Genomic DNA, 57,671 nt, shown 5'->3' on the forward strand with positions numbered 1-57,671 from the left:
ATAACAGCGGTGCCAAAGAAGTATTGGTAATTCGTGTGTTAGGCGGTACCGCGAAGCGTTATGCTTCGGTAGGCGATAAGATTGTAGTTACTGTAAAAAGCGCTATCCCATCAGGTAACGTTAAAAAAGGTACTGTATCTAAAGCCGTAGTAGTAAGAACTAAAAAAGAAGTGCGCAGAAAAGACGGATCATACATCCGTTTTGATGACAATGCAGCAGTTTTATTAAACAACCAGGATGAGCCGAGAGGCACCCGTATTTTCGGCCCTGTTGCAAGAGAGCTGCGTGAAAAGCAATTTATGAAAATTGTATCATTAGCACCGGAGGTATTGTAACAATGGAAAAGAAAGTAAAATTCAAAATCAAAGCTGGTGATCAGGTAAAAGTTATTGCTGGTGACGCCAAAGGCCAAACCGGTAAAGTAACTACCGTTATCACTGATAAAAGCCGCGCTATAGTTGAAGGTGTGAACATGGTATCAAAACATACCAAGCCTAACGCTGCTAACCCTAACGGTGGTATTGTAAAAAAAGAAGCCGCTATTCATATCTCAAACCTGGCACTTGTTGGTGCTGACGGTAACACTACCCGTGTAGGCCGTAAAAAGAATGATGCCGGTAAATTAGTTAGAGTATCAAAAAAATCAGGGGAGGAAATTAAGTAATGGCTTACGTACCAAGATTAAAATCAAAATATAAGGATGACATCCGCACCGCACTGAAAGATAAATTTCAGTACAAAAGCGTAATGCAAGTTCCTAAACTGCAAAAAATTGCGATTAACCAGGGTGTAGGCGCTGCCACTACTGACAAGAAACTGATTGATACTACCATCAACGAGTTATCAACCATTACCGGTCAGAAAGCAGTAGCATCACGCTCTAAAAAGGATATCTCAAACTTTAAGTTACGTAAAGGTATGCCGGTAGGCGTACGTGTTACTTTACGCGACAATAACATGTATGAGTTCCTGGATCGTTTGATCTCAGTAGCGCTGCCACGTATCCGCGATTTCAAAGGTATTAATGATAAAGGCTTTGATGGCAAAGGTAATTATACCTTGGGTATCACTGAGCAAATCATTTTCCCTGAGATTAATATCGACAAAATCAGCAAAATACAAGGTATGGATATTACCTTTGTAACTTCAGCAACCAACGATGTGGAAGCATTAGAGTTACTGAAACAATTTGGTTTACCATTTAAAAATCAAAATCCACAACAAAATGGCTAAAGAAGGTATCAAAGCACGTGAGCGCAAACGCGCTGCATTAGTAGCTAAATATGCTGAGAAACGTGCGGCTTTAAAAGCAGCCGGCGATTACGAAGCCTTAGATAAATTGCCTAAAGCTGCATCTCCGGTAAAACTGCACAACCGTTGCAAATTAACCGGCCGCCCTCGTGGTTACATGCGCCAGTTCGGTATTTCACGTGTTACATTCCGTGAGATGGCACTGGCCGGTAAAATCCCGGGAGTAAAGAAAGCAAGCTGGTAATCAGCAAGCTAAAAATCAGCAAAAAGACATAATAAGAATTCGAAAGTCAAAAAAATGACCGGCTCATAGCAGGTTTTGACTTTTGAATTCTTATTTTTGCATTCCATTTTTTCGAATTAACCGATGGAAGGTCGCCCGGATGGACCGGGAAGGAAACCACCGTCATATTTTATATAATGAATACAGATCCAATCGCAGATTATCTTACCAGAGTAAGGAATGCTATTAAAGCCAACCACCGGGTTGTTGAAATTCCTGCATCCAATCTGAAAAAGGAAATCACTAAAGTGCTTTTCGACAAAGGTTACATTGCAAATTACAAATTCGAGGATAACGGTCCTCAAGGCTCAATCAAAGTAGCTTTGAAGTACCATCCGGTAACCAAAATCCCGGCCATCCGCACCATCGAACGCATCAGCAAACCAGGTTTACGTAAATACGCAGGTACAGACACTATGCCGCGTGTATTAAACGGTTTAGGTATCGCTATCCTTTCAACTTCTAAAGGCGTTATGACTGACAAAGAAGCACGTCAGCAAAATGTAGGTGGCGAAGTGTTGTGCTACGTTTATTAATCGAATTTAAAGAATTTAAGCAATGTCAAGAGTAGGAAAAGCACCTATAGCTATACCTCAGGGCGTTACCATCAGCGTATCAGACGCTAACGTAGTAACTGTTAAAGGCCCTAAAGGTGAGCTGCATCAAGAAGTGGATGGTGATATCACCATCGCACAAGAAGACGGCAACGTAGTGGTAACACGCCCAACCGACCAAAAGCGTCATAAAGCTTTACATGGTTTGTACCGTGCCTTAATCAACAACATGGTTGTTGGTGTAACCACCGGTTACAAGTTAGAGCAGGAACTGGTAGGTGTAGGTTACCGTGCCACAAACACAGGTAACACCTTAGATTTAGTGCTGGGTTATTCTCACCACTACGTGTTCCAATTGCCACAAGAAATTAAAGTTACCACAACTGCTGAAAAGGGTAAAAACCCAACTATCATTCTCGAGTCTATCGACAAACAATTAATCGGTCAGGTAGCGGCTAAAATCCGTTCACTGCGTGCACCGGAGCCTTATAAAGGTAAGGGTGTTAAATTTGTTGGCGAAGTGTTAAGAAGAAAAGCAGGTAAATCAGCATCTAAAAAATAATCGTCATGACAGGTAAATTAACAAGAAGAGACAGAATTAAAAAAGGAATCAGAAAACGTATTTCAGGTTCTGCAGAACGTCCGCGCTTGTCAGTGTACAGAAGCAATAAAGCAATTTATGCTCAGATCATTGACGATGTAACTGGTCGTACCCTGGTATCGGCTTCATCAATGTCAAAAGACTTTGAAGCTAATGGCACCAAAGGTGAGCAGTCAGTAGCTGTAGGTAAGTTAGTAGCTGAAAAAGCTATTGCTGCCGGTATTACTACTGTAGTATTTGATAGAAATGGTTACCTGTACCACGGCCGTGTTAAACAACTGGCTGAAGGTGCTCGTGAAGCTGGTTTAAATTTTTAAGCTTAACAGAGAATGTCAACATTAAACGTAAAAAAAGTTAAAACAAGCGAGATCGAGTTAAAAGACCGCTTGGTAAGCATACAACGCGTTGCCAAAGTAACCAAAGGCGGCCGTACTTTCAGCTTCTCTGCCATTGTGGTAGTAGGTGATGAAAACGGTGTGGTTGGTTTCGGCTTAGGCAAAGCAAAGGAAGTAACCGAGGCAATTGCCAAAGGTGTAGATGATGCTAAAAAGAATCTGGTAAAAGTGCCTATCATCAATGGTACTGTGCCTCATGAGCAATATGGTAAGTTTTCAGGTGGTTTTGTATTCATTAAACCAGCTGCTAACGGTACCGGTGTAATTGCTGGTGGTGCGATGCGTGCTGTATTAGAGTCAGCAGGCGTACACAACGTATTGGCAAAATCAAAAGGTTCATCAAATCCGCACAACGTGGTTAAAGCTACTGTAGCAGCGCTTGCACAATTGCGCGATGCCAACACTGTAGCTCAGCAACGTGGTGTAAGTTTAGGTAAAGTATTTAACGGATAATCAGTCATGGCGAAAATCAAAATAACCCAGATTAAAAGCGTGATCGATAGAAACGAGCGCCAGAAAAGAACCGTAGCTGCTTTAGGTTTAAAAAAGATAAACCACAGCGTAGAGGTAGAAGCTAATCCTGCCATTATCGGCATGATTCGTAAAGTAAATCATTTGGTAGCAATAGAAAACATTTAATACCATGAACTTAAACAATTTGAAACCTGCAGAAGGTTCAACTAAAAATAGAAAAAGAATCGGTCGTGGTACCGGTTCAGGCCGTGGTGGTACATCAACCCGTGGTCATAAAGGTGCCGGCTCACGTTCAGGTACGTCTACCAAGGTAGGCTTTGAAGGTGGCCAGATGCCATTACAGCGTCGCTTGCCTAAAGTGGGCTTTAAAAACCCTAACCGTGTTGAGTATGTAGGTTTAAACCTGGATGCGCTGCAGCAGTTAGCCGACAATTACTCACTGTCAACTGTTGATTTCGATACCCTGCGCGAGCATGGTTTGGCATCAAAGAACGATAAAGTGAAAATTTTAGGTCGTGGCGAGTTGAATGCCAAGTTAGACGTTAAAGCTCATGCATTTTCAGCCACTGCTCAAAAAGCAATTGAAGCTGCAGGCGGTACTATTGTAAAGCTGTAATTTTCAATGAAAAATTTCTTCACCACATTATCCAATATTTGGAAAATTGAAGACTTAAGAGTGCGTATTACTAACACACTCTTATTTCTTTTAATCTACCGTGTAGGTTCATACATTGTACTGCCCGGTGTTGTAAGCTCAGCGCTTGATAACCAAAAAGCTAAAGAAGGCTTACTGGGATTGTTAAATATGTTTGCAGGTGGTTCATTCTCACGTGCATCTATTTTTGCGTTAGGTGTAATGCCTTACATCTCTGCTTCCATTGTGGTGCAGTTACTGGGTATCGCGGTTCCTTATTTTGCCAAGCTGCAAAAAGAGGGCGAAAGCGGCCGTAACAAAATCAACAACTGGACGCGTGGCTTAACTGTAATTATTACAGCGGTACAAGCCTTAGCTTACGGAAAATCACAAATTCCGGCCAATGCCATCAACCCGAACATGAGTATGTTCACGTTCAACCTGATGTCGGTTTTTGTATTAACTGCAGGTACATTATTTGTAATGTGGCTGGGTGAAAAAATTACAGACAAAGGTATCGGTAACGGTATTTCATTAATCATCATGGTGGGCATCATCGCGCAATTGCCAGGTGCAATTGTAGGTGAGTTCAGCACCCGCGTATCACAAAATGGTGGCGGCCCATTAGTGTTCATCGTTGAGATATTGGCTTTAATAGGGGTGGTAATGTTTACCATATTGGTAGTACAAGGTACTCGAAAGATAGCTGTGCAATATGCCAAACGTATTATTGGAAATAAACAATACGGTGGTGTACGCCAGTATATCCCTTTAAAGGTAAATGCAGCAGGTGTTATGCCCATCATTTTCGCTCAGGCGTTGATGTTCATTCCGGCTACCATCTCTTCATTTTTCCCGAGCATTGCCTCAAACGGTGTATTGATTGCATTATCTAACTACACTTCATTTGCACATAACCTGGTATTTGCTATCCTGATCATTCTGTTTACTTACTTTTATACAGCCATTACCGTGAACCCACGCCAGATGTCTGATGATATGAAGAAGAACAACGGTTTTATCCCGGGGGTTAAACCAGGTGATGCTACTACCTCTTACATTGATGATGTAATTTCAAAAATTACGTTGCCTGGTTCAATCTTCCTGGCTATTATCGCGATCTTCCCGGCTATTGCTAACCTGGCACATGTGAACAGCGTGTTTGCCCGTTTCTTTGGCGGTACTTCGCTGATCATCCTGGTAGGTGTGGTGTTAGATACCTTGCAACAAATTGAAAGCCATTTACTGATGCGCCATTACGATGGTTTAATGAAGACTGGTAGGGTAAAAGGCCGCACTGCAATTCCAACTGCAGCCGGTACTGTGCCACCAACTTTGTAATCAGTACAACAGATTAAATGGCCAAAATAATTTATAAATCTGCCGAAGAGATAGAGTTGATCCGCGAGAGCGCTCAGCTGGTATCAAGAACTTTGGCAGAAGTAGCAAAAGTGATTAAGCCCGGTGTGAAAACCATCGAGCTTAATCAACTTGCTGAAACCTTCATCCGTGATCATAAAGGCGTTCCAGCCTTTTTGAATTATAACGGGTTTCCTTACTCGCTCTGCATCTCTCCTAACGAACAAGTAGTACATGGCTTCCCGGGTACCAAAGAACTACAAGAAGGCGACATCTTGTCCGTTGATTGTGGCGTTATTCTGAACAAATATGTAGGCGACTCTGCTTACACCTTTGCCATTGGAGAAGTCAACCCAGAAACACAACGATTGCTTGACGTAACGCAAGAGTGCTTGCGCCGCGGTATAGCGAAAGCAGTTGTAGGGATGCGTATAGGCGACATTGGCTTTGCTGTACAAGATCATGCCGAGCGTAATGGTTTTGGTGTGGTTAAAGAGCTTGTAGGGCATGGTGTAGGTACTAAATTGCACGAGAAGCCTGAAGTACCTAACTACGGTAAACGCGGTTCTGGCCCCAAACTGGAAGAAGGTATGGTGATTGCCATTGAGCCCATGATTAACGCCGGTAAGGCCGGTGTGAAGTTTTGGAGCGACGGCTGGACAGTGTCTACAGTAGATAAAAAGCCTTCTGCGCATTTCGAACATACGGTAGCAGTAAAGAAAGGGCAGGCAGACGTGCTCTCTACTTTTTCATACATTGAAGAAGTTTTAAAAGAAAAAAAATAATAAAATCAAAACTTTTGTTTACTTTTGCATCCCGAAATACACCGGGACAATTAAGTAATAATCAGTAAAATATGGCTAAACAATCTTCGATCGAGCAAGACGGTACAATCAGGGAGGCATTGTCAAACGCAATGTTTCGTGTTGAACTTGAAAACGGTCATGAGATTATTGCGCATATATCTGGTAAGATGCGTATGCACTATATCAAAATTTTACCTGGCGACAGAGTGAAATTAGAGATGAGCCCCTACGACCTTACCAAAGGCAGAATAACCTACAGATATAAATAAAAAAGAGATGAAAGTTAGAGCATCCATTAAAAAGCGCAGCGCTGATTGCAAAATCATCCGCCGCAAGGGCAAACTTTACGTAATTAACAAGAAAAACCCTAAGTACAAACAACGTCAGGGTTAATTAAAAATAAGGTGATTGATTGTACAACGGTGGCCCAGCCGTTCGGTCTCACATAACAACACATTACAAATATGGCACGTATTTCAGGTATTGATTTACCAAGAAACAAAAGAGGTGAAATTGGTTTGACCTACATCTATGGTATCGGCCGCTCAACTGCTAAAGAAATTTTAGCGCAGGCTGGTATTGATGTAAACATCAAAGTACAAGATTGGACTGATGATCAGTTAGCGGCCATCCGTGGTATTATCAACGATCAAATTAAAGTAGAAGGCGCCCTGCGTTCAGAAGTTCAATTGAACATCAAACGCTTAATGGATATTGGCTCTTATCGTGGTACCCGTCACCGTAAAGGTTTACCGTTACGCGGTCAGCGCACCAAAAACAACTCACGTACCCGTAAAGGTAAACGTAAGACTGTTGCTAACAAGAAAAAAGCTACTAAATAATAAATAGACTTTAGATGTTAGATGTGAGACATGAGTTTTTCTCACTCGGCTTGCATCTGATGGAATGACAAAATAGGATAGGGTGTATTTGAAATGAGGTTAAAGCCTCACATCTCAAATCCCCTTATCTCAAACCTTAAAAAAATGGCAAAAGCTAAAAAAGTAACCAAAAAACGTATCGTTATTGTTGAGCCGGTAGGTCAGGCACATATTAACGCTACTTTTAACAACATTATTATTACGTTAACCAACACCAGCGGTCAGGCTATTTCTTGGTCTTCAGCCGGTAAAATGGGTTTCAAAGGTTCTAAAAAGAACACTCCATATGCTGCTGGTCAGGCCGCTTCTGATTGCGGTAAAGTAGCTTATGATTTAGGTTTACGTAAAGTTGAAGTATTTGTTAAAGGTCCGGGCGCTGGTCGCGAGTCAGCTATCCGTACATTACAAACTGCAGGCATCGAAGTTACGATGATTCGTGACATCACCCCGCTTCCGCACAACGGTTGCCGCCCTGCAAAACGCAGAAGAGTTTAATTCACTAATTTTTAAAGCTAAGATTCGGCAGCTACAGGCTGCCTGATACTTTAAAACACACACAATGGCAAGATATACCGGACCAAAGTCCAAAATTGCACGTAAGTTCAGAGAGCCAATTTTTGGCCCTGATAAAGTATTGGAGCGTAAAAACTACCCTCCGGGCATGCACGGCGTTTCTAAAAGAAGAGGGAAACAATCGGAGTATGCAATCCAGTTAATGGAAAAACAAAAAGTAAAATACACTTACGGTGTATTAGAGCGTCAGTTCGAAAACTTATTCCATACAGCTTCAGCACGTGAAGGTATCACCGGTACCAACTTGCTGCAATTGCTGGAAGCCCGTTTAGATAACGCTGTATACCGTTTAGGTATTGCCCCAACCCGTTCTGGTGCACGCCAGCTGGTAGGCCACAAGCATATCACTGTAAATGGTGAAGTGGTAAATATTGCTTCTTATACTTTACGCCCGGGCGATGTAATTGCAGTTCGTGAGAAATCAAAAACTCTTGAAGCTGTAACCAACTCAGTAGCAGGTCGTAGAATTAATAAGTACAGCTGGTTTGAGTGGGATGCTGCCACCTTAACCGGTAAATTACTGAGCTACCCTAACCGCGATGAGATTCCTGAAAACATCAAGGAAAACCTGATCGTCGAGTTGTACTCTAAATAAGAATTGAGATTGTAGATATGGGATGTGAGATTTGGGACCTCAAATGGTTTCTCAAATCTCATTTCTCATATCTCATATCTGTTTAATACGTAACCTATAAAATAAAAAGGATATAAATGGCAATCTTAGCATTTCAGAAACCAGACAAGGTGATTATGCAGAAGTCTACCGACTTTGAAGGTACCTTCGAGTTCCGTCCGTTGGAACCAGGCTTCGGTGTAACTATCGGTAATGCTTTACGTCGTATCTTACTTTCATCACTTGAAGGTTTTGCTATCACTTCGGTTCGTTTATCGGGTGTTACGCATGAGTTTTCAACCATCAAAGGCGTAGTTGAAGACGTAACCGAAATCATCCTGAACTTAAAACAAGTTCGTTTCAAAAAGACAGGAGATTCAGGTGATACTGAGAAAATCTTTGTGATCATCAGCGGTCAGAGTACCTTCAATGCTGGTGATATCACTAAGTTCTCTAACAACTTCACCGTTCTTAACCCGGATATGGTGATTTGCAACATGGATTCAGCTGTAACCCTTGAAGTGGAACTGACTGTTAGTAAAGGTCGTGGTTACATTGCAAGCGAAGAAAACAAAAATCCTGATGCTGCTGTAGGTGTTATCGCAATTGATTCTATCTACACCCCAATCAAAAACGTTAAATATACCATCGAGAACTATCGTGTTGAGCAAAAAACCGACTACGAGAAACTGGTTCTTGATATCAATACCGACGGTTCTATCCACCCGGAAGAGGCTTTGAAAGAAGCTGCTAAAATTCTGATCCAACACTTCATGTTATTCTCTGATGAGAACATGATGCTGGAAGCTCAGGCCAAAGAGGAAACCAAAGAGGTTGATGAAGAAATTTTACACATGCGTAAAATCCTGAAAACCGAACTGGTTGACCTTGACCTTTCTGTACGTGCATTAAATTGCTTAAAAGCAGCTGATATCCGCAGCCTGGCTGACCTGGTATCGTATGACGTTGCAGATATGCTTAAGTTCAGAAACTTCGGTAAAAAATCGTTAACCGAAATTCAGGATCTGGTGAAATCAAAAGGCTTATCTTTTGGTATGAACTTGGGCAAATACAAATTAGACGAAGAATAATTCATAAGCGAGGGGCATAATTCCGCGGGCTTGACCAGCAATGAGCCGCCCAACGGTATGCACGTGCATTAATTCACAACAACAATGAGACACGGAAAAAAACACAATCACTTAGGCCGTACCGACAGCCATCGCAAAGCGATGCTGAGCAACATGGCAACATCGCTTATCCTGCACAAGCGTATTACTACCACTTTAGCTAAAGCAAAAGCGCTGCGCGTTTATGTTGAGCCTTTGGTAACCAAATCTAAAAACGATACTACGCATTCTCGTCGTACTGTATTTAGCTACCTGAAAGACAAAGATGCAGTGAGCATCCTGTTCCGCGAAGTAGCTGAGAAAGTAGCAAACCGCCCGGGTGGTTATACTCGTATCATCAAGTTAGAAAACCGTTTGGGTGACAACGCCGAAATGGCCATCATTGAGCTGGTTGATTACAACACCACTTACAAAACCGGCGAAGCTGCTGCAACTACTACAACCCGTCGTTCACGTCGTGGTGGTAAAGGTGGTTCTACCAAAGCTGCTGCAACTACTACTGCCCCTGCAACAGAAGAAGCTGCAACTGCTGAAGTAACTCCTGCCGATGACAATGCTACTGTAACTGATGCTCCTGAAGCACCAGCTGCAAACGAAGAAAACGCAGAGAAAGGCGAATAAGTAGCGCTCTGTATCTTCAATAATATTAAAAGCCCTGCTTGTTATAAGCAGGGCTTTTTTTGTTTTTGGTGCAACGTGCTCAGATGGTATGTCGTCTTATAGCTGATGAAAATATTGACTTTAATAACTATCACCCTATCATTACTTTGCACAGTTAAAATTGCTTATGCACAACGTTTGCAGCGTTTTTCTAAGGCGCAGGTTGTGCAGGATATAGACACTCTATTTAGTAATGCTGAACAGATACATCCTAACCTATTCCACAGTTTAACAAAAAAACAGCTTTATACCAAACTGGATTCGCTTAAACGCTCACTTGCTGATTCTATAAGTATTGTTAAAGCTTATGAAGTTTTTTCAGAGGCCACTGCTTATATCAATGAAGGGCATACCGGTATCAATACGCCTAAGGAAGTTTCAAACATGATAAGAGACGGTCGCTTCAAGTTCATTCCTGTAAAATTATCGGGGTATAAAAACGGGCGCATGATGGTAAAAGCTGCATTATCTGGTAAAACAGTTGAAGAGATTGAGATCAGTTCTATCAATAGCATTTCTGCTCAAAAGATATGGAATCAGTTATTAAGGACTAAAGGTGGCTTAACTTCATTCAGAACAACAGTCATTATACAGCGGTTCCCGTTATTATTGTCGGCAATAGGTATTCAAGCCCCTTATCACATTGTATATACTGATGCTGCACAAAATGAGCAGTCAGCCGTAGTTCAACCTATATCGGCAACCGAATATGAAACGGTATTTAACAAAAGTGCAGATACAAAAAATTACACTTTTACTGTATTGAATAATGGTGACGGATATTTAAACTTCCGGTCAATGAGTGGCAGGTATAATGATTTCGTCAGGTTTGCCGATTCGGTATTTAAAAGCATACATGAACAAAAACTCAATCACCTTATTGTAGACTTGCGAGAGAATAGTGGAGGTAACTCAAGTCAGGGTCGGTATCTGCTTAATTATATTACCAATCAGCCTTACCGTATGGCTGCCGGATCAGAGTTAAGGGCAAGTAGGCAGTTCATCGCCCAAATGCAACAGCCTTCATTAACTGAAATATATGGCGATAAATTAAGAAGATGTCTCGCCGTACCTATTGGAGATATAATAGTGAGCCATAGTGAAAATTTAGATCAAACTGGTGAGATACCCAATAAATACCATGGCAATGTTTGCTTCCTAATTGGGCCTAACACTTTCTCCAGCGCAAATATGCTGGCGGCTACCCTTAAAGATTATAAGCTTGCCACTCTTATAGGTGAAGATACTGGTGAACCTGGAAACGATTACGGGGAGCTTTGCAATATTATTTTGCCCAACACTCAGTTTGTGGCCTTTACCTCTACCACCTTATGGATAAGGCCCAGTAACAATAAGGCAGATCACCAGCCAATTCATCCTGATTATAAAGTTAAGCGCATAGGTACACAAGATAATGTGCTGCAGTTTGCGCAGCAGTGGTTGATAACACAGCAGTAAACTAATGCTACTAATTGTTTTAATAAGGCGATGCCATAAGTTAAAGGAACATTATATATCCTAAGTACTAATATGCTTCCTTATCTGCCAAGCTGTCACCGCAATCTCATCTGGCCTGACTAAAAGTTATAGAACTGACACGATAAGACAATATTTACTGCCATTGCTGCGTTGGCACGAGGCTTGATAAATAATAAGCGTTAATCAACGTATTACAAAAAGGAAAACAATCAATCATATGTCTAAAATCATTGGTATCGACTTAGGAACAACCAACTCTTGCGTAGCCGTAATGGAAGGTAATGAACCTGTAGTTATTGCGAACAGCGAGGGTAAGCGCACTACGCCATCAGTAGTATCATTTGCTGCCAACGGCGAGCGTAAAGTAGGTGACCCTGCCAAACGTCAGGCTATCACTAACCCACGTAACACTATTTATTCTATTAAACGCTTTATGGGTAACCAATACAATGAGGTTACTAAAGAAGCCGAGCGCGTGCCTTATACTGTGGTTAAAGGTGATAACAACACCCCACGAGTAGAGATTGGCGACCGCAAATATACCCCGCAGGAAATTTCTGCTATGATTTTGCAGAAAATGAAAAAAACAGCTGAAGACTTTTTGGGTACTGAAGTAGCCGAAGCGGTAATCACTGTTCCTGCTTATTTTAACGATGCACAGCGCCAGGCTACTAAAGAGGCCGGTGAGATTGCAGGTTTAAAAGTACGCCGTATTATCAACGAGCCTACTGCTGCTGCCTTAGCTTACGGCTTAGACAAAGCCCACAAAGACATGAAAATTGTGGTATTTGACTGCGGTGGTGGTACTCATGACGTATCTGTACTTGAACTGGGCGACGGTGTGTTTGAAGTGAAATCAACCGACGGTGATACTCACTTAGGTGGTGACGACTTTGACCAGGTAATTATTGACTGGTTAGCCGACGAATTTAAGAACGACGAAGGCATTGACCTGCGTAAAGACCCAATGGCTTTACAGCGTTTAAAAGAAGCTGCTGAGAAAGCTAAAATTGAGCTGTCAAGCACTACACAATCAGAAATCAACTTGCCTTATGTAACTGCGGTTGACGGTATGCCTAAGCACTTGGTTAAAACTTTAACCCGTGCTAAGTTTGAGCAATTGGCTGATAGCTTAATTAAACGTACTATTGAGCCTTGCCGCTCAGCTTTGAAGAACGCTGGTTACAGCACTTCAGATATCGACGAAATTATCCTGGTAGGTGGTTCAACCCGTATCCCTGCCATTCAGGAAGCGGTGCAAAGCTTCTTCGGTAAAGCGCCTTCAAAAGGTGTAAACCCTGACGAAGTAGTAGCCATTGGTGCTGCCATTCAAGGCGGTGTATTAACCGGTGAAGTGAAAGACGTGTTATTGTTAGACGTAACCCCGCTTTCATTAGGTATTGAAACCATGGGCGGTGTAATGACCAAATTGATCGAGTCAAACACTACCATCCCGAGCAAGAAGTCAGAAACCTTCTCTACTGCATCTGATAGCCAGCCTTCAGTTGAGATTCACATTTTGCAGGGTGAGCGCCCTATGGCTGCTCAAAACCGTACCATTGGCCGTTTCCACCTGGACGGTATTCCACCAGCTCCACGTGGTGTGCCTCAAATCGAAGTAACTTTTGATATTGATGCCAACGGTATCCTAAACGTATCTGCAAAAGATAAAGCTACCGGTAAAGAGCAAAAAATCCGTATCGAAGCTTCATCAGGCTTAAGCGATGCTGAGATTCAAAAAATGAAGCAGGAAGCTGAAGCTAACGCTGATGCTGACAAAAAAGCAAAAGAAGAAGTAGATAAACTGAACGCTGCTGACGCGCTGATCTTCTCTACTGAAAAGCAGTTGAAAGAATATGGTGACAAGATTTCTGCTGATAAGAAAGCACCAATCGAAGCCGGTTTGGAAAAACTAAAATCAGCTTATTCAGCTAAAGACTTCAATGCTATTGATGCTGCACAAGCCGACCTGAACAATGCATGGTCTGCCGCATCAGAAGAGATGTACAAAGCTACTGCTGATGCACAGCAAGGTGGCCAGCCAGGCGATGGCGGTGCCAACGGTGGCGGCCAGGCCCAAGGCAACAGCAACGCTGACAGCGTAACTGATGTTGACTTTGAAGAAGTGAAATAATTATTTCACCTATATAATTGAAACGCCCGCTTGTAATACAAGCGGGCGTTTTTGTTTTTAAGGTAATAAAGTTGGAATAGATTTCTTAGCTACAATCAATTTAATAATTTCTTTTTCTGCACTTCAAATTCTTCTTTGGTAAGTGTACCGTTGTCTAACAATTCTTTTAATTTTTTTAATTGGTCGAACTTATCTGGTACAGCCTGTGCTACCATTCCTGGCCGTGTGCCGGTACAGATGGCTACTTCACAGTTTTTTATGGCGCTTTCAATGTCCATTTCAAAATTGCCAGGCATACGCGGAACGTTTATTACCAGCGTATATTTCTCTACCCCATCAACCACTTCTTTTTTGATACGCCTGATACGGGCCAGTGCAGCTTCACCACTGCGGCTGATGAATAAACGGTCGTCTTTATCACCATCATGGCTATGGCTCTTAATCATAAAGGCATTCATGCCACCCAGGCGTGCAGTAGCAAAACCACCATCAGAACGCGTGCCGTGGCCTAAGCGTAAGGTATCATTTACATGGTAGGTTACGCCATTTGAGGCTTTGTACTCATTTACATCATCCGCAAAAGCAGCCAACGGAATTAAAAATAACAGTGATAGTAATAAGGATTTCATGATAACAAGCAAGGTATTGATGGCTAATATACAATAATCCTTGCTTTTTAAAATTCATGAGCCGTTAATGTTTAATGAACTACCGTTTTAAATTTATGGTTGTTGAATGAGAGGAGTAATCAAAAGCAAAACTGTAAGATGAGGAGTTAACTGCATTTTTCACATCGAGATCTACACCATTCACTTCGATATTTTTTACCATATCAAATCCATGTAAAATCAGCTTGAGTTTATTAAACTTTGATGTATAGATGCCTTCGGCCTCACTCATTGTAATTTGGTTTTGCGCCGGGTTAAAAGTGATGTTACGTTTGTGGTATTGCCCGTTCTGGTAATCATAAGTTTGTCCGTCATCTTCATAATAAACAAAGCTGCTGTCCTGCTCGCCGTTCCATACATGCAGTTCTAAAATGCCATCGCCTTTGTCTTTGGTGCTTTGTGTTACACCCTGCATGGGTATAATACCACCTGCTTTTACAAACACAGGCAAATCTGTTAAAGGCGCATCAACCGTATAGCTTTTGCCACCTGTAAATTTTTCATTTGTAGAAAAGCGGTACCATACGCCTTCTGGTAAATACACGTCTGCTGTAGTTTCTGTACTTACTGCGGGAGCTATCAATAGGGCATCACCAAACTCAAACTCATTTTCGTAAGCAGTTTGATAAATGTTTTCGTCTAACGGATAATTAATAGCCAAGGTGCGACTAATGGGCAATCCTGTTTGTGCAGATTGATAGAAGCCAGAATAGATATAAGGCAACAGCCGGTAACGTAACTCAATGTCTTTTTTAATGATAGCCTCATTGTCTGCTCCCCACTTCCAGGGCTCGCGGTAAATAGTGCCCTCTTGTGCATGGTTACGGAACATTGGCGTATATACACCCAATGAGTTCCAGCGCACCATCAGTTCGGGTGTAGGGTTGCCGCTAAAGCCGCCAATATCCACACCCACCATACTCATACCTGTAAGCCCTAAACTATTCACCAGCCGTTGCCCCAGCAGCATGTGGGCATCATAGGCTGAGTTATCACCCGTCCACACCGCCGAATAGCGCTGTGTGCCGCAATAAGCGGCGCGGGTGAGTACAAATGGGCGCTGGTTACCTAAAAGCTTGCGTGTGCCTTCGTAAGTGGCGCGGGCCATCTCCATACCGTATACATTGCGCACTTCGGGCATGTACTTGTCACCGAATTTAACCATCCAGGGCATGTTTTGGTTCCATACGGCTGGCTCATTCATATCGTTCCAGAAGCCGCTTACGCCGGGTTCGGTAAGCGCTTTAAATGATGCGCCCCACCATTGGCGCACTTCGTCATTAAAAAAATCGGGGAAGTGGCAGCGGCCGGGCCATACTTCGCCTACATATTTTTCGCCGTCGGGGTAAGTGGCAAAATAGCCTTTCTCTACACCTTCGTCATACTGTTGATAACCTTCCTCAACCTTGATACCCGGGTCTACAATGGTAACTAAGTTAAAATCCATTGCTTTCAACCGGTTTAAAAGCGCCTTCGGGTCCGGAAAAGTTTCCTTGTTCCAGGTGAAAATTTTGTAGGCGTCCATGTAATCAATATCACAGTACACCACATCAGCCGGTATTTGGTGGTTACGGAAAGTTTCGGCCACTTCCAGTACCTCCTGTGCGCTCATATAGCTCCAGCGGCATTGCTGATAGCCCAAGCTCCATAAGGGCGGCATTTCCATACGGCCGGTGAGCCAGGTATAGTCTTCAATAATTCGGGCTACACCTTGTGCTCCGAAAAAATAATAATTCAAATCACCTGCATCAGCGCCGAACCAGCTGGTTTGATTATCGGTAGAAGCACCAAAATCAAAGTAGCTTTTATGGGTGTTGTCTAAAAACAGCCCATAAGTTAAGCCGCCATGTAAGCCGATGTAAAAAGGGAAAGATTCATACAATGGATCAGTTTCTGGTGTATGGTGGGGAGCATCGGTATTCCAGTTAACATAATGCGTACCCCGGCGGTTAAGCGGACCAGTTTTCTCACCGAGCCCAATGAATTTTTCATTGGCATGCAGTTTTTTATAATTGATTACCCGTGTACCCTGCCAGTTAATGCCATAACGTTCGTCATCCTCATTCAAGGACTGCCCGTTTAAGGTGTGAAAACTAAAACGCAGTGGAGACTTCTGTATAATTAGTTTTAAAGCGGCAGCGGTAAGCTCTATAGTTTTGCCAGTATCAGTATAATTCAATTCACTCAACGGCGATTGAATAACTGCAAAAGAATGATCAGGAGCGTCCGGTTCTTTGGTTACCTGTATCCGAATGATGGTCGGGCTATATACTGAAACCCTGGCCACCGCCTCGGCTGTTTTTATAACCAATTGATGTTGCTGCTGATCTGCACTTTCTATGTCGCTTAAAATTTGTACCTGCATGCGTTCGCTTATATAGACAAATAATTAAATCAATTTACTTACAGTAAATTAGTACAGCAGGAGTACGGGAGTTGTTTGTGGTAAATAAAAAAGCGCTATGAGTTTATCATAGCGCTTTTGATATATGGTTAACAGTAACTTATTCCCAAAGATTGCTTGGGTAAGTGCCGTTGTTTACCAGTTCAGATATGCTGGCTTGTACAATAGGTTTGTCCTCTTTGTAAGTAACACCGAACCATTTTGATGGCGTAGGGATCACTTTAAAAGAAGCCACACCGGTTTTAATCAGTTCATCAGCCACTAATGGGATAAAGAATTCGGCTTTAGGGTTGCTTTCATTAGCTTCAACGAAACGCTTGAACATCGGCTCGCTTTGTTTGAAAACGGCTGGGGTAAAGCCCCAGAAGTTCATAGATACACGGGTGTCATTAGGCAGCTGGTGTTCACCATCGGCATCTTTGTAATACACATCGCCATCTTTAAAGTAAACTTCGGTGCGCTCATGTATTTCAACCATGTTGCCTGCATCATCCACCTTACATACACCGCGCGATACGGAGCCATGCTCAGACAAGGTTTTATCAATCTGGTAACCGATAATTGAATACTGACTGTCTGAAGCTTCGGTGGTTAAAAATTTAGCCATTTTCTCAAAGGCATCATAACCATAATAATCGTCGGCGTTGATAACGCAAAAAGGCTCATTTACCTGGTTGCGCGCAGCCAATACCGCATGGGCAGTACCCCAGGGTTTTGAACGCTCAATTTCTTTATCAATACCAAACTGCTTTAAATCATAGCTCTGAAACACATAATCGGTTTCTACTTTACCGTTTAGTTTAGGCTCAAAGATGGCTTTAAAGCTGTCCAGAAATTCTTCGCGGATGATAAAGGTGATTTTGCCAAATCCGGCTTTAATGGCATCATATATTGAGTAGTCGATAATGGTTTCGCCATTGGGGCCAAAGCCATCAACTTGTTTCATGCTGCCATAGCGGCTGGCCATTCCTGCGGCCAGTATCAGTAAGGTGGGTTTCATAGTGGAGTATTAGTATTTTATTAAGGTTTGGTTGAACTACAACACCTGAGTAAGGTTAGTGTTTTTAATATACCTGAAATCCTGTCCGGCTTCCAGGTTCAGCAATGTTTCATAAATCAGGCGGATTACGTTGTCTACATCCTCTTTATGAATCATCTCTACGGTAGTATGCATATAACGTAACGGTAATGAAATCAATGCCGATGGTACGCCATCATTAGAGTAAGCAAAGGCATCGGTATCGGTACCTGTAGAACGTGATGACGCCTGGCGCTGGAATGGGATGTTTGCTTTTTGTGCCGATTCGATCAGTAATTTATTCAGGTTGTTTTGTACGGCCGGTGCATAAGAAATTACCGGACCACGGCCACAGGCTAAATCGCCCTGAGTTACCTTGTTAATCATCGGCGTTTGCGTATCGTGCGTAACATCGGTTACAATAGCTACGTTTGGTTTAATGTGGTGGGCAATCATCTCGGCACCACGCAGGCCAATTTCTTCCTGCACAGCATTTACAATATACAAACCGAAGGGCAGTTGCTTGCCATTCTCTTTCAGCATACGGGCAACCTCGGCAATCATGAAACCACCGGCCCGGTTATCCAGTGCCCGGCCTACATAGTAACGGTTATTTAACACGGTAAACTCGTCTTCGTATGTAATTACGCAGCCTACATGTATGCCTTTAGCTTCTACCTCTTCTTTTGAAGTACAGCCGCAATCCAGAAAAATATTTTTCAAGGATGGCGCTTCTTCCTTTTCGCCGCCTAAACGGGTGTGGATGGCCGGCCAGCCAAATACTGCTTTTACTATGCCATTATCGGTATGAATGTTCACCCGTTTTGAAGGTGCAATCTGGTGGTCGGAACCGCCATTGCGGATTACATAAATTAAACCATCATTGGTAATGTAATTTACAAACCAAGAGATTTCATCGGCATGTGCTTCAATGACAACTTTGTATTCAGCTTCAGGGTTGATAATGCCAACCGCAGTGCCGTAATTATCTACATAATAATCGTCAATGTAAGGCTTAATGTAATCGAGCCAAAGTTCCTGGCCTTTCCACTCAAAACCGGTAGGCGAGGGGTTGTTGATATATTTTTCGAAAAAAGATAATGAAGTTTCATTCACTACAGCTATGTGCTGTTTTTCTTCAGGTTGTTTTTTAGCCATAAATAGTATTCAATAAACAGATGCACTCACAAGTGCATCAGGCAAATATAAGATAACAGGGTAAAGTTGAGGTAAATAAACAAACGGAGCGGCAAAAAGATTTTGAACATTACCAATTTTGAAACTGGAGTAGTATAAACACAAGCGTTGGGCAAATGTTCGGTACTTTAAACTACAGCGAAGTAGATACGAAGGGCAGTAAAGCAATAATTAATAACCGCAGGCTACAGCGCTTTGCTCATAATTATATAATTAATTCCTTTTCTGATAAATTCTGCACCTTCGGTTTCAAATCCTTGCTTTTGATAGAAACCTACTGCTGATAACCGGGCATTGCACCATAGCCTTTTGCCGCCGACAATTTTTGCAAAAGTGGCGATGTGATCCAATACCTGCCTGCCAATACCTTTACCCTGAAAATTATCCCGAACAGCAAACTTGCGGAACTGGTATTCATCGCCATGTTTAAATAGAGAAACCACCGCAATTAATTCACCTTCCTGAAAAGCACCAAAGTGATAACCATAATTATCTTCCTCTATTTGCATAGCAGCAAGCGGTTTATCGGGGTAAAGCACATCCTTGCGCAAACGCCAGGTAATTTCGGGGCGTATTTGTTCGATGGTTAACATGGTGATTTCGAATTTCAGATGTTCAATTTCGGATTTATAAAATAAAGTTCAAGCATTTGAATACATTTCGAAATAGAACATCCGAAATCAAAAATCACCATTACAACGGAATATTCCCATGCTTCTTCCTCGGGTTGTTCACCACCTTATTCTCCAGCATTTTAAACGCTTTGATCAGCTTTTGGCGAGTTACGGCCGGTTCAATTACTTCATCAATGAAGCCGCGCTCGGCAGCACGGTAAGGGTTGGCAAACTTGTCGGAATACAACTGCTCCATTTCGTGCCATTTAGTTTCCGGGTCTTCAGCATTGGATATTTCGCGCTTAAAAATAATTTCGGCTGCACCTTTGGCACCCATTACCGCAATTTCGGCTACCGGCCAGGCAAAATTCATATCGGCACCAATATGTTTGGAGTTCATTACATCGTAAGCGCCGCCATAGGCTTTACGGGTAATTACCGTAATGCGCGGCACGGTGGCTTCGCAAAAGGCATATAATAGTTTGGCACCGTTGGTAATAATGGCATTCCATTCCTGATCTGTACCGGGTAAAAAGCCGGGTACATCTTCCAGTACCAGCAGCGGTATATTGAAGCTATCGCAAAAGCGCACAAAGCGTGCACCTTTGGTACTGGCATGTATATCCAATACGCCGGCCAGAAACGCCGGCTGGTTGGCCACAATACCAATGCTGCGCCCGGCCAGGCGGGCAAAGCCGACCACCAGGTTTTCAGCAAAATCTTTATGTACTTCTAAAAAGCTGCTTTCATCAACCAGTTCTTCAATCACCTCGCGTATGTCATATGGCTGCGAAGCATTTTCCGGCATCAGTTCGTTCAGCTTCGGGCGGGTTTCATTACCGGCCTCGTAAGGCAAGGCAGGGGCCATCTCTTCGCAATTTTGCGGCATGTAACTTAGCAGACGCTTAAGGTACTGAATGGCCTCCAGTTCATTGGCGCAGGCAAAATGCGTAACGCCCGATTTGGTGGCATGGGTAGTGGCACCGCCCAATTCTTCGGAAGTCACCACCTCATGGGTAACCGTTTTTACCACATTGGGGCCGGTTACAAACATGTAGGAGGTGTTTTCCACCATCAATATAAAATCGGTAATGGCGGGTGAGTACACCGCACCACCGGCACAAGGCCCCATAATGGCCGAAAGCTGTGGTATTACACCCGAGGCCATAGTATTACGGTAAAATATATCGGCATAGCCACCTAATGATACTACGCCTTCCTGTATACGTGCACCACCCGAATCATTCAACCCAATAACCGGTGCGCCGTTTTTCAGTGCCAGATCCATAATCTTACAAATTTTTTCGGCATGGGTTTCAGACAGCGAGCCACCAAATACGGTAAAATCTTGTGAAAATACATACACTAACCGACCACTAATGGTGCCATAGCCGGTAACCACACCATCGCCGGGGTAATGCTCTTTTTCCATACCAAAATCGGTAGACCGGTGCGCTACCAGCATACCAATTTCTTCAAAGCTGCCTTCATCCAGCAAAAAGTGCAACCGTTCGCGGGCGGTTAATTTGCCTTTTTTATGTTGACTGTCTATACGGGTTTGGCCGCCGCCGGCTAAAGCCTGCGCTTGCTTTTGGTTCAGTAGTTCTATTTTCTTATTCACAGCAGTAGGTTAATAAAAGGTGAACTGCAAGTTAAATGTCAAATGCTGCAGTTATGGTAAAACAAACCTATTCTTTTTTTGGTATATTTGCCCAAATGACAGCTAATAAGCTTAAAATATTCATTACCCTAATGTTTATAAGCATCTTTTCAATAAAGATGGGCTTATGTGCTGTTCCTGCATTTTCCAAATTGAATGCTAAGGCCGCGCTGGTTAACAGCGCCGATCCGGAAAGCAAATCAGACAGCAAAGACAGCAATGAAAAGGAAGATGCTAAAGATAAACTGTCTGACATTGATCAGGAGCTCACGCATTTTTATTTGTATGCGCCTGTGCTCACGGCAGCTAATTTCTTTTATCATCACCAGCAGTTATTGTATCACCAAAGCCATCATCCGGCGGTGCTTACGCCTCCTCCAGATTTTGTTTAACTTTAGGTAAGGTGAGCTGTAAGCTAAAGATAAATTTGAACTTACATGCCCCACTGCTATTTGATTATAGCAATAAAATAGCCTTACCAAACCAACTCGTTTATCTGAGTTTGTAAAACAGAATCAGCATTATTTCGTATTAAACAAGATTGCCGGTTACGTACACATCATATTTGTATAATACTTTATGCTAAAGGAATTAAAAGAAAAGCGCACACTCAAACAAAACCTCATGCTGGCTTCATCTACTGCTTTTGTAGCCGGAATGACCAACGTAGTAGGTGTAATCGCCTTTCTTACCTTTACATCAAATGTTACCGGGCACGTAGCTACTTTGGCACGCCATGTGGTTGAGCGCAACTTTCATGAAATCATGATCTTTTTTATCTGGCTTTCGGCGTTCTTTATGGGCGCGTTTACGGCCAGCTTTTTAATATGGTCGTTTCATCGCCGCAGCAAATACCTGGCACATGCCGCACCTATAGTACTGGAGATTATTTTATTGCTTGTTGTAGCCGTTTATGGCCATCAGTTATATAATGAAACTGATACCGAACGTGAAATTATCATTACTGTGCTGTTGTTCTCAATGGGGTTGCAAAATAGTATGGTTTCAACCATATCGGGTGGCTTAATCAAAACCTCGCACCTGAGCGGTTTGTTTACCGATTTTGGCAGCGAACTTGCCGAATGGCTACATCCCCGAACTGACAAAACCGAAGTGCTGCGCAATAAATTGTACATCCGGTCAACCATCCTGAGCTTTTACTTTGCAGGTGGCGTAACCGGAGGTTATTTGTTTAATAAATACGATTTTCTGATTTTTTATCTGATTCCGGTTATCCTGGTTACCATTATCTGCTATGATATGTTGCCATGGATACAATATAAGTTAAGCCGCGCTGTCAGATAACACCTGTTACTACTAACTCAGTAAGAAATACAAAAATTTAATCATTAGCTTATTAACAATGCGATCAATACGTGCGTGTGTTAAAAAGCTATAACATAAATAGTTTTCTGCGTTGCGGGCGGATAGGCATATCATAACCACCTGCTACGAAAAAAGATCAGGATTTTAATCTGTTACAGTATCCTTTTCCGATTTACTGAATTTCATAATGAAAAAAGCTAATCATAAAGAATTTCTTACGCCCTGGCAAAAGTTGGTGCGCATATTACATTACGAGCGTTCTACTATTAATTATATTTTTATTTACGCTATACTTATCGGGTTAATCAGTCTTACCCTGCCCCTGGGTACTACAGCGGTATTTAACCTGCTTTCTAACGGCGCTTTATATAGTTCTACTTTCATCCTGATTGCTACTATACTGATTGGTATAGTAGTGGCTGGTTTGCTGCTCATCGGCCAGCTCTCGCTGGTAGAGGTAATTGAGCAAAAAATATTTGCAAAAGCTGCACTGGAGTTTGCTTACCGCCTGCCCCGCATTAAAAAGGCTGCGCTTGAAGGTGAGCATCCGCCCGAACTGGTAAACCGCTTTTTTGATATTTTAACTATTCAAAAAGGCCTAACCAAATTGCTGGTTGATATTGTAGCGGCTGCGGTGCTGATATTTTTCAGCGCTATTGTGCTTTCATTTTATCATCCCTTCTTTATTGCTTTCGGGTTGCTCATCATTATTGGTATGATGCTGATGTTGTGGATGTACTTTAAGCCCGGTGTTGATACCAGTATTGAAGAGTCAACTAACAAATATGAGCTGGTAGCTTACCTCGAAGAGGTAGCTGGAGACCTGGAGCCTTACCGCCAATCAGCTGCCCGGCGCAACGAGGTTTTGGCAGAAACCGATGAAATTACATCACGTTACCTGGATGCCCGAAACAGCCACTTCAAGATATTGCGAAGATTTTTTGGCAGCGCCATTATACTGCGCACATTGTTGATGGGAGGCTTGTTATTGCTGGGTTCATATTTTGTGGTAGACCGGCAAATGTCATTCGGCCAGTTTGTAGCCGCCGAAGTAATTATTGTACAAATTAGTTATGCCATCGAAAAGTTGATGACGAACATGAATACCGTATTTGACATGGTAACCGGCAGCGAAAAGCTTTCGGTAGTAACCGACCTGGAGTTGGAGAAAGGAGAAGAAACCCATGCTTAGAGAAGCACCCTTTGTAGAAAAAGTAAGAAACTGGGAACAGTTAACCTTTAAATCAGCACGAACTATTTGGCCAAGCCATGGCCCGCGCTTGCTGGGGCGCATACTTATTTTAGTATTGGTAGTTATTATTATCATCATGTTGTTGCCTTGGCGGCAAACCATCCCTGGCAAAGGTGTGGTTACTGCCTTACGCCCGCAAGACCGCCCTCAAACCGTGCAGAACCAGATAGGTGGCCGTATAGAGCGCTGGGCTGTTAGTGAAGGGCAGGAGGTAAAAAAAGGGGATACGATACTGGTATTATCCGACATCAATCAATCCTATTTCGACCCTGAGTTGCCGCAGCGGTTAAACGAACAGTTAGATGCCAAGCGTGGCAGTGAAGATGCAGCCAGGCAAAAAATACAGGCTACCAATGCACAACTGGCGGCTTTAAATAATGGCTTGCGCTATCAGTTGAGTGCAGCCGAAAACAAAGTGAAGCAAGCCCAAAATGAGGTAGACATTGCCCGGGCTGATTTAACAGCGGGTGAAAACTTTTATGCCATCAGTAAGGCTCGTTTAGATCGTTATGAGGCTGGCTATCGCAACGGTTTATTTTCTTTAACTGATATCGAATCACGGAGGTTGAAACTACAGGAGGATCGGGCAAAGCTAATTAGCCAGCAAAATAAGCTGAACAATACTAAGCAAACGCTTATCAATGCCAATATTGAGCTGGATAACATCCGGGCTAAATATCAGGAGTCATTAGCTAAAACGCAGTCTGATTTAGGTTCGGCTATTTCCAGCCAGGCCAGTGTGAAGGGCGAAATTGCCAAATTGCGCAATGATATTGCCAATATCTCCATCAGGAGGCAGTTGTATGTAGTAAGAGCGCCACAGAGCGGCTTCGTGGTAAAAACCCTTAAAGCTGGTATTGGTGAAAATATTAAGGATGGCGAATCTATTGCCACGCTGCAGCCTAAAAACCCGATGGTGGCCGCTGAAATTTATGTAAGCGCCATGGATGTACCATTGATACTGGATACCAGCGATGTGCGCCTGCAATTCGAAGGCTGGCCTTCTATACAGTTCTCGGGTTGGCCGTCTGTTGCCGTTGGTACCTTTGCCGGTAAAATTTATACCATTGACCGCGTGAGCAGTTCGGGCGGAAAGTACCGTTTGCTGATTAAGCAGCAGCTGCCTACGCCTAAAAATGACGAGCCCTGGCCTAAGCAACTGCGGCAGGGGTCGGGGGTATATGGCCGTATCATACTGCGCTCTGTGCCGGTTTGGTATGAAATATGGCGTCAGCTGAACGGCTTCCCGCCAAGTTTGGAAAAAGAACCAGAACCCGGAGTAAGTAAGAAAAGTGAAAAGTAACAGTGATAGATTAAATGAAGATACGAAAGATTTTATATCTGTTGATTTGCCTGTTATTGTGTACCCATGTTAGCTTAGCGCAAAAGGTTAAACAGCCTGATACCAGCAAACTGTTTAAGCTAAGCGACTTACAAATGATGGTGTTTAAATACCATCCCATCATTAAACAGGCAGCATTGCTTACCGATGCGGCTAAAGCTAATGTGATGCAATCGTTAGGATATTTCGACCCTAACCTGAAGGCAAATTTCAATCAGAAAGTGTTCGGCGGCTATGATTACTATAACCACTGGACCAGCGAACTCAAAGTACCGCTTTGGCTGGCAGGTGCCGATTTAAAAGTAGGTTATGACCGTAATGTGGGCACTTATGCCAACCCCGAAACGCATACCAGCCTGGCAGGTTTGGCAGGTGTGGGTTTATCCATCCCGCTTGGGCAGGGCTTAATTATTGATGCCCGCCGCAGCACGTTAAGGCAAGCTAAAATTATGGTACAATATGCCGAGGCAGAGCGGGTGAAACAGATTAACAGCACCTGGTATGCCATAGCTAAAGATTATTGGAACTGGTATTATACTTACCGCCAGTATGTACTCAACCGCGAAGGTGTAGAACTGGCGCAGCGCCGGTTTGATGCCGTAAGCGCGCAAACCCGGCTGGGTGATAAAGCTTCCATCGATTCGGTTGAAGCTTATGTAACCGTGCAGGACCGCATCATACAACTGGAAAAAAACAAGGTAGAATTGCAGAATGCCAGGTTAATCCTATCCAACCATTTGTGGAATGAGCAGGGTAACCCTTTAGAGTTGCCCGAAGATGCCATTCCGCAGGCTGTGGATACCAGGTTTATACAGGTATCCAGAATAGTTGTGGATTCATTGGTAAACCAGGCAGCAGGGCAACATCCCGAATTGGTAAAATTACGTACTAAAGGAAGTCAGCTGGCTGTGGAGCAGGCTTACCGGCAGGAGTTATTGAAGCCCAAGATTAATATTAGCGGGTCATTGATCTCCAATCGTAATTCTTTCAACGGTTATGTAAGTGATAAATATGATTTCAACTGGAATAATCATAAAATAGGACTTGAGTTTGCCTTTCCGCTTTTTTTAAGAGCCGAACGGGGAAAGTTAAGGGAAGTGAAAATTAAACGGAGAGACCTGGAATATGATTTACAGCAATCCAGCCGTGAAATCAAAAACAACATATTGACTTCATATAATGATTTGCAGGCATATGCTGCGCAGCTTCGGGTGCAGCAGCAGAGCATCAATAATCAACAGCAACTGGTGAATGGCGAAAATCAGAAATTCAGTTTAGGCGAAAGTACACTGTTCCTGATCAATAGTCGCGAAACCAAACTGATTGATATGCGGATCAAATATGAAAGTATGGTGTCTGGTTATAACAAGGCGCTTGCCGAATTGTATTATAAGGCAGGAACACGGCAAGCACTGTAACCAGCGTATTTGCGGATATTTTTAACTTAATTTGTAAATCATCATATTAAAAAATACATACCATGAGCGACACCAAGTTACAGCCAGATCTTCATGATACCAGCCATATTACCTACAAAGGTTTGCTGGATGGCAATAAGGCATTTGTTACACAAATGCTGGATAAAGACCCTGCTTATTTTGAAACGCTGGCCAATGGGCAAAAACCACCCATATTATGGATTGGTTGCGCAGATAGCCGTGTGCCTGCCAATCAGATTACCAATACACGCCCTGGCGAAATATTTGTACACCGCAATATTGCCAACGTGGTTGTGCATACCGATATGAATATGCTTTCGGTACTGGATTACGCTGTTAATGTACTTAAGGTACAACACGTAATTGTAACCGGGCATTATGGTTGTGGTGGTGTATTGGCTGCCATGGGTAACAATCAATTCGGTATTATTGATAACTGGCTGCGCCACATTAAAGATGTGTATCGCTTATATGCTACCGAACTGGATGCGATTGAAGATGAAAAGGAACGCGGCAACCGCTTAGTAGAGTTTAACGTAATGGAAGGGGTGGAACACCTTACTCAAACTTCTATTATACAAAATGCCTGGAAAAACGGGCAGGAACTTGAAGTGCACGGCTGGGTATATTCGCTTGAAACCGGTTTGATTAAAGACTTACAGGTGAGTAAGAAGAATAGTAACAGCCTCGATGAGGTATTTAAGATAGCATAAATAAAAAAAGCGGGCTGTTCAGCCCGCTTTTTTTATTTATGTACCCGCCTGTCATTTGGACTGTAATGAGAAATTTCTTGGCGCACTAAGTCTACAGTAAATAAGCATGGTGAAGAAGATTTCTCGCTATCGCTCGAAATGACAGCAAATTGTATAGAATTGCTTACTGTTTCATCTTTAATTGTATAGCTACCGAATCGCCTACAATGGTGCCATATTTACGCGATACCGTGCAGGAGTTTTGAAAGTGTATGCCACCGTAAAAGCGCGACCGTGAAGTTTCATAAGCTGCATCTTTAAATGATTTAAAAGAACGGCTTGGGATGCCAAACTCCAGTTCGGAGGTATCCTTATAAGCAATATTATCACCTAAAGCGCTGGTTAAAGCCTGTGCGGCAGCGGCCGAAACGGTACAATGGCCGCAGGTGTATTCCGGGAAGGGGGGCGTTTGCAGGTGCGGACGCCAGTCACTGTCAATATACTTATCTATAACGGTTTCAGGGCGGGCTGTTTTATAAATGTATTTGGCCGCCCATGATTCAATGAAGGCATCGAACAGGGCAATAGCTGTTTTGGCATAAGCATATACGGTGGTGTTGAAATCGGCTTTCGCCTCTTTGGCGCCAATGCCCACAATGCTCAGCCAGTGGCCCGGTGGCGAAAACTTCTTGGTGATAAACTGCACATGCCCCATCACATTCAACTTTTGCGGGTTGTCATCCCAAAAGTCGGCAATGTGGGTTTGCTCTTTATCAAGGTGGTCGCCTGTGTTTTTAATCAACATCACCTCTTTATAATAAGGACTGTTTTTGTTGGTTACATCAAATTTTGGCGGTGGTGGTACGCTGTATTCATGGGCGTTATGCATTACCATTGTCCTTATTTCGCCCCAGTGCGGCTCTACGGCTTCGGCATACATAGGTGGGGTGGGTGTCCATCTGCCAAGAGAATCATTCAGCGCAAATTTCGGTGCACTACGGGTTTGCAGGTAATGGTCGCCTTTGCTCCAGGCTAAAACGGCCTTTGCTATTCTGGCGGCAAACTCTTCTGAGCCGCTAATCATCTCCTGCGGCATGCCATGGGTAACAGCCAGTGTATGCAAACTATCAGTATATAACTTCATACTGCCCTCGGGGAAGGTAACCGCCTCGCCCACACGGCAAAAGGCCAGTAAGGCAGCGTAAGGATAGTTAACTTCTTCGTTTGGCAGCGGTTTGGGTAAAGCTTTTAACCCATTCAACTGCCCGGCCAGTGAACGGTAGTGCTTGGTGTTACCTGCGGCAATAACCTCATAACCGGCTATGGTAGCATAAGCATAATTACGGGAAGCCACCACCGGCGAAAAATTATTGCCCATAACTACACTGTTCAATTCATACACGGTACTGCTATACAGGGCAGGATTACTGAACACTTTCTCATAATTTGACTGCTTGCACGAGGCAAGCGCTAAAATTAGCAAGGCACAGCAAAGAGCTTTAATGCATTTCATCATATCAATAAGTATCTGAAACTTACCATTGAGAGTGCCGGTATAACACTCTCAATGGTAAGTTGACAATATAAAAATTGTACTATTTATTCTTAACCGTAAACGTTTTCTTATCAATACCAACACCAGTAATGGTAATAGATTTCCAGGTTGGGGGTAGTGCGCTCTTAACCTGGGTAATGCCATTGGGTGTAACGTCCAGCCCTCCGAAACCCATTAGCAGGCTTTGAATAATACCGCCGGCACCGGTAGCAAAGTAGGGGTTAGTACCACCCTTGGTTTCGGCAATCACCCTGAACGGCGGATTCAGGTTGGGTATATATGCATCTTTAAACCAGTGATAAGCTTTGTTACCATCGCCTAAGCGAGCATATAGCAGCGTGAATATGCCTTGTGTCATGGCTGGAGTGCCCTCATTAGGTACCCGGGTTTCATAATACTCCAGGTCTTTTTTTATCTGTGCAGGGTCAGTAATAGTTTCCAGCGGGTAGGCCAACAAGTTTACGTCTGCCTGTTTAATGCCTTCGCCTTTGTAGGTGGCAAACTCTTTGGTAACGCCATTAGGGAGCTTTTCAATCGGGATGTTTTGTGCCACCAGCTTCCAGTCAGGATCTGCTTTCAAACCCAACAGCTTGGCAGCAGTGGTAGCGTTAAGCAGATTGGCTTGTGCAGCAGCATTGGTAAATGCGTTATTATCTACATTTTCAGCCCATTCATCAGCAGCTACCACATCTTTAATATCATAATGGCCGGGGCCGTTACGTTCTACGCGGCTTGCCCAAAAATCGGCAGTGGCCGAGAGGATAGGCCATCCTTTTTCGCGCAGCCACTCCTTATCTTGCGTTACGCAGTAGTAGTTCCAGGCAGCCAGGGCTACATCGGCGGTAATATGGTGCTCAAACGGACCACTCAAGGCCCAAACCGGCGTTTCTTCTACGCCACTGTCGGCACTCTCCCATGGGAACATAGCGCCTTTGTAGCCATGCGAAAACGCATTCTGTTTGGCAGCTCCTAAACGCTGATATCGATATTCTACCATTGATTTGGCAATCTCGGGGTGCAGCACCAGCATGGCCGGGTACATCCAAATGTCGGTATCCCAAAACACATGGCCGTTATAGCCCAGCCCTGATAAACCCATAGGGGAAGGAGAGTAAGCCGTGCCGGCACGAGAGAACGAATACAAATGATATAACATACTGTGTACATCCTGCTGGGCCTGGGCGTCGCCTTCAATCTGGATATCGCTTTTCCACAAATCGGCCCATGCCTTTTGATGGTAATCTACCAAACGCTGGCGGCCTTCCAGCTTGGCAAACATGGTAATACGCTCAGCCTGATTGAGTGGGTCGGCATCATGTGCCGAAGTGATAGATGAGCCTGCCACTGCATACTGATAAGTTTGCCCGGCAGCAATAGCCTTACTGAATTTCATGAGGTGCATGTTGTTATCCCACATCTCGTGGATGACACGTGGTTCTTGCCCGTGCGCCTCATTAAACAAAAAGGTGTTAGAGGCACATAGCTGCAGCTTACCTGTAGGGCTTTTAGCGGTTGAGGTAAGCAAACTGATGGTGACATGTGGTCGGTCAATCTCGTTATAATAGTTCTGCACATCTTTAAGTGCGTCAGGGGCTTCCATTACACTGGCGGCAGTAATATTGATGGGCTTTTTGGCAGTTACCGAAATATCCATCAACACTGTAAACGGCAACTGGCGCAGGGAGTAGTAAGTGTATGTGATGCTGGCATCGCTGCCATAATCAAAAGAGGTAGTGAACGCCGCCTTCTGCATATCGAGCTCCTGTTTAAAGTTGCTCACATTTTTGGCATCAATGCGCCTGCCGTTAATTTCGAGATAGCTGTTAAGCAGGTTAAAACTGTTTAAAAAGTTGCTCACCCGGCCACGTCCGTATAAATCATATGCACCGGCCAATACTACGTTTTTCACTTTAAAAGGTTCGGGCGATGATACCACGCCGATCATGCCATTGGCTACGGTGATGCCATAATAATTGGCCGGATCAATTTTATCTGCCTTAATTACCCAGGGACTTTGCGCCAGGGCTGAGGTGATGGATAGCCAACCCAAACTTAATCCGGCTAACAGTGCCGACCGCTTTTTCATACTATTTATTCAGTTTAAGAAATTTAACAGGTTTATTATTAACGGCAACGGCATAAATAATGCCCGTTGCTGTGCGTAGAGCTTTTATATCGCGCACCTCGCCACGCAACCAAAAGCCGGAGCTTACCGGCGATGGCAGGTTGAATTGCTGACCTTTTGTAAATAGCACATTGCCATAGTTGGCATCGTAACGGCCCTCGTATGGTAAAACGCCGCTAAAATTTCCGCCAGTAAAAATGCCTTGATGTGCGCCTGTGAAGGATGTAAAGGCGAATAGTGGGGCCGTTTGCACAGCTGCAGGAAAAGGCTTGAAAGTAAAACCTTTAGTACCTTGATTATAAAAAACACCTGATGCAAAAGAGGTAACTGTAAGCGGATGATGGTCATCTAAAGATTCGCCAAACAGCTCATTAACCGTTTTGCCGGCAAAGTCATGATAGTACAAAAATTTCTTTTTTATTATTGGTACTTGTTTTTCTATTTCGCCTTTGCCTAAAAAGGTATAATCTTTTTGGTTGAGGCTATAGGTAAGGATAGGGTCAATCATGCCGTTTTTATCAATGTCTGACAAGTAGAGCTTTACCGGGTTTTGTGCCGAAGGTTTCAGCTTACTGTTTAGGCCATAGTTACCGGCCAGAATATCGGTTTTACCGTCACCGTCTGCATCGGCCAGTACAATGCGCTGCCACCAGCCGCTAAGTTGATTTAAGGCCGGTGACGATTGCTGCACCAGTTTTCCTTTTTGATTAATAAACACTTTTACTGGAATCCACTCACCAGCTACCACTAAATCAGGCCAGCCGTCGCCGTTTAAATCTCCAAAGGCAGCCGAGCGCAGCATACCGGCGTGTTTCAATTCTTCGGGCAGGGTTACCTTCCGGAAGGTGCCTTTACCATCGTTCAATAATAAGTAGGATTCAGGTATTGGCCCGAACTTACGGGCGTTGGGTGCACCGCCTACAAACAGATCAGGGTAACCGTCGTGGTTTACATCGGCGGCTGCCACTGCCGATTTGTTGAGTTTGATTTCAGGTATGGCGTTCGAGCGGGTAAAATTGCCTTTGCCGTCGTTTATATACAGGCGGTCGGCCAGCTCCGGCGAATCATCAGGTAACTCGTTGCCGCCACTGGCTACGTATAAATCGGGGTGGCCATCGTGGTTTGCATCTAAAAAAACGGCATCTACGTCCTCGCTTTCGGCAGTGGCAGCAAAGGCTGGCTGTATTGAAGTTTGAAATTGCCCGTTTGGAGTTTGAATAAACAATGCACCTGCCTGACCTTTTGCGCCACATGCATAAAAATCATCCAGCCCATCGTGGTTCACGTCAGCTACTGCCATGCGTGGACCTTCGGTCGATAGCATGTGGGGTATCAGGGGCTGCATGTTAAAATCTACAAAGCTGTTCTCTTGATGTTGCCAGTTGAGATTAACCTGCCTGGTTACGTCGGTAAATAAAGGCTTTGCCGTAGGAAAAAATGCATTATAATTAAATTTAGCTGATGCATTTTTCTGCTGGATGGTAAGCAATTGGTTTGCTTTCACATTTTTAATGACCTGGTAGGTTTGGTTAGGCCAAATAATTAACAGGCTGTCTATCTGCTTTATCTTCCCCAACCCAAAATGCAGTTTGGGTTCTACAGATGATTGAAAGCCGCGGGTAAGCATGAGTTGCTCGTATTGTAATTGATTGCCGCAAAAAGCATAGGCTTTAACCCCAAGGCCGAAATGGTTATCGGCTGTACCTTCAAATTTTAAAGCAAGATAATTGGTTTTACCTGCTAAATTTTTATAAATACAGGCTTCATGGTTAATGTTATTGGTTACCAAATCCAGGTGACCGTCATTGTTCAAATCTGCGTACGCTGCGCCGTTAGACAACATAGCCTCTTGCATACCCCAGGCGTTACTCTTGTCAACAAACTGCTCTCCGGCTGTACCTTTGAACAGATAAGGGTGCGCGCTGCCGGCTGGCATCTTGTCCAGCACTACGCTATCCAAATCATGAGTATAGCTTAATCTGCCGCTTACCGCAGTGTTGGAGATGAAACTCACATAATCCATATCCGTTGGGCGGCGTTTAATGCCGTTAGCAAAAAAGAGGTCCTTGATACCATCGTTATCAAAATCAGCCAGCAAAGGGCTCCAGGTCCAGTCGGTAGCGGCTACACCGGTTTGCAAACCGATATCACTAAAGGCTTCACCATTGCCCAGGTTTTTTTGCAGGCAATTGCGAGAATACTGGTATTGAAAGCCGCCATTTAAAATTTTGAACTTATACTGATCGTAAGATTCATCGCCGCCGTAAGTTTTCAAAACGTTTTCTTCCGAAGGCAGCATGTCGGCCGTTACCACATCCAACTGACCGTCGTTGTTGAAATCAGCCACATCATTACCCATACTAAACCGGCTGTAGTGGTTAAAGTGTTTGGCGCCACTTTCGGTAAAGGTACCGTTGCGGTTGTTAACGTAGTAGTAATCATTTTCATGAAAATCATTACCTACGTAAATATCCTCCCATCCATCATTATTTAAATCGGCCACGGCCAAGCCCAGTCCATAGCCTAAAGCGCTGCTGTAAATGCCTGCTTTTTGAGTAATATCAGTAAAGTGGCCTTTATCGTTTCTGAACAACCGGCTACCAGCCAGGGCATTTGTTTTTTTGCGCAGCGTGGTATCGCCATACGTCTCTACTGAGTGGTTGGATTGATTGAGCAGGTAGCAGTCTAAATCACCATCATGGTCATAATCAAAAAAAGCGGCCTGTGTGGAATAACCGGAAAAGTTAAGGCCATATTCAGCCGATTTTTCGCTGAAGGTGCCATTGTGGTTATTGATATACAGTAGATTGTTACCCTTCAAATTCAGTTTGCCCGCTACGGCGCATACGTAGATATCCAGCCAGCCATCATTGTTTACATCGGCCATGGTAACGCCGGTGCTCCAGTCGGCCGTGCCGTTTACTTGTGCTTTGGCTGTAATATCTTCAAACCGATAATTTCCCTTATTAAGGTAAAGTTTGTTGCCGCCTTTTTGGTTGGAAGTGAAAAATAAATCGGGCAAGCCATCATTGTTAACATCACCTGCTGCTACACCACCGCCATTGTAATAGTACAAGTAATCAAGTATCCCCGGGCGATCATTGTCGCTGATGCGGTTAACGAAGTTGATATGGGTTTGTGCCGGAGTAAGCAGTTTAAATAGGGGAGGTTCGGCCGGTGGTTGCGAAGTGCAGGAGTAAAAGCTTGAGCATATCAGTATGACTATGCAAAATTTATATATAGCAGAGCAGGCACGTTTAAACAAAACAGTATTTTTCAAAATCAATTAAGTTTAATTAGATTAATTGTTCGGCTTTGGCTGCATCCGCAAGGTAGGAGGCGAAGCGCAGTGTATAGCCGGGTGATGTATGCGTATAAAAACAACTGGCGTATAAAAATATCCTTTTATACTGACTTGAACAATACAACCGGCGTTGATTAAGTGTTAATATTACAGGTATTATAATAACACGAGGTTGAACCCATTATTGATTTGTTAATTTTGAAAGCCTTAGAAGGAAAATTTTAATTGTACATGAAAAAAGTTTGGTGGACAGCACTTCTGCTGATTTTCGTAATCGCTGCTTTTATTCCTTATCAACAGCAAACCCACATACTCATTAAGAAAAAATATAATAACGTGTACAGCCTGTTATTAAAACCTGATTTGTGGCAAAAATGGAATCCTCAGCTAAAAGCAGAACAGAAGAGGGAGCCGCCGTTGGCTGTAAAAATAAGCAAGCGGAATATGGGTTTTGATATTGATGTACATAACATCAATATTATTGTAAATATAAATGGGTTTGGCTTTGATGTTAAAAAGCAATATGCCTTTTTGTCATTGAAGTACAGTTTTACTATTTTGCCCGCTACCAATACCCGGTACACAGATGTGGAGTTATTTACAGTATCCAGTTTGTTCAAAAATATAGTGGGCTGGATGAGTAATAGTAGCTCAATGAATGATATGAAGAGTTTGAAGCAGTACATCGAAAACGATGATGCTTATTACGGCTACAACATTGATATTCATAACGCAATAGATACATTGATAGCCGTAAACCAGAAACCGGTACCTGCAAGGAGCCGTAATAATGCTATCATCAACATGAAGCAGGAACTGCAAACATTCATCAAAAAGAATAAACTGAAAGTTACACAACCCGTTATGGCCGATATCAGGCCGCTTTCTCAAGATTCGATTAGGGTAATGATTGGCTTTTCCGTAAATAAAGCGGCCAAAGGAGCTGAGTCTATCCGTATAATGAAAATATCCGGACAGGCTAAAGTTGCCGTGATTACGTACGATGGTAAATACGGCAACAGACAATCCGCTTACAACACGTTAAAAAGTTACCTGCGGGATTACGATTTGCTGGCACCTGAAATTTTGTACGAGAAGTATTTAAACAATAAAATACCGCTAAATGATAATGAAGACGTGCACATGCAAATTATAGCTCCGTTACAATAGGTAATTGAAAAATATATGATGTTAATTCCATCCATACTGAATGGGTGGGCTTAGTTGTAGTATATGGCACAATAAAAAAGGGGTAGCGATTTCACTCGCTACCCCACATCATGCTTAAATGACAGGTTATTTTTAGTAACCAGGATTTTGTTTCAAGCCAGTGTTTGCAGCTAACTGGCGTGAAGGGATAGGGAAAATCATATAATGATTGTCCGGATCCTGAACTTTAGCTGGTGAACGAGGACCGGTGAAATATTTAGTACCGGTAGCAACTTCAAAACGAATTAAATCGTTTCTTCTCCAGGTTTCCCAAGACATTTCGCGGCCACGCTCGGCTAATACGTTAGCATCAGTAATATCAGCAGCTGTCCAGTTGGAAACGCCGGCACGGGCACGAACCACATTAATAGCTGTTGCAGCATCATTTAGATTACCTAAGCGCATTGAAGCTTCTGCTTTCATCAGGTAAGCATCTGCAAGGCGGAATATCGACATATCATTGCTTTGATCTCCATTAGTGCCTGGTTGTGGCTGGTATTTAACACTACGGGCGCCTGCTAAACGGAAGGCATCGCTGGCATCGCTGATGGTATTAAAATTGGGGTTTATAATTACCGGAGCTTTGCCGCGTTGATCATCTACCAAGATTGCACCAGTAGAAGTATATTGCTGGCCAACCAGGAACATAGCTTTACGCTTATCATCATTAGTAAAAGAGTTATAATAGCCGGTAGGAGCACAGAAGCCGTTATTCGGGTTACCGGTTAAGTTGTATGTTAAACGGTGGGCATAATGCAAGGTTTGGGTTTCCCAACCGTTGCCTCCAATATTGGCATTGTCAAAAGGCACAACAAAAATGTTTTCAGTTGACCCTTCATTTGATATAGTAAAGTTATCAAGGTAATTAGACATCAAGCTGTATTGACCTGAGTTAATTACCAAATTAACAGCATCTAAAGCTTTTTGATATTGAGGTGTTCCGGTGTATACTTGAGCATTAAGGTAAAGCTTTGCCTGTAACATATAAGCCGCCCACTTGTTAAAACGACCATAAGTAATTGATTTCTTTTCCTCTAACAGCGGAATATTTGTGATCAGTTCGCTTTCAATGAAACTGTATACTTGTGCACGTGGTACCGTTACCACCTTTGCTGGATCAGTATTATAATCAGTTACTAACGGAACGTTTCCGAACATATCCATAAACAAGAAGTAATAGTAAGCACGTGCCACTTTAACTTCTGCCACAATGTTATTAATGTTAGAAGGCTTTTCTTTTAAAGTGCTCAATATGTTGAGAACAAAGTTTGCGCTACTAATGCCGTTGTTGATGTCATTCCAGGTATCGTTAATTTGATCTATGCCCGGAGTCCAGGTATGCAGATAAAAGCTTTGCCACTTACCACCATCATACCAGTCACCACCACGGGTAGGTACCACCATTTCATCCGTGGTTGCCTCATTTAGCTGGTAAACGTTGCCATCAGGAATACTGGTTAAGGGCGTATATACAGTGGCTACTCCTGCAGCAACTTGGGCAGGCGTACGGTAAAAGTTTTGGGTTTCCGTAACACTATATACTTTCTTATCCAGTTTGGTACAAGAATCGGTTAAAGTACCGGCTGCACAAATGGCCGCCAGCATTAATAGATATTTAGATTTTTTCATCGCTTTCATATAATGGTTAAGCTAATTTTTATTTAAATGAAGCACTGATGCCTAAAGTGAATGAACGTGTACGAGGGTAATAGCCACGGTCTCCGTATGATACGTCGATATAGGCTTGATTATTACTGCCGTTACCATTTTCTGTCTTAATTTCAGGATCCAAGCCTTTGTATTTTGTAATTACAAATAAGTTGTTGGTAGCTACATACGCTCTTAAAGATTGGAAGTAGGGTACAGACTTGAAAGTATATGATATTGTGGCATTATCTAAACGCAGGAAAGATGCGTTTTCTAACCAGCGGTCTGAAATCGCTTCAGGCGAATCTGTAGTACCATCGGTTAAACGGGCCTGTGATACGTTCAAATTAGGTATACGACCAATAGCTTGTAAATTCAACTGAGTGTTATTATAAATTTTTTGACCATACACCCCTCGTAATAAGAAATTCAGGCTCCAGTTGCCATAGCTGAATGTATTGGCAAAGCCATAATTGAATTTAGGGCTTGGGTCGATATAATATTTAGGTGCATTTTGAATGCCGCCCCATTGGTCTCGCGTTTTGCCGTCAAACAACTGATTACCAGCTGCATCTAAACCTGTATAATGTGCCAGATAAAATACAAACGGAGTGTAACCAGGGGTAAGATATGTAAGAGCTAAGTTACTCAAACCTTGTCCAGCCGGATAGCCAACCTGAATACTTGGTGCACTTAATGGAATGGTTTGACCTCCAGTCTCTAACTGACCTGAGAGTGAATTTACTCTAGTTCTAACTTTAGTAAATGTAATATTGGTACTCCAATTAAATTTGTCACCTTTTACTGGTTGAGCATTGATAGCAAACTCAATACCTTTATTGCTCAAGTTACCTACGTTAGCCAAAATATTGTTGAAAAGAAATGGCGGAGTAGGCACTGTATAAGTATAAATCAGGTTATTGGTTTTGTCGTTAAAATAGTTGATATCACCTGATAAGCGACCATTGAATAAGTCGAAATCTATACCAATATTACGGCCAACACGTTCTTCCCAGCGTAAATCATTGTTAGGATTTTGAGTGGGTCTAGCCGAAGCTGCGTATGGGTAAGAAACATCACCTGTAGAGTAGTTTCTGTTTGCTCCGATTAAACCTAAAGTGCTTAATGAGTAAATGTTATCGCTGTTGCCCACTTTACCATAACCGGCCCTTATTTTTAAATCAGATAACCAATTTACATCTTGGAAAAAGTCTCTTTTAATGCGATAAGAAGCACTGATTGACGGGAAAGTACCCCAAGTATAATTTGTGCCAAATTTTGATGAACCATCACGACGTATTGAAGCAGTTAAATAGTAGCGGCTGTCATAATTGTAATTTACGCGAGCCAGGAAAGAAATCAACAAAAATTCATCTTTTGATGAAGGGGTTTGTCTTTTAGCAGGGTTACCTGAGTTCAAGGCATTTTCGCCCAGGTTTTGATCTAAGAAATCTTGACCACTTGCACCAAAGCTGCTGAAAATATAATCGTTGTATTCGTATACGCCTGTAGCACTAACTGTATGTTTACCGAAAGTCTTATCATAGTTCAAATGTACATCACCTTTGTAAGAGTTACGGTTATCAACATTTTGTGAACCGTTGCTTAAATTGCCAGTATTTGGAAACGTAGGCTGGAAATAACGATACTGAATGTTGTTACGATAAATAGATCCAAATACACCAGCTTTCAATCCGGGGGCTAAAGTATAATTAGCCGAGGCATTGAGTAAAGTTAGGTATTCATAACGTAGGTTGGTAGTTTGCGTAAGTCGTTCAACAGGGTTGGCTTGTGCGAAACCTGTAAAATCGTTAAAGCTACCATCAGCGTTGTAAACAGGAAAAGTGGGCGGCGCATTGAAAACGTAAATAAAGTTACTGTAATCTGTTAAGCGGCGTGTTGTGCTTACATTTTGAATACCTACCTGTATATCCAACTTGTCATTAAAAGCTTTTTGTTGGGCATTGAAACGGAACCCTAATTGTTCTTTGCCACTATTCAAAACAATACCATTTTCTTTTTGATAATTTACTGAAGCGCGGTAATTGAATGATTCTGCTCCACCAGAGAGAGCAACATTATGGCTTTGAGTAAAAGCTGTACGGGTAATTGCTTTCTGCCAATCAGTATTATTTGGCAAATTTAAGCTTGGCGGCAAGTTAGGTTGGGCACGTAATTGATCTGCTGTTAACAGATCGTAATACTTAGCCTGTTTACCAACGCTTACATATCCGTTGTAATCAACGGTAGTTTTTCCGGCACGGCCTCTTTTGGTGTTTACAATAATTACACCATTTGCACCGCGTGAACCGTAAATAGCAGTAGCCGATACGTCTTTTAAAACGTCATAAGATTCAATATCATTTGGAGGAATATTTTGGAATTGATTTGGATCATCCAGAATCACACCATCAACCACAAATAATGGGGTTAAACCACTGTTCAATGAAGTTTGACCGCGCAAACGAATGGTAGCATTTTGGTTAGGGTCACCACCAGGTTGGGTAATTTGTAAACCAGCAACCTTGCCAGAAATTTGATCAATTGGATTAGTAATAGCGCCTTTGTTAAAGTTTTGTGAACTTAAGTTAGATACTGCGCCTGTAACGTCTTTTTTACGGGCGGTACCATAACCTACGCTTACTACCTGTACTTCATTCAGGGTAGTGCTGTTGGCGGCTAACGCTGCATCAACAACAGTTTTGCCAGCAACGCTTACTTCCATACGGTCGTAGCCTACGTATGAAAATACCAATGTGGTGGCTGAAGCTGGTACAGACAGGCGATAAGTACCATTAGCTGTGGTTTGTGTGCCAATAGTGGTACCTTTTACTGAAACTGTTACGCCGGGTAACGTTGAGCCGTCTTTGGCGTCGGTTACTTTACCAGTAATTGTTTTGTTTTGCGCCCAGGCGGACTGCATAGCAAAGCAAAATACCGCAAAGAAACATACTTTGAGTAGATTTTTTAATTGCATACAATTTGGTTTAAAAAAATTGAATTGGTTAGTTAAAAATTGTGTTTTTAAAGAAAGTGTCGCAGCAGGTAAATTATACCCGTGCAACAATAGATGGCTGTGGTTTAGTAAGTGTAGAGTTTATCCATAGAATGTTTTAAAATAGGTTTTGATTTTCACAGGGCTATTTTTTCATAGCACAAACTTATAGCTGTAATTTTCACAGTTATTTTTTTGCTTGAAGAAATAAGCCCGTAGAGTAATAATTGTACTTAACGGTTACGCTTAAAAAATGTTAGAATTTAGTTTAATTAATTGATCGGCTTAAACCTTGGTGAATTACACTTAGGTAGAGTTCAGCAAAGCCTAAATCCAATTGGTTATTACAAAGTAAAACACTTGTTACAACAAAACCTATAATTTAACACAAAATATAAATAAATATAGGTGCGTATAAAGTTAAGTTGCTGATTATAAAATTTTTAAATAAAAAATTACCTTAAAAAATATAAGTCTAATTTAACAGTTTGTAGTGTGAAGATTGAAAAAAATAGGATTGATTTCGAGAATTAATCAAGCGAAAAGTATAGAAAGAAATGCAGCTTAAAAATGTGTACTTTTTACACCACGTCCACGGCTTTAACATCCATAATAGTGCGGTCAAACTGCTCACTCGATACTATTGATTTGGCCTTGATACGCATCTTATATACATAGATGGTATTCACAGAGTATTCCAAAATATTGGCTATAGCTTGGTTATTATCTATACCCAATCTAATCAAAGCAAATATTCGCAAATCAGTATTTAGTACTTCATTATCCTTAGGCCATATTTGATCCTCTTCCTTTAACAGTGAGTTAAAAACCGTTACAAAGTTGGGGAAGATTTTTAGGAAAGTATGGTCAAAAGTATGAAACAACTGCTCACGTTCCTTCTTGATGTTGATTTCATTAATAGTGCTTAATATTTCATCATATTTTTTGGTGGTCAGCTTGCGTTCAATGCTTCGCTTCAATTTTTCAAGTTTAGAGATGTACTCAGAAATAATATTGAAAAAGTTGCCTATGTATTCTTCTTTGATACGGGTATCTTCAATTAAACGATCATTAATTTGTTCTAATTGCAGGTTCTTGTCTTCAATAATCCGCTCTTTAATACGTAGGCGCTTAAGTTGGTTAAATACAATAAAAGAAATCAGTGAAATAACAATTGCCAGTGCTGTAATGGAGACCAGATAAATCAAAAAGCGCTTTTTTTCATTTTCTGTTACAATGAGCCTTTGGGCCGCAATTACAGGTAATACGGCGCCAATTTTAATGGTACGCAGGCGTGCGCCATAAAATTGGGCATTATTCATAGCTTCCTGTACAAAAGTATAGGCATCCATAATGTCGCCTTGCCGGTACAGTTCTTCGCCCAGTTTAAAAATAGCCAGGGTTTCTTTTGTAGATGAGCGAATATCATTAATGGCTGCAATGGTAAGCAGCGCTATCTGCTTGTCTTTATCCTGCGGACGATAATAAAACCGACTTAATCCTGTAGCTACCATTGCCCGCTGGTGGGCAGTGAGCGGATAGTGATCTAAAAGATCAGCATAGTAAACAGAAGGCTGCTGCATTTGCTGGTTTTGCACCTGCTTTCCGCCTAAATTGATTAACCGTTCGAATGAATTTGGTTTAGAAAATGCGATTGCAGAATCCAAATATTTGGTAGAGATAAGGTTGTCAGCCTTAGCATAATCGTTACCGCTGTTATAATCGGCTAAATCGCCGTAGGCGCGGGATTTGATAGAATAATATTCTTGCTTATCTTCCTTACTCAGTACACTGGTGTTAACTTCGTTCAGGCACTCAAAGGTTTCTTTGAACATGCCCGCAGAGATGAGGATGAAGGCCAGTTTGATACGGCTTTCATTCTGTTTGGGTACATCTTTGGCAGCTTTACTAATGGCCATCATCTCCTGAGTATACACATAGGCCGAATCAAATTTGAATGACCGGTATTCGTCATAAATCTGATTGCAGGCTGCATACCTGACAGTGTAATCAGCTATAGGCGTTCGGGCCAGTACCATTTTCATTTTTTGTAGCCTGAAAGCTTTATGGCTGTCATACCTATCTGCCCGGGCCAGTTCGCTTTTAAGCACATTCAATAAGCTATCTGTCTGTTCGGAGCAGAATGCCGTATTTCCCAGGAATAACGATATCAGCAATGGCAAAAAAAGCCTCATAAAACAGATGATACTAACCGGCTAGTAAGCTACATTAAAAAAGCAGAACCTGAAAATGTTTTAACATCTATACAGGAGGCCACTGGTAAACAACTACTCTTTTGTTTTACAAGTTATCGAAATGATAACGATTAAGCAAATACAGTAGCGTACCGTTTGTCCAACCAAAACCATCTTGCAGGGGGTATTCGCCGCCGCCGGCTTTCAGGTCAGTATCTATCACATTGTATTTTTCTACCAATTTTCCAGTGTTGTTAAACACCCTGATGTTATTGTTCACCCAGCTCTCGGCAATTTGCCGGGCCAAGGCACCCTGTTTATAGTTATTTAAGCCATCAATTGCCATGTATTGTAACGGTGCCCATGCATTGGGGCTATCCCACTGCTGGCCCGAACGCTCAAAGGTGGTTACCAGTCCGGCGGATTTCAAAAATTTATTTTTTAATCCGCTGGCTACAAGTGCTGCCTGCTGTGGCGTAGCAATTTTAAACTCGAGCGGATAAGTGCCGGCCAAAGTTTGCTGTGGCGTTTGCTGTTGCTGCTTCCAGTTATAATCCATAAACCAGCCAAGCTTTGCATTCCAGCTATATTTTAAAATGGCAGTTTTACGCACTTGTGCTTTGTTATAATAATTTTTATAGGCAACCTTATTGCCCTGCAACTGGTAGGACCGTGCAATGTCCAGTTCCAGATGGTACATCAGGCAGTTTAAATCAATGGGGATGATATTGGTGGTTTGTATGTTTTCCAACTTACCGGAGGTATCAAACCAGCGTGTGCTAAAATCCCAACCCGACTCGGCAGCGGCGCGTATGTTGCGGTAAAAATCGCCGGGTGCTTGTTGGGTAAGTTTGGCAGCAGTTACATCCTGTTTATAAGATTCTTCGCGGGGCTGATCAGAGTTGTCATAATAGCGGTTCATCACCTCGCCGGTAGGCATACGTACCACACGGCGGTAGGCCATGCCGTTTTTAAGCTTTTCGGCACCATTCATCCAAAACTGATATTCTTTCAACATTCGAGGTTGGTATTTTACCAATACTTGTTCGCCTTCATCTTTAGCCAATATATCCAGCATCATGGAAAAGAAAGGCGGCTGCGAACGGGTAAGGTAATAGGTACGCGTGCCATTTGGAATAAAGCCATACGTATTCAGCAGGTAGGCAAAATTGCCAATCATATCCTGAATGATTTTGGTTTTATGGCTTTCCTGCAAACCCAGCATGGTAAAATACGAATCCCAATAATAAGTTTCGCGGAAACGACCGCCCGGTATTACAAAATCATTGGGTAGCGCCAGCAAAGAGGAGTATTTAGAAACGGTATCGTGGCGGCGGTATAATACCTGCCATAATGTATCTATATGTTTACGGATGCCTAATGAAATATCACTTCTGAACACGTTGCCGTTACCGCCAGGTATCGCAAAGTTATCAGCCACAAACTGCTTTAAATTAAATCCGGCTTTGTCTTTTTGACTGTTATAATCTTTCAGTATGGCCGCCGGATCGCGTTTCGGCGTACAATCCACAAAAGTTTTATTGTCAGGAAAAACATCATGAAGCTGCACATCCTCAAAAAGGCCGGGAAAAAGCTGGCGGGGCGTGCGGTTTTGTGCAAAAACTACCTGTGCAGTAATAAGCAGCGATAGTGTAAGCAATAATTTTCTCATTCTTAAAATCGGTTCGTTAACAAAATGAAGGTAGCAAAAGCAATACAATAATAATACTTTAGTACCTGTTTCATTTAGGGCAGATACTATACAATTAATACAAAAAGACATCATATTGTTGATGAAATCTGTACTTTGCAATACCATTTATAACTATTAAACTATCATGAAAAATATGTTTGCCTGCCTCAGGTGTCTTGCTGTAATTTTACTGTTACCCCTGAGTGTTTCGGCTCAAAATAATGGGACTAACCGTTTGCCAAACTGGGCCTTAGGCGGCTTTAAGCGCCCTGCACATTTAAACCCTATCATTACACCCGATACCAACGCTACTTTTTTCGATCCGGTGCAAAAAAAGCAGGTAGCCTGGGAGGCTAACGATACTTTTAACCCCGGCGCTGCTCTATATAAAGGTAAGGTAGTGGTATTGTACCGGGCTGAAGACCGCTTTGGTATCGGCATTGGTTTTCGTACCTCTCGCCTGGGCTATGCCAGCAGTACTGATGGTTATCACTTTAACCGTAGTACTACACCGGTATTTTACCCGGCTAATGATAGCCAGAAGAAATATGAATGGCCCGGTGGCTGCGAAGACCCCCGCCTGGCTGTAACTGAAAATGGTACTTACGTTGTATTTTACACCCAGTGGAATCGTGACGTACCCCGCCTGGGTACAGCTACTTCAAAAGACTTAAAGCATTGGACCAAGCACGGACCCATATTTGAAGATGCCTACCAAGGTAAATTTGTAAACATTCCGCATAAATCAGCTTCCATCGTTACCCAGCTGAAAAACGGCAAGCAGGTGATTGCTAAGATTAAAGGTAAATACTGGATGTACTGGGGCGAGCTGCATGTATATGCCGCAACCTCTACCAATTTGGTGGATTGGGCGCCGGTAGTAAATGCCGATGGCTCACTAAAAGAATTGATGTCGCCCCGAAAAGGATTTTTTGATAGCGAACTTACAGAATGCGGCCCGCCCGCCATCCTGACCTCAAAAGGTATTGTATTATTATATAATGGCAAAAATAAAGCCGGAGATGATGGTGACAAGCGCTTTAACGCCAATACCTATTGTGCAGGCCAGGCCTTATTTGATAAAAACGATCCGTTAAAAAACATCACCCGCCTGGATGTGCCTTTTATGCGCCCAATGGAGAGCTTTGAAAAAAGCGGGCAGTACCCGGCAGGTACCGTATTTATTGAAGGCATGGTGTACTTTAAAAAGAAATGGTTTTTATACTACGGCTGCGCCGACTCGAGGGTAGGGGTAGCGGTTTATGACCCGGCTCACCCAGCCTTGCCTGATCCTATTGATTAAGTGCACATAAATTGCAGCTTAAAGTTCTGTGTGTTTAAAATGCCGTGAATAGAATGTGGTGTAATGTTTCCGCTGAATAAAGTCGCAATCAGCACTGTTTGTTGTCGCATTCGCAGCCGTTGTATGATGAATAAGATGGGTAGCTTTACATCAAAGCAATAGTTATAATTTAAATACAAAATACGCACTGTTATGCAAAAAATTACCCCTTTCCTGTGGTTTGATAATAATGCCGAAGAGGCTATGCATTTTTATACTTCGGTGTTTAAAGAATCGAAAGTTGAGGGTGGCGATACCTACAAAGCTGATGCCCAAAAGCCTGCCGGCTCTTTTCTAGTAGGTACCTTTGAGTTGTTCGGTCAGCAGTTTATGGTACTTAACGGCGGCCCGCATTTTAAATTCAATGAGGCCGTTTCTTTCGTTATTCATTGCGAAGGGCAGGAAGAAGTAGATTATTATTGGGACGCCTTGACAACCAATGGTGGCAAACCCGGCCAGTGCGGTTGGTTGAAGGATAAATACGGCTTATCGTGGCAGGTAACGCCTGCAGCTTTGCCTAAGCTTTTACAAGGGGCTGATAAAGAGGGCTCTAAGCGCGCCTTTCAGGCCATGATGCAAATGAGTAAAATTGAAATTGCTAAACTAGAAGAGGCGTATTATCAAAAGTAAGTTTTACTTCTTTATTGAGTGAAGTAAAACACATCGTTAAACTGCTTGTAGCTAAGGGTAATCAATTTATATAATCAAAAAATGAATATCACATTAGAACAGGCTGAAGCGGTATCAACTGCAGCCAAGCAAAAGGCACAGGAAATAGGTGTACCCATGAATATTGCCATAGTAGATGAAGGCGCTAACCTGAAAGCCTTTCACCGCATGGATAAAGCATGGTTAGGCTCACTGGATATTTCAATCAAAAAGGCTAAAACTGCCCGCTTTTTTGATATGGAAACAGGCGCCATCGGGCAATTATCGCAACCCGGCGGCTCCTTGTATAACATCGAGGTATCTAACGGAGGCCTGATTTCATTTCCGGGCGGTATCCCTATTAAAGATAATAACGGCGAAATTGTGGGTGCTATTGGCGTTTCGGGTGGCAGTGTTGAGCAAGACCATGAGGTGGCACAGGCAGGCGTAGCCGCATACAAATAGGGATACATTTATGATCTAACACAAAAGGCGGCCAAGTAAGCCGCCTTTTGTGTTAGAATGATAGGTTTTTGGTGAACGGTTTAATTTTCAGTGCTAAAGCCGGTTGAGGTACCCAGTTCTTTCCAGCCTTCCAACTCTTGTTTCATTTCATCTATTTTAGCATAAGCCAGTTGATAAGCATCTGCACCCAAAAATAAATGTAATGGTGGTTGTGGACTTTCAGCTACCTGTATCATGGCCGCTACTGCTTTTTCCGGGTTGCCGGGCTGGTTACCGTTAATTTCATTTTGGTGTGCTGCCTGAGAGTTACGTACCGCTTCATATTCAGCTATGGGATGCTGAGGCACGTTTAATGAACCTGATGATAAGAAGTTGGTGCGGAAATAACCCGGTGATACCACGGTGGCATGTATGCCGAATTGTTTAATTTCGGCCGCTAATGATTCGGTTAACCCATGCACGGCAAATTTGGTAGCACAATAAATACCAAAGCCGGGGAAGCCGCCAACAAAGCCGCCGATAGAAGCAATATTAAAAATATGACCCGATTGCTGAAGGCGCAGTTGTGGCATTACGTGGCGAATAATATTTAAGGTGCCGAATACATTAACGTCAAAGTTACTGCGTGCTTCCTGGTCGGTCAGTTCTTCTAATGCACCGGTTAAGCCATAACCTGCATTATTTACTACTACATCAATGCGACCAAACTGATGAATGGTGGCAGACACGGCAGCTTTCACACTTTCTTCTGATTGTAAATCAACCGACAACGGTAAGAAATCTGCTTTAGCTTCTGGCTCAACAGCTTTGGTAAGGTCGTTGATATTGCGTGATGTTGCGGCTACCTTGTAACCTTTATTTAATAATTGTTTAATTAATGACAGGCCCAGCCCCTTGGATGCGCCGGTAACCAGCCAAACTTTTGAATTATTCATGATGATAAAAAAATATAAGCGTTGAATTAATAATCAGTTGATTTGGTAAGCTCTTCGTGCTGATGAAAAGCAGCAGACAAACGGTCTAATTTGGTAAATGCCCGCTGATAAGCGTCACTGCCCAGCAACAGGTACAGCGGTGGTTCGGGCATTTCAGTAATCGTTATTAATGCTGCAGCAGCTTTTTCAGGGTCGCCGGCTTGCATGCCATCCATTTGCAGGTATTTAGAATGCGATGCCCTTACTGTTTCGTAGGCCTCAATGGGATTGTTAGTCATCACCAGTGAATCGGTTGAGAGGAAACTGGTACGGAAGGCGCCGGGCGCTACTACGGTTACTTTGATGCCAAAAGGTTTTACATCTTCCGCCAAAACTTCAGACAGGCCAATTACGGCATACTTTGCAGCACCATAGATGGCCCAGCCGGTATTGGCAGCAATGCCGGCAATAGATGAGATATTGATAATATGGCCCGATTGCTGCCGGCGCAGGTGAGGCATCACCTTACGTATTATATTTAAGGTGCCAAACACGTTAACATCAAAGCTGGTACGGGTTTCCTGGTCGGTAAGTTCTTCAATGCTGCCACCAATACCGTAGCCAGCATTGTTCACTACCACATCAATATAACCAAAGGCAGTAATAACTTGTTCAATTGCGTTCTGCACACTTGGTTCGTTAGCTAAATCTACTTCAAGCGGTAAAAAGTTATCACCGGTGTAAGCGGCGGCATCAATAAGCGTATTGATATTGCGGGACGTAGCGGCCACTTTATGGCCTTCCCAAAGCAGTTGTCTTATTAAAGCAAGACCCAGGCCTTTAGACGCGCCTGTAACCAGCCATACTTGTTTATTCTCCATATAATTAAGTATTTTAATACTGCAAAATTATGGCGAACAACAAGGGCAGCGTTTGCGCTAATCAAACTGATGGTTGCAAAATTCAAACAATGCGGTAGGCGGATGGTGTAGTATTGGTTTGTTTTTTAAAAAAGTTGTTAAAATGTGCAGGTTCTTCAAATCCCAAACTGTAACTGATTTCTGCAATGTTCCAGTTGGTATGCCGCAGTAAAGCCTTCGCTTCGCTAATAAGGCGTTCGGCAATGTGCACGGTTGTGGTTTTGCCGGTGGTATTTTTAATAGCCCGGTTCAGGTGGTTTACATGTACAGAAAGCTTATTGGCAAAATCTTTAGCCGAACGCAGCGTGAACCGCTGTTCAGGCGTTTCAATTGGAAACTGCCGCTCCAGCAATTCTGCAAAAATGGTGGTAATGCGGGCGTTGGCATCGGGGTGCTGGTACAGTGTTTCGGTAGGCTGAATTTTTAGCGCGTAATGAATAAGTTCGGTTACATAGTTGCGCAGCAAGTCATATTTGAAGCGATAATCTGACTCAATCTCTTCCAGCATTTTGTCAAATAAATCAACTACAGGTCGTTCCTGTGCTTCATTTAAAATATAAGCCGGTTTTCCTCCGGGCATAAACATAGGCAATTCGCTGATGCTACCCCTTATTCGCTCGGCAAAAAACGGCTCTTTAAAAATGCAGAAATAGCCGGTTGTGTCTTCTGACAAGGCTTCGAACTGGTAAGGCACATTCGGGTTGAAGAAAATCAGCGTAATGCCGTCAGTCTCTATACTTTTGTCGGCATAATGGTAAAGGTGCCTGCCCCTGATGAGGGCGATTTTGTAAAAATCACGCCTGGAGTATCTTAGCGTTGTTCGGCCATTATTCCAGCAATCTTCTAATCTGAATACGTTAAAATGCCCGATCTCTTGCCCCAAATTATTGGGCATCCAGTTAAATTTGTGCGTGTAAAATTCTTCCAGTGTTTCGGTACCCTGCATAAAACAAAATTATAAAATTCAAACGCATAAAATTCATTTTGTTTGAGCGATTGACAGGTGTATTATCTGGTGCGTTCAGATTAAGTATCGGAATATTTTGTAATAAACTTTTAACCGCTGATATTCGTATTAATAAACCGGAATTAGCAGGGAAGATGTTGTACACCAAAGATTTATACCAAACCTTAGGCAAAGCCATATTAAATTATCACTCCATTATTGACCAGGAAGGCAATTATAAACATTCAAGCGAATTAATTCGCCGCCTGTCGGGTTATAGCGAAGAGGAATTAAATTCGGCTAATATCAAGGAGTATCTGCATAAAGATGATATCCCGGTAGCTTTAGAAAAACTAAGCCATCTGCAGCCGGGAGAAAGCATTGCTTTGGGCCCATTTCGTTTTCGCATCAAAAACGGCAATTACCGCTGGATCGAATCCACCATGACTAATCTTTTGGATAGCCCTGAGGTACAAGGGTACCTGATGGATTCAAGGGATGTAACCGATAGTATTGAAGCAGCCGATATACGCAACCGGGTAACTACTTCGTATTCCAATTTTTTTGCCAAGCATCCCTTTGGCGTTATACATATGAGTATGGATGGTGTGGTGGATATGATTAATCCACAATTGCACAAAGATTTAGGGTATAATTTACAGCATATAGAAGAGCGCCCGCTCATTCACTTCTTTTTGCCGCAGTACCGCAGGCAGGTATACACCTGTTTTATCAAAGCCGCCACCTGTGGCGAACCCGAAACGTTTGATGTGGAGGTTTACAAGCTCTCGGGCGAGCCTTTAAATGTGAATTTAACAATTGTACCGGTGGTGCACGAGGGCAAAACCATAGAAATATATGTGGTGATAAAGGACATATCTGAGCGCTATGTGATGCAGGAAAGATTGCGCCGCACTTCTGTTGTGGCCGACCGTACCACCAATGGGGTAGTAATTGCTGATAATACCGGTATTATTGAGTGGGTGAATAAAGGTTTTACGCAAATGAACGGCTTTTCACTGGAAGAAGCAGTTGGGCAATACCCTGGTATTCTATTAAGGTCAAGCACTACTCCTGAGGTGCGGCGAGATATGATGACTAAGCTGATGCAGGGGCAGCATTATACCAAAGAAGTGTACTGCCACCGTAAAGACGGTACCCCTTACTGGAACTTAGTAGACATTACGCCAATATTAGATAGCCGAAAACGGTTAAAGCGGCAAATTGCTATTCACACCGATATTACCGAACGCAAAAAGGCAGAGCAGGAGTTAAAAAAGTTTGCACAGGATTTATACAAACGTAACAAAGAGTTGCAGCAATTCGGTTACATTGTTTCGCACAACCTGCGCTCGCCGGTGGCTAACATTATAGGTATTGCCAATATTATGGAACTGGATAAGCATAACCCCGAGACCATAGATATTTGCATTAAAAATTTGCAGGCCACAGTGCATAGTTTGGATACCGTCATCAGGGATTTAAGCGAAATCCTGTCGGCTATGGATGCTTCGGTTGAACTAAGTAAAGAATCTATAGATTTGAACCAGATGCTCACCGGTATCACAACAGACTTGCGCGAGGCCATTCATAAAGCCGGAGTTGGTATTCAAATTAATGGCACCGTTGGTGAGTTTAAATCCCACAAAGTATACCTGCACAGTATATTCTATAACCTGATCAGCAATGCTATCAAATACCGGTCAGAAAAGCCGCCGGTAATTGATATTACCATTGCCCCAACAGCCGAATCAGTAATAATTAAAGTAGCCGATAATGGTGTGGGTATCGACCTCAAAAAGCACCAGGAAAATTTATTTAAACCTTACAAACGTTTCAACCGTACGGTAGACGGGAAGGGCTTAGGCTTGTTCCTGGTTAAAAGTCATGTAGAGGCCTTAAACGGTACCATCAGTATAGAAAGTGAACCAGGAAAAGGCACTGCGTTTACACTGGTACTGCCTTTAAACAAGGAAGAGGTTGAGGAGGAAATATGATTTATAACATTAAATATTATAAATATTAAAGTCCGGCTGCATCTACAGCCGGACTTTACTATTTATCGTATCCTGTTTATCTTAAAATCTGTAAGATAGGGTGGCCGAATACATACGTGGTGCAATGGGATTTACGCTATAATTTTCATGCACCAGGTAGTTTAACTCATTAGTAATATTGGATGTTTTAGCCAATAAGGACAATCTTCTTTTAAAAGTGTATCCTGCCGAAACATCAAATGTGGTATAGCCATTTACATGAACAGGAACACCGCGTGCCGGCCCTGTTTTAAGGGTATTGAAGCCATTATCGCGCCCGCCAGTAAAAAAGCCTGATAGCCCAATTTTTAATCCTTTTACTGCTCCTTGATTAAAAGTATAGAATATCGTTCCATTAGCGGTATGCGGAAGGCTGCCTACAACACGTTCACCTTCTGTAATTCCATTAGGTAGTGTTTTTGTATAACGGAAGAAGTTGTAGGCATACCCTCCTAAAAAGTACAAATTGCTCGATAATTTTCCGTTAATATCAACTTCCAAACCATCGCTTTTGGTGGCGCCACCAAATTCTCTGTAAATTGTGCTTACAGAACCATCGGGCAATAATGCTGCTTGTGCAAACCGATTATTAGAAATGCGATATGCTGTAACGTTTACTGATAGCCTGCCATTTAGCAAATCATTTTTGATGCCAGCTTCGTATTGATTAATGATGGATGGGCCTAAAGGAACATTATTCACATCAACACCCGTGTTAACAGTAAAGTTATTGGCGTAACTTACATATATTGAAGTACTGGGTAAGGGCTGATATATTAAGCCAACTTTTGGTGAAAAGGCTTTATCGATTTTTGCTTTATTGAGTAGAGGTGAAGTGGTACTAACAGGAACAGAGCTTATACCAGTATCTTCGTTGTAAGTATTGGCCCGTGGCTGTTTCTGCCAGGTATAGCGTATACCTGCCAGTACTTTAAATTTATTAGTAAGTTCAAGTAAATCTTGTACAAAAGCACCCATACGATATATTGGGGTAAAGGTATTTTGGTAGATACGGGTGAACGGAATATCTAAACTGGTTGTGAAAGTGGTGGGGTCAAGTATATTGATCGGTGTTGCACTTGCTGTAGTGGGGGCATCAACACCTGTTCCATATTTAAAATTGTAAGCTCTTGTTTCTGATTGATCCGCATCTGCACCGAATAAAAATGTATGTTTAATAAAACCTGTTTGTGCAGCACCAGTAAGGTTAATTTGTTGATTGTATGTATATTCTTGCGTTTGAATGCGATTTAGTGCCCGTGTTGCTGTGGTGGTAGTTGAGGTTTGCTGGGGTCGCTCGGCACCAAAGTAGTTACGGAAGTACGATTGAAAAGCACCAATTACATTCAGCTTCCATACCTCGTTAAACCGATGAGTTAAATTGGCTTGAGCGGTGGCTGTTTTGGTATGATTATATGCCCATGGCACATTCAAGAAAGTACTTCGTGGAACATCCGGAATTTTTCCGCCTACGGTACCAATACCAAAGTCGGGTGTATAATTACTTTTCAGGTAATCACCCTGTAATAGCAATTCGGTTTTTTTGCTGATATTGAAAAGCAAAGAAGGGTTGATATAGAAGCGGCTGGTTTTAACCACATCGCGGTAACTGTTAGAATTTTCGGTAGTACCGATTACCCTAAAAGCAATGTTTTTACTGATGGGTCCATATACATCTACAATAGGTTTATAAAAATTGTAACTACCTGCCCGCATACTTACTTCGCCTCCCCAGTTAAACTTAGGTTTTTTAGTCACTAGGTTCACTACTGCACCGCCGGTAACGCCACCATATAATAAAGCTGCACTCCCTTTAAGCACTTCTACAGATTCAAGTGTACTAGCTTCAAGTGAACCGCCTAACGAAGTACGTGCACCATTTTTGAACACATTATTGGCTCCTAAACTGTACCCACGGGCATAAAAACTTTCATTTGTAGATCCGCGGTTTTCACCTAATGCTATACCATTTACATTCTTAATTACGTCAGTAAGCCGGTTAATTTGCTGATCTGCAATTACTGTACTATCAATTACCTGAATGCTTTGCGGAATGTCTAACGGCCGCAAGCCCGATTTTCCTACTCTTACAGGTTTGTTCTGGCGGTTAGCACCTGCAATAACTACTTCATTCAATTGCGCAGCGCTTTCGCGTAAAATAATATTAATAGTAATTAGTTGTCCGTCGGTTACAGTTACCTGCTGTTCTTCGGTAGGAAGGCCCACATGTGAAATGCGTAATGTGTACGAGCCTGGTTTAATACCGCTAAGCCGGTAATCACCATTTTCGTCAGTTAAGGTACCTTTACTGGTGTTTTTGAGTGCAACACTAACATAAGCAGCAGGTTTACCATCACTCGTTTGCACATGCCCTTTAATGCCGCCGTGTTTTACTTCATTGTCAGCGCGTGCATGTAAAAAAGATACAGAAATAAATAGAATAGTAAGTAGGGTGTAGATTTTTGCCATCTTTATTTAGATTAATTCTAATTTGTGACGAAAGTAAAAACTGTATTCCATAGCTCAAAATTTATTTAGATTAATTTTAAATAAGGTGGTGTTTTATCTTGAAAGCGATAAATTTGGAAATGAATATTTGTGGAAAATAAATTGGAGAAACACTACAACGTTTTCGTTTCAAATTGTGTCCAGTTTACACTATTGAATATCAAAATTGCTTACTTTGCATTCCATCAATTATTTCCGCTCGTATTATGAAAATGAGATATCTTACCCTGTGCATGGGCATAGGTTTGCAGGGATTGGTATTCACTGCAACTGCACAAAGTGCTAAATCCAGTCAGTCGTATTCTGCTGCTGGCAAATCTGTTACGGTATTTACCACCGCTAAAGGCTCAGATTATCGCTTGGCGCAAACCGGGCAACTGCAGTTTACGTCTAAAGATCAGCCTAAAGAAACCGAGGTGTTTATTGAAGTTGATCCAACCAAGAAATTCCAGCAACTGGTAGGTATTGGTGGTGCTTTAACCGATGCTTCGGCAGAAACTTTCTATAAATTGCCAAAGGCTAAACAGCAGGAGTTTATCAATGCCTATTACAATAAGCAAACCGGCATAGGTTACTCATTGGGCCGTACCACTATTCAAAGCTGCGATTTTTCGAGCAACAGCTATACTTATGTAGCTAACAATGATAAAGATTTAAAAACCTTTGATGTAAGCCATGATGAGCAATACCGTATTCCGTTTATCAAAGAAGTCATTAAAACGGCTGGTGGTAAGCTTACCCTGTTCGTAAGTCCATGGAGCCCGCCGGCCTGGATGAAAACCAACAATGATGTGCTTCACGGTGGTAAACTAAAGCCGGAGTATCGCCAGAACTGGGCCAATTTTTATGTAAAATTCATTAACACTTACGAAAAGAAGGAAGGTATCCCTATCTGGGGTTTGTCGGTACAAAACGAGCCGATGGCAACCCAAACCTGGGAGTCATGCCTGTACACTGCGCAAGATGAGTTAAACTTTGTGAAAAGCTATTTGGGCCCAACCCTGAAAAAATCGGGCATGGCAAGTAAGAAACTGATTATTTGGGATCACAACCGCGATTTAATGTATCAGCGCGCCAGTACGGTATTAGAAGACCCTGAAGCGGCCAAATACGTTTGGGGTATTGGTTATCACTGGTACGAAACCTGGACAGGTGCCGGCCAGAACTTTGAGAACGAACGCCGTACCCATGAGGCTTTCCCGAATTTCAACTTGATTTTTACCGAAGGGTGTGTGGAGAAATATGATCGCTCTAAGCTCATGGACTGGAACTTGGGCGAACGCTATGGCTTATCAATGGTAAACGATTTTAACGCCGGCACTACCGCCTGGTGCGATTGGAATGTACTGCTGGATGAACGTGGCGGCCCCAACCACGTAGGTAACTTCTGCTTTGCACCGGTACATGCCGATGTAAAAACCGGAGAAATCATTTACACAAATGCCTACTATTACATCGGGCACTTCTCCAAGTTTATCAAACCGGGTGCCCGCCGCATCATCAGCTCTGCCAGCCGTGATAAGCTGCAAACCACTGCCTTTCAAAATACTGACGGTAGCTTAGCTGTAGTAGTTTTAAATTTGGGCGATGATGCCATTAAATACACGCTGAAAATTAAAGGTCAGGGTGCCGAAACTACCAGCATGCCACATTCTATGACTACGCTGGTAATCAAGTAAGCAGCTATATTACCTCTTATCTGTAAAAAGCACTTGTTCTGGTAACAAGTGCTTTTTGTTTTTATAGGTTTGTTCTATTTTAGTCGGGCCATGTCATTTATACTCTCTAAACTTTTATTGTTTTTATTGCATCCTTTTTTGTGGGTATTGGCATTGGCCGGGTTCAGCCTTTTTGTTAAAAATCAATTTCTAAAAAAACGTAGCCGTATTGCGGCGGTTATAGTACTTATTGTTTTCTCTAATCCGTTTCTGTTAAACCGTGTAGCCCGTTGGTGGGATTATCCTCGTCCGCAACTCTCACCCACACAAAAATACAGCTGTGTTATTGTGCTGGGTGGCTTTGTGTCAGAAGATGCACAGGGCAAAGGCTTTTTTAACAATGCATCCGACCGCTTTATTCAAGGTTTGCGCCTGCAAAGTGCCGGGCGAGCCGGTCATATACTCATTACCGGTGGTAATGCCAGTCTCATGCCCGACGGCTTTACCGAGGGCGGCTGGATTGTTAATGAACTTAAGGCCCTGCACGTGCCCGATAGTGCCGTAATTATAGAACAGCAGGCACGCAACACCCAAGAGAATGCCCGCTACTCGAAGGCTTTGCTGCAAAAAGCACATTTGCCGCCACCTTATCTGCTGGTTACTTCAGCTTTCCATATGCGCAGGGCGCTGGCCACCTTTGGGCACGAGCACTTGGAAGTAGTTCCCTATGCCTGCAATTTCGGTGGCGGTGCTGATGGGGTTTCTATGGATGATTTTATACCTAATGCCGGCGTAATGGACGGATGGACCACCTATTTTAAAGAATTGATAGGCTGGTTAATAATTCAAACCAAATCGTAATTAACTGCGTAAATGCAGAGGTTTAGAGTAACTTTGTTTTAAGCTTTTAAGTATAAAGAGTATAAATTATTTTTAGTAATATTGATATGTTGAATATTTTATGCTGAAATTTAAAAACTCAACAGCCTGTATTATCAATATTGCATTTTTGCGTTATATATGAGACCTGTATTTATCCCTGCTTACGTTAAGCAATATCTCGGTAATATTAATGATGATGCATCAAAGCTTAACGAAATTAGTCAGGCTTACCAGCGCATCAAAGGAGATAATCCGGAAGTCTCTATAGTAATGCCTGCTTATAATGAGGAAGCTACCATAGTACAAACCCTTTCCTCGTTATGTCATAACAACACCAGGCGCAAAGTAGAAATTATTGTAGTGAATAATAATTCGGCCGATCGCACCGCCGAGCTTGTAAAAGCCTGCGGAGTAACCTGCCATTTGGAAACTACACAAGGGATTACACCAGCCCGTAATTCGGGCTTGGGCGTAGCTAGGGGCAAGTACATTTTAAATGCCGATGCAGATACCATTTATCCTGAAGATTGGATTGAGCTAATGGTGAAACCACTGGCCGAGGGTGATAAAGTGGCCATTACTTATGGCAGGTTCTCTTTTATACCGGTAGGCAGCACCGGGCGCTTTACCTACTTCTTTTATGAATACCTGTCCGACTGGAGCCGCACCTATAATAAGTATTTCAAGAACGAAGCTGTAAATGTATATGGTTTTAACTCGGGTTTCAGGCGCGAACAGGGCCTAACTGTAGACGGTTTCAATCATCCGCCGGGTACAAACGAAGACGGTTACCTGGCGCTTAAACTACATCAGAAGGGTTATGGCAGGCTTTATAAAGTATCAGACCCCCGAGCCATTGTTTGGACTACCGACCGGCGCATTCAAATAGATGGTGGTTTATGGAAGGGAACGATAAAGCGCTTTAAACGCCTGTTCAATTTATCGTAGCATGCAAAAAAGAGTTATTCTATAGTAGAACTAAATACAGTTAAAATCATTAATAAAAGATAATTGGCAATAAAAGTTCGTTTTTACAGCACAACGCTTTTGCCGGTTACTCAACATAAACGTTAGCAAAATAAACTATGGCCTTCACCGATAGTGGAAATACCAAGATACTGATAGTAGAAGATGATGCTTACATGCAGCTGATACTTAAGAAGTTTTTAAGTAAAAGCTACGAAATAGAA

Annotated in this window: 53 protein-coding genes (2 of these 53 only partly in view); 36 read left to right on the forward strand and 17 right to left on the reverse strand. The window is 42.6% G+C overall.

Going from position 1 to position 57,671, the window contains the following annotated elements; translation table 11 throughout:
• The 21 genes from rplN to dnaK all read left to right on the forward strand — a co-directional run.
• A protein-coding gene (rplN, locus tag ACYVNW_RS17380) for a 50S ribosomal protein L14 (RefSeq protein WP_157539792.1) crosses the window boundary here: on the forward strand, positions 1–335 show its 3' portion. The gene continues 34 nt to the left of window position 1, outside the view; the window shows 335 of its 369 coding nt (coding positions 35–369); its start codon lies beyond the left edge, outside the window; its stop codon occupies positions 333–335.
• Positions 336–337: 2 nt separating this feature from the next.
• Positions 338–664 (forward strand): 50S ribosomal protein L24, encoded by a 327-nt coding sequence (gene rplX, locus ACYVNW_RS17385; protein ID WP_460681188.1) that lies wholly within the window; start codon positions 338–340, stop codon positions 662–664.
• The gene (rplE, locus tag ACYVNW_RS17390; protein WP_460681189.1) at positions 664–1,233 is read left to right on the forward strand and encodes a 50S ribosomal protein L5; all 570 of its coding nucleotides are present in this window, start codon (positions 664–666) and stop codon (positions 1,231–1,233) included. Before rplX ends, rplE begins: the two co-directional genes overlap by 1 nt.
• Positions 1,226–1,495 carry a 30S ribosomal protein S14 gene (gene rpsN, locus ACYVNW_RS17395; RefSeq protein ID WP_460681190.1) on the forward strand — a complete coding sequence of 90 codons (270 nt, stop codon included), beginning with the start codon at positions 1,226–1,228 and terminating at the stop codon, positions 1,493–1,495. Before rplE ends, rpsN begins: the two co-directional genes overlap by 8 nt.
• Before the next feature lie 176 nt (positions 1,496–1,671).
• Entirely contained in the window at positions 1,672–2,070 is a 399-nt protein-coding gene (rpsH, locus tag ACYVNW_RS17400; protein WP_460681191.1) for a 30S ribosomal protein S8, read from the forward strand.
• A 22-nt stretch (positions 2,071–2,092) separates the two neighbouring features.
• Positions 2,093–2,650 carry a 50S ribosomal protein L6 gene (gene rplF / locus ACYVNW_RS17405; protein WP_460681192.1) on the forward strand — a complete coding sequence of 186 codons (558 nt, stop codon included), beginning with the start codon at positions 2,093–2,095 and terminating at the stop codon, positions 2,648–2,650.
• 5 nt (positions 2,651–2,655) lie between these two features.
• A complete protein-coding gene (rplR, locus tag ACYVNW_RS17410) occupies positions 2,656–3,006 on the forward strand; it encodes a 50S ribosomal protein L18 (protein ID WP_460681193.1) in 351 nt (116 codons plus the stop codon).
• A 12-nt stretch (positions 3,007–3,018) separates the two neighbouring features.
• Positions 3,019–3,537: a 30S ribosomal protein S5 gene (gene rpsE, locus ACYVNW_RS17415; RefSeq protein WP_460681194.1), complete on the forward strand. Its 519-nt coding sequence runs from the start codon at positions 3,019–3,021 to the stop codon at positions 3,535–3,537.
• Between the two features lie 6 nt (positions 3,538–3,543).
• Entirely contained in the window at positions 3,544–3,723 is a 180-nt protein-coding gene (gene rpmD / locus ACYVNW_RS17420; RefSeq protein ID WP_460681195.1) for a 50S ribosomal protein L30, read from the forward strand.
• A 4-nt stretch (positions 3,724–3,727) separates the two neighbouring features.
• Positions 3,728–4,174, forward strand: coding sequence for a 50S ribosomal protein L15 (gene rplO / locus ACYVNW_RS17425; RefSeq protein ID WP_460681196.1), 447 nt, complete (start codon positions 3,728–3,730; stop codon positions 4,172–4,174).
• A gap of 6 nt (positions 4,175–4,180) precedes the next feature.
• Positions 4,181–5,533: a preprotein translocase subunit SecY gene (gene secY, locus ACYVNW_RS17430; protein ID WP_460681197.1), complete on the forward strand. Its 1,353-nt coding sequence runs from the start codon at positions 4,181–4,183 to the stop codon at positions 5,531–5,533.
• 17 nt (positions 5,534–5,550) lie between these two features.
• Positions 5,551–6,336, forward strand: coding sequence for a type I methionyl aminopeptidase (map, locus tag ACYVNW_RS17435; RefSeq protein WP_460681198.1), 786 nt, complete (start codon positions 5,551–5,553; stop codon positions 6,334–6,336).
• Between the two features lie 71 nt (positions 6,337–6,407).
• Entirely contained in the window at positions 6,408–6,626 is a 219-nt protein-coding gene (infA, locus tag ACYVNW_RS17440; RefSeq protein WP_022833270.1) for a translation initiation factor IF-1, read from the forward strand.
• A gap of 7 nt (positions 6,627–6,633) precedes the next feature.
• Positions 6,634–6,750, forward strand: coding sequence for a 50S ribosomal protein L36 (gene rpmJ / locus ACYVNW_RS17445; protein ID WP_008506259.1), 117 nt, complete (start codon positions 6,634–6,636; stop codon positions 6,748–6,750).
• A gap of 71 nt (positions 6,751–6,821) precedes the next feature.
• Positions 6,822–7,199: a 30S ribosomal protein S13 gene (gene rpsM, locus ACYVNW_RS17450; RefSeq protein WP_460681199.1), complete on the forward strand. Its 378-nt coding sequence runs from the start codon at positions 6,822–6,824 to the stop codon at positions 7,197–7,199.
• A 144-nt stretch (positions 7,200–7,343) separates the two neighbouring features.
• Positions 7,344–7,733 carry a 30S ribosomal protein S11 gene (gene rpsK / locus ACYVNW_RS17455; protein ID WP_460681200.1) on the forward strand — a complete coding sequence of 130 codons (390 nt, stop codon included), beginning with the start codon at positions 7,344–7,346 and terminating at the stop codon, positions 7,731–7,733.
• A 64-nt stretch (positions 7,734–7,797) separates the two neighbouring features.
• Positions 7,798–8,406 carry a 30S ribosomal protein S4 gene (gene rpsD, locus ACYVNW_RS17460; RefSeq protein WP_460681201.1) on the forward strand — a complete coding sequence of 203 codons (609 nt, stop codon included), beginning with the start codon at positions 7,798–7,800 and terminating at the stop codon, positions 8,404–8,406.
• Positions 8,407–8,522: 116 nt separating this feature from the next.
• Positions 8,523–9,515, forward strand: coding sequence for a DNA-directed RNA polymerase subunit alpha (locus ACYVNW_RS17465; RefSeq protein WP_460681202.1), 993 nt, complete (start codon positions 8,523–8,525; stop codon positions 9,513–9,515).
• Positions 9,516–9,599: 84 nt separating this feature from the next.
• A complete protein-coding gene (gene rplQ / locus ACYVNW_RS17470) occupies positions 9,600–10,175 on the forward strand; it encodes a 50S ribosomal protein L17 (protein ID WP_460681203.1) in 576 nt (191 codons plus the stop codon).
• A 105-nt stretch (positions 10,176–10,280) separates the two neighbouring features.
• Positions 10,281–11,672 (forward strand): S41 family peptidase, encoded by a 1,392-nt coding sequence (locus tag ACYVNW_RS17475; protein ID WP_460681204.1) that lies wholly within the window; start codon positions 10,281–10,283, stop codon positions 11,670–11,672.
• Between the two features lie 238 nt (positions 11,673–11,910).
• A complete protein-coding gene (gene dnaK, locus ACYVNW_RS17480) occupies positions 11,911–13,827 on the forward strand; it encodes a molecular chaperone DnaK (RefSeq protein WP_460681205.1) in 1,917 nt (638 codons plus the stop codon).
• Positions 13,828–13,922: 95 nt separating this feature from the next.
• Here the strand turns inward: dnaK and ACYVNW_RS17485 are convergent, their stop codons facing one another.
• The 6 genes from ACYVNW_RS17485 to ACYVNW_RS17510 all read right to left on the reverse strand — a co-directional run bounded on the left by ACYVNW_RS17485 (position 13,923) and on the right by ACYVNW_RS17510 (position 21,349).
• A complete protein-coding gene (locus tag ACYVNW_RS17485) occupies positions 13,923–14,456 on the reverse strand; it encodes an SHOCT domain-containing protein (protein WP_460681206.1) in 534 nt (177 codons plus the stop codon).
• A 79-nt stretch (positions 14,457–14,535) separates the two neighbouring features.
• On the reverse strand, positions 14,536–16,860 hold the full coding sequence (locus tag ACYVNW_RS17490) for a glycoside hydrolase family 31 protein (protein WP_460681207.1): 2,325 nt from the start codon (positions 16,858–16,860) through the stop codon (positions 14,536–14,538).
• A gap of 139 nt (positions 16,861–16,999) precedes the next feature.
• Positions 17,000–17,899, reverse strand: a complete 900-nt coding sequence (locus ACYVNW_RS17495) for a nucleotidyltransferase family protein (RefSeq protein WP_460681208.1) — start codon at positions 17,897–17,899, stop codon at positions 17,000–17,002.
• A 36-nt stretch (positions 17,900–17,935) separates the two neighbouring features.
• A complete protein-coding gene (locus ACYVNW_RS17500; protein ID WP_460681209.1) occupies positions 17,936–19,075 on the reverse strand; it encodes a M42 family metallopeptidase in 1,140 nt (379 codons plus the stop codon).
• A 224-nt stretch (positions 19,076–19,299) separates the two neighbouring features.
• On the reverse strand, positions 19,300–19,707 hold the full coding sequence (locus ACYVNW_RS17505) for a GNAT family N-acetyltransferase (RefSeq protein ID WP_460681210.1): 408 nt from the start codon (positions 19,705–19,707) through the stop codon (positions 19,300–19,302).
• A 100-nt stretch (positions 19,708–19,807) separates the two neighbouring features.
• Complete coding sequence (locus ACYVNW_RS17510) at positions 19,808–21,349, reverse strand: acyl-CoA carboxylase subunit beta (RefSeq protein ID WP_460681211.1); 1,542 nt, start codon at positions 21,347–21,349, stop codon at positions 19,808–19,810.
• 95 nt (positions 21,350–21,444) lie between these two features.
• On the opposite strand from ACYVNW_RS17510, the gene ACYVNW_RS17515 reads away from it, so the two are divergent.
• The 6 genes from ACYVNW_RS17515 to can all read left to right on the forward strand — a co-directional run bounded on the left by ACYVNW_RS17515 (position 21,445) and on the right by can (position 27,460).
• Positions 21,445–21,780 carry a hypothetical protein gene (locus ACYVNW_RS17515; RefSeq protein WP_460681212.1) on the forward strand — a complete coding sequence of 112 codons (336 nt, stop codon included), beginning with the start codon at positions 21,445–21,447 and terminating at the stop codon, positions 21,778–21,780.
• A 187-nt stretch (positions 21,781–21,967) separates the two neighbouring features.
• Positions 21,968–22,693 (forward strand): YoaK family protein, encoded by a 726-nt coding sequence (locus tag ACYVNW_RS17520; protein WP_460681213.1) that lies wholly within the window; start codon positions 21,968–21,970, stop codon positions 22,691–22,693.
• 208 nt (positions 22,694–22,901) lie between these two features.
• Entirely contained in the window at positions 22,902–23,906 is a 1,005-nt protein-coding gene (locus ACYVNW_RS17525) for an ABC transporter transmembrane domain-containing protein (protein ID WP_460681214.1), read from the forward strand.
• Positions 23,899–25,269, forward strand: coding sequence for an HlyD family secretion protein (locus ACYVNW_RS17530; RefSeq protein ID WP_460681215.1), 1,371 nt, complete (start codon positions 23,899–23,901; stop codon positions 25,267–25,269). Before ACYVNW_RS17525 ends, ACYVNW_RS17530 begins: the two co-directional genes overlap by 8 nt.
• A gap of 14 nt (positions 25,270–25,283) precedes the next feature.
• Positions 25,284–26,726, forward strand: a complete 1,443-nt coding sequence (locus ACYVNW_RS17535) for a TolC family protein (RefSeq protein ID WP_460681216.1) — start codon at positions 25,284–25,286, stop codon at positions 26,724–26,726.
• A gap of 62 nt (positions 26,727–26,788) precedes the next feature.
• A complete protein-coding gene (gene can / locus ACYVNW_RS17540; protein ID WP_460681217.1) occupies positions 26,789–27,460 on the forward strand; it encodes a carbonate dehydratase in 672 nt (223 codons plus the stop codon).
• Between the two features lie 163 nt (positions 27,461–27,623).
• Here can and ACYVNW_RS17545 read toward each other — a convergent pair whose 3' ends face one another.
• From ACYVNW_RS17545 to ACYVNW_RS17555, 3 genes are all read right to left on the reverse strand, one after another.
• Positions 27,624–28,955, reverse strand: coding sequence for a vanadium-dependent haloperoxidase (locus tag ACYVNW_RS17545; protein WP_460681218.1), 1,332 nt, complete (start codon positions 28,953–28,955; stop codon positions 27,624–27,626).
• A 79-nt stretch (positions 28,956–29,034) separates the two neighbouring features.
• Complete coding sequence (locus ACYVNW_RS17550; protein ID WP_460681219.1) at positions 29,035–31,080, reverse strand: glycoside hydrolase family 65 protein; 2,046 nt, start codon at positions 31,078–31,080, stop codon at positions 29,035–29,037.
• Between the two features lies 1 nt (position 31,081).
• Positions 31,082–34,399, reverse strand: a complete 3,318-nt coding sequence (locus ACYVNW_RS17555; RefSeq protein ID WP_460681220.1) for a VCBS repeat-containing protein — start codon at positions 34,397–34,399, stop codon at positions 31,082–31,084.
• A gap of 255 nt (positions 34,400–34,654) precedes the next feature.
• Here ACYVNW_RS17555 and ACYVNW_RS17560 point away from each other — a divergent pair, with 255 nt between their 5' ends.
• Positions 34,655–35,593, forward strand: a complete 939-nt coding sequence (locus ACYVNW_RS17560; protein WP_460681221.1) for a GyrI-like domain-containing protein — start codon at positions 34,655–34,657, stop codon at positions 35,591–35,593.
• A 132-nt stretch (positions 35,594–35,725) separates the two neighbouring features.
• Here ACYVNW_RS17560 and ACYVNW_RS17565 read toward each other — a convergent pair whose 3' ends face one another.
• The 4 genes from ACYVNW_RS17565 to treA form a co-directional block, all read right to left on the reverse strand.
• Complete coding sequence (locus ACYVNW_RS17565; RefSeq protein WP_460681222.1) at positions 35,726–37,261, reverse strand: RagB/SusD family nutrient uptake outer membrane protein; 1,536 nt, start codon at positions 37,259–37,261, stop codon at positions 35,726–35,728.
• 28 nt (positions 37,262–37,289) lie between these two features.
• Positions 37,290–40,202, reverse strand: a complete 2,913-nt coding sequence (locus ACYVNW_RS17570; protein WP_460681223.1) for a SusC/RagA family TonB-linked outer membrane protein — start codon at positions 40,200–40,202, stop codon at positions 37,290–37,292.
• A gap of 653 nt (positions 40,203–40,855) precedes the next feature.
• A complete protein-coding gene (locus ACYVNW_RS17575; RefSeq protein WP_460681224.1) occupies positions 40,856–42,469 on the reverse strand; it encodes a DUF6377 domain-containing protein in 1,614 nt (537 codons plus the stop codon).
• Between the two features lie 106 nt (positions 42,470–42,575).
• The gene (gene treA, locus ACYVNW_RS17580; protein ID WP_460681225.1) at positions 42,576–44,141 is read right to left on the reverse strand and encodes an alpha,alpha-trehalase TreA; all 1,566 of its coding nucleotides are present in this window, start codon (positions 44,139–44,141) and stop codon (positions 42,576–42,578) included.
• A 166-nt stretch (positions 44,142–44,307) separates the two neighbouring features.
• On the opposite strand from treA, the gene ACYVNW_RS17585 reads away from it, so the two are divergent.
• From ACYVNW_RS17585 to ACYVNW_RS17595, 3 genes are all read left to right on the forward strand, one after another.
• Positions 44,308–45,465, forward strand: a complete 1,158-nt coding sequence (locus ACYVNW_RS17585) for a glycoside hydrolase family 130 protein (RefSeq protein WP_460681226.1) — start codon at positions 44,308–44,310, stop codon at positions 45,463–45,465.
• A 192-nt stretch (positions 45,466–45,657) separates the two neighbouring features.
• The gene (locus tag ACYVNW_RS17590; protein WP_460681227.1) at positions 45,658–46,134 is read left to right on the forward strand and encodes a VOC family protein; all 477 of its coding nucleotides are present in this window, start codon (positions 45,658–45,660) and stop codon (positions 46,132–46,134) included.
• Positions 46,135–46,215: 81 nt separating this feature from the next.
• Positions 46,216–46,617, forward strand: coding sequence for a GlcG/HbpS family heme-binding protein (locus tag ACYVNW_RS17595; protein WP_460681228.1), 402 nt, complete (start codon positions 46,216–46,218; stop codon positions 46,615–46,617).
• Positions 46,618–46,697: 80 nt separating this feature from the next.
• On the opposite strand, the gene ACYVNW_RS17600 is transcribed toward ACYVNW_RS17595, so the two are convergent.
• From ACYVNW_RS17600 to ACYVNW_RS17610, 3 genes are all read right to left on the reverse strand, one after another.
• Positions 46,698–47,552 carry an oxidoreductase gene (locus ACYVNW_RS17600; protein WP_460681229.1) on the reverse strand — a complete coding sequence of 285 codons (855 nt, stop codon included), beginning with the start codon at positions 47,550–47,552 and terminating at the stop codon, positions 46,698–46,700.
• Between the two features lie 26 nt (positions 47,553–47,578).
• Positions 47,579–48,412 (reverse strand): SDR family NAD(P)-dependent oxidoreductase, encoded by an 834-nt coding sequence (locus ACYVNW_RS17605; protein WP_460681230.1) that lies wholly within the window; start codon positions 48,410–48,412, stop codon positions 47,579–47,581.
• An 82-nt stretch (positions 48,413–48,494) separates the two neighbouring features.
• A complete protein-coding gene (locus ACYVNW_RS17610) occupies positions 48,495–49,397 on the reverse strand; it encodes a helix-turn-helix domain-containing protein (RefSeq protein ID WP_460681231.1) in 903 nt (300 codons plus the stop codon).
• Positions 49,398–49,552: 155 nt separating this feature from the next.
• On the opposite strand from ACYVNW_RS17610, the gene ACYVNW_RS17615 reads away from it, so the two are divergent.
• Positions 49,553–51,394, forward strand: a complete 1,842-nt coding sequence (locus tag ACYVNW_RS17615) for a PAS domain-containing sensor histidine kinase (protein WP_460681232.1) — start codon at positions 49,553–49,555, stop codon at positions 51,392–51,394.
• A gap of 81 nt (positions 51,395–51,475) precedes the next feature.
• Here the strand turns inward: ACYVNW_RS17615 and ACYVNW_RS17620 are convergent, their stop codons facing one another.
• Positions 51,476–53,902, reverse strand: a complete 2,427-nt coding sequence (locus tag ACYVNW_RS17620) for a TonB-dependent siderophore receptor (protein WP_460681233.1) — start codon at positions 53,900–53,902, stop codon at positions 51,476–51,478.
• Between the two features lie 245 nt (positions 53,903–54,147).
• Here ACYVNW_RS17620 and ACYVNW_RS17625 point away from each other — a divergent pair, with 245 nt between their 5' ends.
• The 4 genes from ACYVNW_RS17625 to ACYVNW_RS17640 form a co-directional block, all read left to right on the forward strand.
• Entirely contained in the window at positions 54,148–55,620 is a 1,473-nt protein-coding gene (locus ACYVNW_RS17625; protein WP_460681234.1) for a glycoside hydrolase family 30 protein, read from the forward strand.
• Between the two features lie 90 nt (positions 55,621–55,710).
• Entirely contained in the window at positions 55,711–56,460 is a 750-nt protein-coding gene (locus ACYVNW_RS17630) for a YdcF family protein (RefSeq protein ID WP_460681235.1), read from the forward strand.
• 159 nt (positions 56,461–56,619) lie between these two features.
• Positions 56,620–57,429: a glycosyltransferase family 2 protein gene (locus ACYVNW_RS17635; RefSeq protein WP_460681236.1), complete on the forward strand. Its 810-nt coding sequence runs from the start codon at positions 56,620–56,622 to the stop codon at positions 57,427–57,429.
• A gap of 137 nt (positions 57,430–57,566) precedes the next feature.
• Positions 57,567–57,671, forward strand: partial view of a response regulator transcription factor gene (locus ACYVNW_RS17640; protein ID WP_460681237.1) — the beginning only. 309 nt of this gene lie beyond the right edge of the window; 105 of the gene's 414 nt are visible here — the first part of the coding sequence; it begins with the start codon at positions 57,567–57,569; the stop codon falls past the right edge of the window.

This window comes from Mucilaginibacter koreensis (assembly GCF_054783355.1).

Coding starts and splice junctions, on each gene's coding strand:
- rpmD (WP_460681195.1), top strand. CDS start 3,544: ATGGCGAAAATCAAAATAACCCAGATTAAAAGCGTGATCGATAGAAAC.
- ACYVNW_RS17620 (WP_460681233.1), bottom strand. CDS start 53,902: ATGGCAAAAATCTACACCCTACTTACTATTCTATTTATTTCTGTATCT.
- ACYVNW_RS17615 (WP_460681232.1), top strand. CDS start 49,553: ATGTTGTACACCAAAGATTTATACCAAACCTTAGGCAAAGCCATATTA.
- ACYVNW_RS17525 (WP_460681214.1), top strand. CDS start 22,902: ATGAAAAAAGCTAATCATAAAGAATTTCTTACGCCCTGGCAAAAGTTG.
- ACYVNW_RS17545 (WP_460681218.1), bottom strand. CDS start 28,955: ATGATGAAATGCATTAAAGCTCTTTGCTGTGCCTTGCTAATTTTAGCG.
- secY (WP_460681197.1), top strand. CDS start 4,181: ATGAAAAATTTCTTCACCACATTATCCAATATTTGGAAAATTGAAGAC.
- rpsM (WP_460681199.1), top strand. CDS start 6,822: ATGGCACGTATTTCAGGTATTGATTTACCAAGAAACAAAAGAGGTGAA.
- rplO (WP_460681196.1), top strand. CDS start 3,728: ATGAACTTAAACAATTTGAAACCTGCAGAAGGTTCAACTAAAAATAGA.
- ACYVNW_RS17590 (WP_460681227.1), top strand. CDS start 45,658: ATGCAAAAAATTACCCCTTTCCTGTGGTTTGATAATAATGCCGAAGAG.
- treA (WP_460681225.1), bottom strand. CDS start 44,141: ATGAGAAAATTATTGCTTACACTATCGCTGCTTATTACTGCACAGGTA.
- can (WP_460681217.1), top strand. CDS start 26,789: ATGAGCGACACCAAGTTACAGCCAGATCTTCATGATACCAGCCATATT.
- ACYVNW_RS17560 (WP_460681221.1), top strand. CDS start 34,655: ATGAAAAAAGTTTGGTGGACAGCACTTCTGCTGATTTTCGTAATCGCT.
- ACYVNW_RS17595 (WP_460681228.1), top strand. CDS start 46,216: ATGAATATCACATTAGAACAGGCTGAAGCGGTATCAACTGCAGCCAAG.
- ACYVNW_RS17575 (WP_460681224.1), bottom strand. CDS start 42,469: ATGAGGCTTTTTTTGCCATTGCTGATATCGTTATTCCTGGGAAATACG.
- ACYVNW_RS17570 (WP_460681223.1), bottom strand. CDS start 40,202: ATGCAGTCCGCCTGGGCGCAAAACAAAACAATTACTGGTAAAGTAACC.
- dnaK (WP_460681205.1), top strand. CDS start 11,911: ATGTCTAAAATCATTGGTATCGACTTAGGAACAACCAACTCTTGCGTA.
- rpsH (WP_460681191.1), top strand. CDS start 1,672: ATGAATACAGATCCAATCGCAGATTATCTTACCAGAGTAAGGAATGCT.
- rplE (WP_460681189.1), top strand. CDS start 664: ATGGCTTACGTACCAAGATTAAAATCAAAATATAAGGATGACATCCGC.
- ACYVNW_RS17530 (WP_460681215.1), top strand. CDS start 23,899: ATGCTTAGAGAAGCACCCTTTGTAGAAAAAGTAAGAAACTGGGAACAG.
- ACYVNW_RS17605 (WP_460681230.1), bottom strand. CDS start 48,412: ATGGAGAATAAACAAGTATGGCTGGTTACAGGCGCGTCTAAAGGCCTG.
- ACYVNW_RS17600 (WP_460681229.1), bottom strand. CDS start 47,552: ATGAATAATTCAAAAGTTTGGCTGGTTACCGGCGCATCCAAGGGGCTG.
- ACYVNW_RS17630 (WP_460681235.1), top strand. CDS start 55,711: ATGTCATTTATACTCTCTAAACTTTTATTGTTTTTATTGCATCCTTTT.
- rpsE (WP_460681194.1), top strand. CDS start 3,019: ATGTCAACATTAAACGTAAAAAAAGTTAAAACAAGCGAGATCGAGTTA.
- ACYVNW_RS17625 (WP_460681234.1), top strand. CDS start 54,148: ATGAAAATGAGATATCTTACCCTGTGCATGGGCATAGGTTTGCAGGGA.
- ACYVNW_RS17550 (WP_460681219.1), bottom strand. CDS start 31,080: ATGAAAAAGCGGTCGGCACTGTTAGCCGGATTAAGTTTGGGTTGGCTA.
- ACYVNW_RS17490 (WP_460681207.1), bottom strand. CDS start 16,860: ATGCAGGTACAAATTTTAAGCGACATAGAAAGTGCAGATCAGCAGCAA.
- ACYVNW_RS17565 (WP_460681222.1), bottom strand. CDS start 37,261: ATGAAAAAATCTAAATATCTATTAATGCTGGCGGCCATTTGTGCAGCC.
- ACYVNW_RS17495 (WP_460681208.1), bottom strand. CDS start 17,899: ATGAAACCCACCTTACTGATACTGGCCGCAGGAATGGCCAGCCGCTAT.
- ACYVNW_RS17535 (WP_460681216.1), top strand. CDS start 25,284: ATGAAGATACGAAAGATTTTATATCTGTTGATTTGCCTGTTATTGTGT.
- rplX (WP_460681188.1), top strand. CDS start 338: ATGGAAAAGAAAGTAAAATTCAAAATCAAAGCTGGTGATCAGGTAAAA.
- rpsN (WP_460681190.1), top strand. CDS start 1,226: ATGGCTAAAGAAGGTATCAAAGCACGTGAGCGCAAACGCGCTGCATTA.
- ACYVNW_RS17485 (WP_460681206.1), bottom strand. CDS start 14,456: ATGAAATCCTTATTACTATCACTGTTATTTTTAATTCCGTTGGCTGCT.
- rpsD (WP_460681201.1), top strand. CDS start 7,798: ATGGCAAGATATACCGGACCAAAGTCCAAAATTGCACGTAAGTTCAGA.
- ACYVNW_RS17520 (WP_460681213.1), top strand. CDS start 21,968: ATGCTAAAGGAATTAAAAGAAAAGCGCACACTCAAACAAAACCTCATG.
- ACYVNW_RS17610 (WP_460681231.1), bottom strand. CDS start 49,397: ATGCAGGGTACCGAAACACTGGAAGAATTTTACACGCACAAATTTAAC.
- rplR (WP_460681193.1), top strand. CDS start 2,656: ATGACAGGTAAATTAACAAGAAGAGACAGAATTAAAAAAGGAATCAGA.
- map (WP_460681198.1), top strand. CDS start 5,551: ATGGCCAAAATAATTTATAAATCTGCCGAAGAGATAGAGTTGATCCGC.
- rpsK (WP_460681200.1), top strand. CDS start 7,344: ATGGCAAAAGCTAAAAAAGTAACCAAAAAACGTATCGTTATTGTTGAG.
- rpmJ (WP_008506259.1), top strand. CDS start 6,634: ATGAAAGTTAGAGCATCCATTAAAAAGCGCAGCGCTGATTGCAAAATC.
- ACYVNW_RS17635 (WP_460681236.1), top strand. CDS start 56,620: ATGAGACCTGTATTTATCCCTGCTTACGTTAAGCAATATCTCGGTAAT.
- ACYVNW_RS17465 (WP_460681202.1), top strand. CDS start 8,523: ATGGCAATCTTAGCATTTCAGAAACCAGACAAGGTGATTATGCAGAAG.
- infA (WP_022833270.1), top strand. CDS start 6,408: ATGGCTAAACAATCTTCGATCGAGCAAGACGGTACAATCAGGGAGGCA.
- ACYVNW_RS17515 (WP_460681212.1), top strand. CDS start 21,445: ATGACAGCTAATAAGCTTAAAATATTCATTACCCTAATGTTTATAAGC.
- rplQ (WP_460681203.1), top strand. CDS start 9,600: ATGAGACACGGAAAAAAACACAATCACTTAGGCCGTACCGACAGCCAT.
- rplF (WP_460681192.1), top strand. CDS start 2,093: ATGTCAAGAGTAGGAAAAGCACCTATAGCTATACCTCAGGGCGTTACC.
- ACYVNW_RS17475 (WP_460681204.1), top strand. CDS start 10,281: ATGAAAATATTGACTTTAATAACTATCACCCTATCATTACTTTGCACA.
- ACYVNW_RS17500 (WP_460681209.1), bottom strand. CDS start 19,075: ATGGCTAAAAAACAACCTGAAGAAAAACAGCACATAGCTGTAGTGAAT.
- ACYVNW_RS17585 (WP_460681226.1), top strand. CDS start 44,308: ATGAAAAATATGTTTGCCTGCCTCAGGTGTCTTGCTGTAATTTTACTG.
- ACYVNW_RS17505 (WP_460681210.1), bottom strand. CDS start 19,707: ATGTTAACCATCGAACAAATACGCCCCGAAATTACCTGGCGTTTGCGC.